Below are 49184 nucleotides of genomic sequence, written 5' to 3'. Positions count from 1 at the left end.
TCGCCGTTATCGGCTGCTTTTTGAATTTTATTTCGGGTCGTATTGGCTACGACTTGCATCAGAAATTTATCGATGCGCAATAATTCTTGTCCTTTTGGAACTTCAAATCTGAAATGTTCGAATAAACTATCTTCTTCTTCGATTTCAGCTATTTCGTCTGTACTCATGGCAAGCTATCTATTTGTTCCTGAGCATCTTCTTCGTCTTCAAAACCTCCGCTTCCATCGCCAAGCACGAGGTCGATTTTACTTCCTTTGAGAATTTTCTCTCCAGCTTTCACGGTTTTTCCGTTGCATTTCACTTCTAGAACCATGTCTTTTCCGATGTACGGCTTGTAAGTGAGTGAACCTAAAGTAAGTCCGGCAGATTGAAGTGTACTTTCGGCGTTACGTAGCGTTTTCTCTACCAGTTCGGGCATACGAATGGTGCTGTAACCTCCGGAATTGATTTTTAAATAGATTTTACGATCCGACTTTACCTTTTCACCCGGCGCGGGATCTTGTTGAACAACCGAAAATTTGGGAAATTCCGGATTAAAATCGACTGTATCGAGAACCACGTAATCTAAATCAGCATCGTCTAAAACTTCTTCTGCTTGTTCGGTACTCATTTTAGATAAGTTGGGTACGGCAATTTCTTCGCCGTGATTGGTGGAGAAATCCAGGTATTGCAGCAAGAGAAATCCGACAGCAATGGTGATGATAAATGCCAGAAAAAGCTGACCGAAAAACGTTTTTGAAGTTAAATATTCCCGAAGGGTCATGCGCCAAATTTTAGTTGCAAAGATACAGAATGAACAACTGAAACGGATGTGAAAAAAATGATATTTTTGTTTACGCGTTTGGAAGAAAAAATAGAGCGTTTAACACCTATTTTCCGAATCGTAGCGCAGCATTTTTGTTGTGTTTTTTTTAAGCGTATTAATCTTCAATTACAGACGAATGAAAAACATCGCCGTTATAATGGGCGGATATTCAAGCGAATACCAAATCTCAATAAAGAGTGGCAACGTAGTTTACGAAACCTTAGATCGACAGAAATACCGGCCATATCGGATAGTGATTACTGCCGAACGTTGGTATCATCTTACCGATGACCATAGAGAGATTGCTGTAAATCGCGGTGATTTCAGTGTGGAAATAGACGGAGAAACGATTTTTTTCGACGCTGTTTTTAACGCCATTCACGGAAGTCCGGGTGAAGATGGGTTGTTGCAAGCGTATTTTGAGTTGTTGGGCATTCCGCAGAACTCCTGCAATTATTATCAGGCCGCACTCACGTTTAACAAGCGTGATTTATTAGCCGTTTTGCGTCCGTACGGAATTAAAATGGCAAAATCGTTTTATGTAAACAAAGGCGATGTCGTTGATTATGAAGCGATTGTTGACACGGTTGGTTTACCTTGTTTTGTAAAACCGAATAAATCGGGAAGTAGTTTTGGAATCTCGAAAGTTAAGGACAAAGCGGCTTTGCCAGAGGCGCTTAAAGTTGCTTTTGCAGAAGATCACGAAGTTTTAATCGAATCGTTTTTAGATGGAACGGAAGTTTCGATTGGTGTTTTACGAATTGCTGGCGAGGTAAAAGCTTTGCCGATTACTGAAATTGTTTCGGAAAACGACTTTTTTGATTACGAAGCCAAGTACGAAGGTAAGTCGCAAGAAATCACACCGGCACGTATTTCAGAGGAATTGGCCGAAAAAGTGCGCGCCGCTGCTATAAAAGCCTATACGATTTTAGGCATGAAAGGATTTTCAAGAAGCGAGTTTATTTTGGTAAACGACGAGCCGTATATGCTGGAAATGAACACAATTCCCGGACTAACGAAGGAGAGTTTGATCCCGCAACAGGCGGCAGTAGCTGGCATATCGTTACAAGATTTATTTACAAACAGCATTGAAGATTCGATGCGTTAACTGATTCACAGCCATGAGAAAAGCTATTTTTCCGGGATCTTTTGATCCGATAACGCTCGGACATTACGATATCATAAAACGGAGTTTGCCTTTGTTTGACGAAATAATTGTTGCCATCGGTGTAAATGCCGAGAAAAAGTACATGTTTTCGTTAGAACAACGACTCGATTTTATTCAAAAAGCGTTTGCAGACGAACCAAAAGTGCGCGTAATTACGTACGAAGGTTTAACGGTATCGCTTTGCAAGAAAGAAAAAGCGGGTTTTATTTTGCGTGGACTTCGCAATCCGGCTGATTTTGAATTTGAAAAAGCGATTGCACATACGAATCGGAAGTTATCTAAAATAGAGACCGTTTTTTTATTGACTGCTGCAAATACTTCGTACATCAGTTCGAGTATTGTTCGAGATGTTATTCGAAATGGCGGCGATTATACTGTTTTGGTTCCGGATTCGGTTCGGGTATAAATAGCGTTACGTGGAAACGATTGGCCGCAGCAGGGATTGAAGCGAAAAGCCTTTTTAAGTCGCCGCGGTTTCGCGGACTAATAACCTGAGTTCGATTAAAAATCTTTTTCAGATCGCTTAAAATCAACAAATTGTAAAATCAAACAGCAATCTAAATGAACAGCTGCCACGCTAAACAGATAAACGGCTGCCTACTTCGTTGGATTTTTTTGCGATACTACAGTATCCCAACAAAAATCCGCCTTGTATTCAACCATTTATCTGTTTTCTGACCACAATTTTTATATCGAACTCAGTTTAAAAAGCTTGTAGCGTAAAGCCCGGTGCCGACCGTTACGACTTTTGTTTTACCACGATTTTTGAGGGAGGCAGCTGCCCTACTCTTCAAAAAGTAATTTAATGTTTTCGTAGGAATTTTTTAAGGCTTCGGCGCAGGCTTGAGCATCTAACCAGACTACTTTTTCGATGCCTTCTTCGGCTTGCGGAATAAGCTGCTGAACGCTAGAACTTCGCATTTCGTACCACTGCGTAACTTTGAGTTTATAGCGTCCGTTTCGTTTAAAAATGTGATAGGTTTTTTGAAGTTTATCGGTGATAATGAGGTTATCGATTCCGGTTTCTTCTTGCACTTCGCGAATGGCGGCAATTTCGTTGGTTTCGCCCTTTTCGAGTCCGCCTTTGGGTAAATCCCATTTGCCGTTTCGGAAGATGAAAAGCACTTCATTTTTCTTGTTATACACTAAACCACCTGCGGCTTTATGTACAGGTAATTTCGATTTCAGGGTTTTGAGCATTTCTTTTTCGTCGGGATGATATAGAAAGGCTTTATCGACTTTACCTTGAAAGAGTTTTACGATAAGTTTTTTAATATCAACGCTTTCCAGCAAAAACAGATCGAAATCGGTTTCTTTTTGGGTTTGGTTTGTCAAAAAAAGAGGTTTATCGTTGACAAAAACTTTATACATTTGTGCTATGGTTTTTAACAAAGAAACAGCCGCCAAGACAGCCGAGCTTTTGCTGCAAATTAATGCAATTAAATTGAATCCGGGAAATCCGTTTTTATGGTCTTCGGGATGGAAATCGCCTATTTATTGTGACAATCGTGTGACTTTATCTTTTCCTCCGATTCGGAATTATCTAAAAGAGGAGTTCGCTAAAAACATTGAAAAGCAATTTGGAAAACCTGACGTGATTGCTGGGGTTGCTACAGGAGCCATTGGCATTGGTTTATTGGTTGCCGAGGCATTAGCGTTGCCTTTTGTTTATGTGCGTCCGGAGCCAAAAAAGCACGGCAGACAGAACCAAATTGAAGGATTTTTGCAGAAAGGGCAACAAGTGGTTGTTATTGAAGACTTAATTAGTACGGGAAACAGCAGTTTGATGGCTGTTGAAGCTTTGCGCGAAGCTGGAGCTCAGGTAAAGGGAATGGCTGCGATTTTTGATTATGGATTTGATGTTGCGAAAGCAAATTTCAAAAAATCGAATGTCGATTTATTTACCTTAAGTAATTACGAGCATTTACTACCCTTGGCAGTTACCAAACGATACATAACTGAAACCGAAGAACAAACTTTAGTCGAATGGCGCGTTAATCCTGCCGGCTGGGGAATGGAAGTGGAATAAAAAATACCTTTATGAAATTAGAAAGCCCTAGAACCGAAGTTGGAAAATCAGCTCAATATTTATTTGAATCGTTAACCGACATTAAGAATTTTGAAAAATTAATGCCTGAGAGCATTGCAAAATTTGAAGTTACCGATGCCGATAGCTTTATTTTTGGATTGAAGGGCATGCCTGAGATAAAATTGCGTTTGAAGGAAAAAACAGCGCCAAATCACATTGTTTTAGGTGCTGCGAGCGACAAACTGCCTTTTACTTTGCGTGCAGCCATAGAAGACTTAGGTGCTGATAAAGCAGGAATTCAACTTTTTTTTGAAGGCGAATTCAATGCCATGATGGCGATGATGGTTAAAGGACCGATTCAGAAGTTTATCGACACTTTGTCGGAAAACATGTCGAAACTTTAGTACATCATTTTTACTTCTTTGATACTGTACTCCCGAATTTCGTCGTTTTCGTGCTGAAGTACTAATTTACCTTCGGGAGAAACCCCTAGTATTAGTGCGTTAAAAAGATGGGTGTTTACTTGGTAAACGGCCGGTTTCTGGTATTTCATCAAAACACTGAGATATTTAGTTCGAATTATGGCTAGTGATTCTGCGGTGCGATTATCGAGTAGTGCGATTATTTGATCGCGGATTTCAAGCATCAATATCGTATCGTCTTCAATGTCAACACCATTTAGCAGCAAAGAAGTGGCAGAAGGTAGTTCGTTGAAATTGCTTTGTTTGACGTTTATTCCGATTCCCACGATAAAAGTCGGATTTCCTTGACTGTCGTTTAGCTGTTCGATTAAAATGCCACCGAGTTTCCTGCCGTCTGCCATAATGTCGTTCGGCCATTTTATTTCACTTGCTAGTCCGAATTTGTTTAAGCTTTGATGAATAGCAACAGACACGAGCATTTGAAATTCGAAATCGTGTTCAAATTTTTCGACGGGCTTTCGCACCAACAAACTAAATGTTAACGACTTACCAGCTTCGGACAGCCAAGTTGCGCCCATTTGACCGCGTCCGGCGGTTTGTTCTACGGCATGAACCAGCGTAAAGTTGGCAACAAAAGTTTGTTTGGTTTGTTGTTTTAAAAAGCTGTTGGTCGAATCTATGGCATTTAGTTTGATAACTGTTAGCTTGTTGCTCATGAACGTCGTTTAATCTTGTGTTAACGACCGAAAGTAACAACAAAAATTGGTAAATTTGCGCACTTACACTTAAAGAATAGATGGCGAAAAAAACTACGGGTAACGACGAATTACTAGCAGAGATTATTAAAGGAATCGAAGAGGTTAAAGGAAACGATATTGATATTTTGGATTTGCGTGCTATAGACAACTCGGCCTGCGACTACTTTGTAATTTGTAATGGAAACTCAAACACACAGGTAAACGCCATTGTAAACTCCGTACAAAAAACGGTATCTCGTGCATTGAAAGACAAGCCTTGGCATGTTGAAGGATCAGAGAATGCCGAATGGGTTTTAATGGATTACGTGAGCATAGTAGTTCATGTTTTTCAGAAGCACATTCGCGAGTATTACAATATTGAAAGTTTATGGGGCGACGCCAAGATTACCTCTATTCCCTCTAATTATTAAAGAAAAAAAGGCTTATGTCTAAGGAAAATAATTCGCAGCCGCGAAAAATTAAGTTTAACCCCATGTGGTTCTATGCCGCATTAGTTGGATTTTTGGTCTTCGTGTACGTGACTGGAAGCACAAATATCAAAGATCCTTCTAAAATTAGTACTTCTACTTTCCGCCAATATCTCGAAATGGGCTTGATTGACCGAGTAGTAGTTTACAATAAAACCGAAGCAGAGGTATATCTCAATGCAGCAGCTTTAAAGCAGGCCGCATTTAAGGATGTAGCTAAAGGCGTTTTTAGTTCACCCAACGGACCCCATTTTTATCTGGACGATATTGGTGATGGAGAAACATTCCAAAAAAATCTGGAGAATGCTGTTGCAACGAAAAAGCTGAAGGACTATAATTTTGAAGTGCGCAGTGATTGGGGAGAAATTCTTTCCTTCCTATTCCCAATTATTATAATCGTTATCTTTTGGTTGTACATCATGCGCCGCATGTCGGCTGGTGGTGCTGGCGGACCGGGCGGACAAATTTTCAACATTGGAAAATCAAAAGCGCGTTTGTTCGACGAAAAAAGCGATATAAAAATTACATTTAAAGACGTTGCCGGTTTAGAAGGAGCGAAAGAAGAAATTCAAGAAATTGTTGAATTCTTAAAAAACCCGGAACGCTATACGAATTTAGGAGGAAAGATTCCGAAAGGCGCCTTATTAGTTGGACCTCCAGGGACTGGTAAAACCTTACTCGCGAAAGCTGTAGCCGGCGAAGCTCGTGTGCCTTTTTTCTCGCTTTCAGGTTCAGATTTTGTGGAAATGTTTGTTGGCGTAGGTGCATCACGCGTTCGGGACTTGTTCAAACAGGCTAAGGAAAAATCGCCCGCAATCATCTTCATCGATGAAATCGACGCTGTAGGTCGTGCTCGAGGAAAAAATTCATTTAGTGGTGGAAACGATGAACGCGAAAACACACTGAATCAGCTCCTTACAGAAATGGACGGTTTTGGAACAAACAGCAACGTAATTGTTTTAGCAGCTACAAACCGCTCCGACGTTTTGGATAAAGCCTTGATGCGCGCCGGACGATTCGACCGACAGATCTTCGTTGATTTACCAGATATCCGTGAAAGAAAAGAGATTTTCGAAGTGCATTTGAAGCCTTTGAAAAAAGTTGAAGATTTGGATACTGATTTTCTTGCCAAACAAACGCCTGGTTTTTCAGGAGCCGACATTGCCAATGTTTGTAACGAAGCAGCGCTTATTGCAGCTCGTAAAAACAAACCGGCGGTAGACAAACAAGATTTCTTGGATGCTGTTGACCGAATTGTTGGCGGTTTGGAGAAGAAAAATAAAATCATAACTAAAGAAGAAAAACGCGCCATTGCCATTCACGAGGCCGGACATGCAACGGTGAGTTGGATGCTTGAGCACGCTGCGCCTTTAGTGAAAGTTACCATTGTACCTCGCGGACAAAGTTTGGGTGCAGCATGGTACTTACCAGAAGAACGACAAATTGTCAGACCCGACCAAATGCTCGATGAAATGTGTGCTACCATGGGTGGAAGAGCTGCCGAAAAAGTAACGTTTGATACAATCTCTACTGGAGCTTTGAGCGATTTAGAGAAGGTAACACGCCAAGCACGAGCTATGGTAACCATTTTTGGTTTGAACGATAAGATTGGAAATGTAACCTATTACGACAGTTCTGGGCAAGCAGAATACAACTTCTCTAAACCCTATTCAGAAGATACTGCCAGGGTAATCGACAAAGAAATTAGCGATTTGATTGAGTCGCAATACCAACGTGCCATTGCTATTTTGGAAGAAAATAAGGAAAAACTATTTCAATTGGCCGACATTTTAATTGAACGCGAAGTGATTTTTAAAGACGATTTAGAAGCGATTTTTGGTCAGCGCCAATGGCAAACTGCCGAAGAAGCTGATAAACAGCTGTAAGAATACGCCTTCCTAATTTTATAAAAACTTGTTTCAATCAGTAGTTGAAACAAGTTTTTTTTATCTTTGGACGCAACGAACTTTTGCGAGCAGTAAAGCCAAATGAGTATTTTTAAAAAGTTTTTTAATTCCAGCACCGACAACTCCGGAGAAACTCCAGGAGACGACCTAACCAATCTGCACGCCGGACTGACAACCGACGAGCTTTTCACATTAAAATTCCGCAAAAACGGAGGCAAGTTCCTGTATTGTGAAAATATGGCTGAAGTTAAAACGCATTTTGAAGATATTTTGGAAGAAAACGATTGGTTTGAACAGGAAGCTATGTGTTTTGAACCCAAGCTGTTTTCACTTTTGGATGAGAATAAAATTCCACACGAAAAAACTGCAAATCCCAAATTTTTATTAGCTAGCTGCGAAAATTTAATTGCCGAAGAAGGATCGGTATTGTTATCTTCCAACCAAATTAAACATCACAAACCACAGGAACTTCCTGCGAATTTTGTCATTTTTGCGACTACTTCGCAACTGGTTCAAACAAAATCAGACAGCTTGCGCACTATCAAGCAGCGCTACGACAAAAACTATCCGAGCAACATCATGGCTTTTACGTATTTTGAAAAGTCAAAAGAAGAAGATTTTCTTCACTACGGAAGCGTTGCTAAAAATCTGTATTTGCTTCTTTTAGAGGACGCTTAGTATGAACGAAACGTTGCAGCGGGCGCTATCAGGAGCGGTGTACATCTTGCTCCTACTCTCGGCTGTATTGTATTCTACCGAAAGTTTCTTCGTATTATTTTACTTTTTTTTACTGATAGCGGTTTTCGAATTTTCAAAGCTCGTTCGCATCCATTCACTAATTCCAACACTTTTAGCGAGTTTAATTTACGGCAGCTCTGCGTACATGCTTGTTTACAAGGTAAATATACAGTACGTCGATATTGTTGTTCTCGGAATCACGCTGTTTGTTTCGTTAATCAGTATGATTTTTCTATTCGATAACAAACACACCGAACTGCGTCGCGTAAGTAAATACATCTTTTTAATTGGCTATATCATTTTGCCCTTTATAAGTATAATGAACATAACCGCCTTGGGTGAAGAAGATCCGAATTCGGTGTATTTGCTAAAAACGTACAAGCCAAAAATATTAATCAGTGTTTTTATTTTGATTTGGACAAACGATACATTTGCGTACATCGTTGGAAAATCTATTGGGCGCAATAAACTTTTTGAACGAATTTCTCCTAAAAAAACGATAGAAGGTTTTCTCGGAGGTCTTTTCTTCTCGTTACTTGCTGCTTTTTTGATTTCGAAATTTTACATGCAACCAAAACCAATTCATTTCCAAAAGTCTTTAATCATTTGGGGAATAACTGCGGTTTTAATCAGTGTTTTCGGAACAATTGGCGACTTAATTGAATCAAAATTCAAACGAATTGCCGGTGTTAAAGACAGCGGAAACATCATGCCCGGACACGGCGGTATACTCGATCGGCTCGATAGTATTATATTTGTCGCACCATTTATATTTTTACTGTACAAAATTCTCCCAAAATGATTGTATCATTCCACAAAGAAGGCGCAAAAATTATCTTAATCTCCTGCATGATTGTTGTGGCGGGAATACTCGTGGCTGAAGCCGTTTTTCCGAATATTTATTTGAGAAAAGGCATCCAGAGCTTTCTTTTGATTTTTCTGATATTGATTCTTCAGTTTTTTCGAAACCCGAACCGAAGCTTAATTCCCACCTTAGACACCATTACTGCACCAGTAGATGGAAAAGTTGTGGTTATTGAGGAAGTATACGAACCTGAAATTTTTAAATCGAATCGATTACAAGTATCGATTTTCATGTCGCCTATAAACGTACACGTGACGCGTTATCCGATAGGCGGAAAAATCACACACAGTATTTACCATCCTGGAAAGTATTTGGTTGCTTGGCATCCGAAAGCAAGTACAGAAAACGAGCGAACAACTGTAGTTATTGAAAATGAAGTGCTGGGAGAAATCATGTACCGACAAATTGCTGGTGCTTTAGCGAAACGTATTGTGAACTACGCCAAAGAAGGTCAGATGGTGCTTCAAGGATCGGATGCTGGATTTATAAAATTTGGAAGTCGCGTTGATTTATTCTTGCCCCCAGGCACTCCCGTTCAGGTTAAAATCGGAGATGTGGTAAAAGGAAATAGAACTGTAATTTTCAAAAAATAATGTCGGACTTATCTTTAGAAGAACGATTTCAACAGGCTTTTCAGAAAGCTTCGGAGATGCGTCAGGCCGATTTGCCTCCAGACGTTCAATTGCGTTTATATTCGTTTTATAAACAAGCTACTTTTGGAAATATAGACCGAAGTATGCAAACGGATTACGATTTGCGAAATGCTTTTAAAACGAACGCTTGGATGCAGATAAGATCTATGAGTGTTGAAGATGCCATGAAAAATTATATTCAAGTTGTTGAAGATATTCTAAAAAACGAATTATGAAGTCTTTTACACGAGCAGTTATTCTAGCAGTTATTCTCAGTTCTTGTAACGAGAAAAAGCTCATTGAAGTTGAAGTTCCACTACCTGAAAAAGAAGTAAAAGCTGCCTTATCTAGCCCAGATGATGTAAGAGCAGAGCCCGGAACTTTTGAGTTGGCGAAATTACCCTACGCCTATAATGCGTTAAGCCCATCGATAGACGCAAGCACGATGGAAAATCATTATTCAAAGCATTATTTAACATACACGAACAACCTCAATAAAGCCATTAAAGGAACTGAAATGGAGCAGCTTACTATAGAAGAAATTCTGAAGAAAGCGAGCTCGGCTGATGAAAATCTGCGCAACAATGCGGGAGGATATTACAACCACAGCTTATTTTGGGAAATCATGGGACCAAAAGGTGGCGGACAACCGAAAGATACGCTTGCCTTAGCGATTTCGAGAGATTTTGGTTCGTTTGAGAATTTTAAAAACGAATTTAGCAATCAAGCAACGGCTGTTTTCGGTTCGGGCTGGACGTGGTTGAGCGTTGATAAAGCGGGAAAACTACAAATATCTACGACACCAAATCAGGATAATCCGTTGATGCCGGGCGTTTCGGTTAGTGGAACACCTATACTGGCGTTAGACGTTTGGGAACATGCGTACTATTTGCAATATCAGTACCGTCGAAGAAATTACATCAATGCGTTTTTTGAAGTGATCAATTGGCAGAAAGTAAACGAAAAATACGAGGAGGCGATAAAAAAGTAAAGCTAGTTCACAGCATTTACGGAACTCATTTGTAGCGTTAAATCTCTAGATATAACTACACACGAATTGTCGTTTAAAAATAATCATTAAATTTACAAAACCAGTACTAATGAGTACCAAGCAGTGAATTTCCTATCTTGACGTATTCATGTAAAATTGCTGGTAAAGAACTTTATGATGATAACCTCAAGAACCCTAGCGCTAACTGCGATTCTTCTTCTTAATCTGCTAACTTATGGTCAGGTAAGTTATGACTTCAATTTTATGAAATCAATTTTGGTTTCTTTAAAAGAGGACGGAAAGGAAGAAAAAAAATACAAAAAATTGATTTTGACAAATACAGCAAATCAAGATTATTTTGCAGAAATTATGCGTACCAAGGATTCGCTTGAGCTTGTAATCATTGATGTAAAAAGTTTGAAAAGACATAAATTCGTAGCATCACAAAAGTCAACCGCTGACTCGACCTACAAGTTTGTATATAAAATCAGTCACAACATTTTGATCCCTAACAATCAAGTGGCTTTTCGCTATTTGTTAACCCAAAACGAATCAAAAGACAAAGACACCGTTACTCAAACGATTATTTACTACAAAAACAACCGCTTAAAGAAAAAGAATAAGCCCGCAATAAGTTGCAGACTAATTTTCTCCACCAAAGGCCTACCAAATTGGAGTTTGCTGAAAACATACGTTTATCCCCTAAATAATAAGCTACTAAGCGAGCTAAAAAATTATGGCGAAATCATAGAACATCAACACATCGACTACAAGCATCACTATAATCAAACAGAAACGCTGGGGGAAACTATTCCTATTGATTTACACTTGCAAGCGCCAGCTGATCTGAAATTTCCACCAGCCTACGTTCAAATCATTTTTCGCTAAGAATTTTTATCCAATCAGTTCTTTTAACGCAGCAATCTTCGCCAAAGCATCGGCTTGTTTTTGACGTTCTATGGCAATAACCTTTTCGGGAGCACTGCTCACAAAACGTTCGTTTGAAAGTTTAGCTTCAACCGATTTTAAAAAGCCTTTATAATATTCGAGCTCTTCTTGCAGTTTAGCACGTTCGGCTTCCAAATCGATTTTTTCACCTAAAATCACGTAGTATTCGTTGGTTTTGTATCGGAAAGAAGCTGCATTTTCCGGCTTTTCTGAAACGTATTCCAAGGAAGAAATGTTTAGCAATTTTGCGATTACAGTATCGGTTTTATCGCTAATCTTTTCCTTATTTATGATTTGTACTTGAATCGCGTCTTTAAAAGGTAAATTTCGGTCTTTACGAATGCTACGAAGTCCGCTTACAATTTCAAAACAAATGTCGAATTGCTGCAGCAAGTCGTTGTTTTCGCCAGTAATCTTTGGCCAACTATTTACAATCAACGCTTCTTCTTTAGCACGTGGTTTTATCGCGTGCCATATTTCTTCAGTTAAGAACGGCATAAACGGATTGAGCAAGCGTAAATTGTCTTCCAGTAAATCGATGATTGCCTGCAAGGTCTGGCTGTCAATGGGTTGTTGATAGCCCGGTTTTACTATTTCGAGCAACCACGAACAGAAATCGTCCCAAATGAGTTTGTAAGTGCTCATCATGGCATCGGAAATGCGGTATTTACTAAAGTGATCGTCGATTTCAACTACGGCTTGCGACAATTTAGCACGATACCAGTCGATAGCAATTTTACTAGCGGCCGGTTGTTGAATATCGCCTGAAACTTCCCAACCTTTAATTAATCGGAATGCATTCCAAATTTTGTGCGCAAATGCTTTTCCTTGAGCGCAGTAGGCTTCATCAAACAAAATATCGTTACCGTCGGATCCGGCTAAGAGCATACCTACACGCACACCGTCGGCACCGAACTTCTCGATAAGTTCTAGCGGTTCCGGAGAGTTACCGAGTGATTTCGACATTTTTCTGCGTTGCGTGTCGCGAACAATACCTGTGAGATAAACTCCAGTAAACGGTTTTTCTCCAACGAATTCGTAACCGGCAATAATCATACGGGCTACCCAGAAAAACAAAATCTCAGGCGCTGTCACCAAATCTTGAGTCGGATAGTAGTATTTAAACTCTTCGTTATTCGGATTCATTATTCCTCCAAAAACCGAAATAGGCCACAACCACGACGAAAACCAGGTATCGAGTGCATCTGGATCTTGTCGTAAGTCTGTTTGCTGCAAATTGTTGTTTCCGGTAGCTATTCGCGCGAGTTGCAAGGCTTCGTCCCAGTTTTCGGCAACTACAAAATCTTGTTTGCCGTCGCCATAGAAATAGGCTGGTATTTGTTGTCCCCACCACAATTGTCGTGAAATATTCCAGTCGCGAACATTCTCTAACCAATGGCGGTAGGTATTTTCGAATTTCTTTGGATACAAATTAATTTCATCCGATTCTAAAACTGCCTTTAATGCTGGCTTAGCTAGATCTTCCATTTTCAAAAACCACTGGTCGGAAAGACGTGGCTCGATTACGGCTTTAGTTCGTTCAGAAGTTCCCACTTTATTTTGGTGGTTTTCTACTTTTAGCAACAAACCTTTTTCCTGCAGTTCTTTTTCGATGGCTTTTCTAACGTCAAAACGATCTTTGCCAGCATAATGCAAGCCAAAGCTGTTTAAAGTAGCGTCTTCATTAAAAATATCGATGACTTCCAAATTGTATTTATCCCCGATGTTCTTGTCGTTGATGTCGTGCGCTGGCGTAACTTTCAAACAACCTGTACCGAATTCAATATCAATATAATCGTCGGAAATAATAGGCACTTCGCGGTTTGCAATCGGAACAATAACGGTCTTTCCGATAAACTTTGCATAACGCTCGTCGTTTGGATTCACGCAAACCGCCGTATCGCCAAAAATGGTTTCCGGACGCGTAGTTGCTACGGTTAAAAAGTCGTCGCTGTCCGTAAATTTATATTTTAGGTAAAACAACTTCGATTGTTGCTCTTCGTAAATCACTTCTTCATCGGAAAGTGTCGTTTTAGCTTCCGGATCCCAGTTTACCATGCGATAGCCGCGATAAATCAGACCTTTTCGATACAAATCCACAAAGCATTTGATTACGGAAGCCGACATATCGGGATCCATCGTGAATTTCGTGCGATTCCAATCGCAGGATGCACCTAACTTTTTGAGTTGTTCCAGAATCACACCGCCGTATTTGTGCGTCCAATCCCAAGCGTGTTCAAGGAATTCCTCTCGGGTAAGGTCGTTTTTATTGATGCCTTCGGCTTTCAGTTTAGCGACAACTTTTGCTTCGGTAGCGATCGATGCGTGATCGGTTCCAGGTACCCAACATGCGTTAAAACCCTTCAAACGTGCACGTCGGATGAGTACGTCTTGGATGGTGTTGTTTAGCATGTGTCCCATGTGCAACACGCCAGTTACATTTGGTGGTGGAATCACAATAGTGTATGCTTTTCTGTGATCGGGCACAGAATTAAAATAACCGTTTTCCATCCAATACTGGTACCATTTTTCTTCAATTGAAGCGGCGTCGAACTGAGTTGCTAATGCAGACATAAACTAAATTTGTTTTCGCGAAATAAACTTTACTAACGCAAGTTTTAATGAACGAACAAGCTATGAGTCGATTACAGAGACATATTGGGCTTGAACACAATCAAAACAAGGCAATTTTTTTCTAAATCAGATTTTGTGGTCTGATTTTTGGAAGTGGCAAAAGTACGATTTTAAGAATAAAATTTTAACTCTTAATCGATACAAATAGCGGAAGAACTTTTACATTTACGACACAAAAAAATAAAAGATGAAGCACTTTACCTCAACTCTACTCGTACTGCTTTTTGCTGTAGCAGGTATGGCGCAAAAAGGGCCGATAATTGAATTTGAAGCCAAAGACAATACAATTGATTACGGCGAAGTTTCGAAAGAAACCGATAACGGTATTCGAACCTTTGTATTCACTAATACCGGTGATCAACCATTGATTATTACGAATGTGAAGTCGACCTGCGGTTGCACAGTCCCGACGAAGCCTACCGACCCAATTTTACCGGGAAAGTCGGATAAAATTCAAGTCAAGTATAACATGAATCCCGGGCCGATTCGCAAAACAATTACTGTAGAATCGAATGCAGTAAATTACGATGGAGGTATCATCGCGTTGAAGATAAAAGGAGAAGTTATTCCGCCAAAGCCGAAACAAAGCGTACTCGAAAAAAAGAAGAGTATGTTGGAAAAATAAAAACTAAAGCCGCTTTTTGAGCGGCTTTTTTGTTAGATCTTGACAATTCTGATTTCTACACGGCGATTTTCTTCTTCCTCTAGTTCCGATTTTTCGGGTATTTTATGAATGGGCTTACTGATGCCGTAGCCTTTATAGGTGAGTCGTTTTCGATTGATTCCCTTTTGAATTAGGTAATTGAAAACGGCACGAGCTCTTGCAGTCGAAACGTCGTTTACATCGCGTTCTTTCTGACAGCAAATATGACCTTGGATTTCGATGTGTAAATTCGGATTCTCTTCTAAAATGCACAGCAATTCTTCTAGAGTAGGAACCGATTTTGGTAACATTTTTGCGCTGTTGTTGAAGAAATTCATGCCCGGAAGCTTGATAATATCGCCGACTTTTGCGTTGAGTGTTGACTTTCGAAATTCTGATAATTCCGACTTTACAGCGACTTTTTCGGGAAGTTTATAAACGATACTTACCTTGCGGTTGGCACTTTGTTCCGGCAACTGTTCAAAACGCTCGCCGTAGGATTTTATCGTAGTTTTATCAGGAACGTTGAATTGAAGTTCCCGCAGGGCGTTTTGTACTGCTCGAATACGTTTCATGGCTAGCGTGTCGTTGTAAGCATCGCTGCCCACATGATCGCAATAACCTCTGAGCTCGACAATTAGCGCGTCTTTGTGCGATTGCGTAAACAACTGTAATGTTTGTTTCGCCTGCATGTTAATATCGTATTTATTGAAATCGAAATAAATGTCGACTTCCTGTGCCATGCAGCTTCCGCAGAAAAAAAGCAAGTAATACAGTAGTTTCATTAGTTTGCTATGATTTCAAATTCGACTCTACGATTTGTGGCACGTTCTTCTTCATTTTTCTCCGGTATTGGATAGATGGGTTGTGTGACACCGAGGCCTTTGTAAGACAAACGCGATTTGTCTATACCGTTCATTTGCAAAAAATTAGCTATTGCTTTGGCACGTTGTGTGGAAAGGTCGCGCGAATCGTTGGGCATGCAACAAATATGTCCCTGAATTTGAATTTTCAAACTGGGTTTGGCTTGCATCACGGTGAGCAATTCGTACAGTGCCCCATGCGATCTCGGTTCGATGATAAACGTATTAATTTTAAATTCTAGATTTTTCAGTTTCAGCTTCTCTCCTACTCGTGCTTCGTAAATGCTTTTCATAGCCAATGTATCGAGCGAAAACTCGCTAACTGAACCATCGATATTTTTAAAACGAAGTGATTCGGGGAATTTAGGTGCCGAAGTGGGAACAACCGGAGCAACAGGTTCTGGTGATTTTGGTTTTAGACCTAAAATTTCTTCTTCCCGAGGGATGTCGGCTTCTTTAAGGTATAGAATAGAAACCTTTCGATTGAGAGCATTTTCGCCCAAACCTTGTGCAAATTTTTCTCCGAAGTTATTGGTTCTAAAATCGGTTCGTGTTAAAATTCGATTATTTAGAATATCGACTACGGTTTGCACTCGTGCTTTAGCTAGTTTGTTGTTGGCTTGTGCCGCACCTACTTCGTCGGTAAAGCCACTGATCGAGACAATTTTAACTGTGGTATTTTTTTGGATAAACTGTTCGAGGCGATTTTGTTCGACGGGTTCGAAAGTAGCTTTTCCAGTTTTGAAATAAAAGTCGATGCGTTCTTGCGCTTTCGCAGAAGAAAAAACGAGTAGTAAAAAAGTGATATATGAGGCGAACTGTTTCAAAACTATTTGTTGAAATTTACTATCAAAGGTAGTTAAATTGCTGAGGATGGTTTCGGTTTTAGCCCAGAAGCTTGCTGGATCATCTCGACAAGCAAAAACACGAGCGTTTCATTTAATCTGTATTTCTATAACGTGGATTTTGTTGATTATTGCGTTGATTTTTCGGTAAAAACCGAACGTTTTCCAAAGACTTTACTTCGCAATAGGGATGGAAGCGATATCCTTTTAGTGGAGCGAAGCGGAACTAAAAGATACAGCGGACAGCCCGGGCGCGGCGGTTTGCTCGTTATTGAAAAAGCACTTTTGCCGCGTATTGCCCTAAAAAATCACTTTTTAAATTTGTGGAGAAATCCGTTAAAGGCCGCAGAAATTTCAGGAGATACGTTCCAGCGAAGTACTACAAAAACGTAGAAAACCGTGATCATTGCCGACTTGCAGCAAATGTTTATAACCGGATGGAATTTGAAATCCCAACCGAAAAACAGTGCAAAAGTTACTCCGATAATTGCAAAGCTTTTGATTGTGGCTGTGGAGAACGGCGACATCTGTAACTTACGCACAACAAAAAGTAACTTTACCGTATTGTAGATAGCTACACTGAGTAAGGTTGCAAGTGCAGCACCAGTTATGCCATAAATGGGGATGAGCCACAGGTTAAAAAAGATCATAAGTACAACTACGCCCACTCCGAAAGCTAAAGCCCATTTATAATGTTTCGTGTTTACCAAAATGGCGTTATTATTTCCTAAAATCACGTCGTAGAATTTCGCTAATCCGACTAAGATCACCGACCAATATCCGGTTTCGTATCCTGCTGGGATAATTAAATATAATTGCTTGATATTTAGGAAGATACCTAACAAAACCAATCCGCCAATGATTTGTAAAGTGAGTGCACTCTTTTTGTACAGGCTGCGAAGCTCGTCCCATTTTTCAGCACCGATTAATTGCGCCGTAAGCGGATACGTGATATGATTCATGGCGCGCGCTGGAACTGCAATAACAGTAGAAATAAAACCTGCAACGCCATAAATAGCAACTGCTTCTGGCGAGCTAAAACGTGGAATCATGAGTTTATCGAGATCTATAAGCAGCGTGGCGATGCTTCCTGAAACGATAATAAAGGCCGAAAACTGTAAAATCTCGTTTCGGTTGTGTGGAAATCCGATTCGGAAGCGCAACGGCCGCATCGACACGGCATAAACAAACATGCACAAGGTTTGAAGAACGTACGCTATAACTAATCCGTAGAGAAACTGTTCAGTGGAAAGCCAATTATAATGCACGCCGATTAAAAGAAGCATGGCCAGCAAGCGCACTAAAACTTCACTGAGGAAATTCCCGAGGTTTGAACGCAAATGAACTTTTGCATAGGCATAGAAAATCTCGAAATAGGCCATGGCGAGTCCGACGACGGGAATCATCCAGAGGTATTTAGAAACATCCATGTTCGGACTCAAAAAATGCGTAACAAAAGCTTCGCTGAAAAAGCCGTAAAGCACCGCCACAATCGAACTGATAAGCAAGGGCAACAGGACTACAAAACTCAGCAATTGGTCTTTTTCCTTTTCAGAAGTACAGCGACTAAAAAAGCGAATCAAACTAGAATGCACGCCAAATGCCATGAAAGGCATTAAAATGTTTGCTGCCGACAGTAAATACTGCGTGTAACCGTAATACTCTTGATCTAGAAAATTGGTGTAGAGAAACAACGCATTTACAGCGCCAATAGCAAAACCGAAATAGGTAATGACAAAATTACCGGACGACTGTTTAATTACGATTCCCATAACGTATCGAGCAAAGCTGCGAGTTTTTTAGTAAGCGATTTTCTGCTAAATTGCTCAATATCTTTTGTTTCTACAAATAACTTACCTGCTTGAAAGTCGGAAAAAAGGAGTTGTATGTATTCTTTAAGTGCTTGTTTGTTCGAATAATTAAAAAATCGGCCGGCGGAGGCGTCTTCAAGTATTGAGCGAAAATCGGCGCCTTCGGGTCCGATGGCTAAAATCGGACGCTGTGCTGCTAAATACTCGAACAACTTACCCGGAATAATTACTTTGCTTTCGGGTCGGTCGATTTCGATAAGAAGTAAAACTTGCGACGCACGTTGCTGTTTCACGGCTTCGAGATGTGGCAAATAGCCCAGTAGCGTTACGTAGTCGGCGAGATTATTATTCTTGATGCTTTCGACAACAATTGGCGATACCGCGCCGATGATTTTTAGCTCGAATGCTTTTTCAAAAGCTGCGTTTTCTCGAATAAGCTCGGCTAAGACTTGCCAAAGAATTTCTGGATTTCGATCGGCTAAAAACGAACCGATGTGTGCCATACTAAACTTTTCATCTAACGGAATTCGCTGTATTTCATACGAATCAAAACCATTGGTTATAACCGAGATAGGTGTTTTTGTAGCAGCTTGAAACTCTGTTTTTGTTCCCGAACTCGTTACCAACAAATGGTCGGCGGTATCGAGCACGTACTTTTCTAGTTTTTTGTGTTTATTAGCTGCCCAAGAGGTGAGTAATAAATCTTTGTGATAACCAATGGTAGTCCACGGATCTCGAAAATCGGCCATCCACGTTACATTGGGTTTACGTTCTTTAAGTTTTGCTCCGATCAGATGTAACGAATGCGGCGGTCCGGTTGTAATTACTAGCTTAATTTGTTCTTCTTGAATAAATTGTTCGAGAAATTCGACCGAGGGTTTTACCCACAAAACACGTGCATCGGGAATGAATAGGTTTCCGCGAATCCACAATAAAATCTTGTCTTTCAGCGATTGCTTTTTGGGAATAAGGCCGCTACTTATTTTTCGGGTACGTTTTAAAGAAAACCAAGCTGCAAATTTATACGGCTCGGAAATTGCCTTCTTAACGACGCGAATATCGTGCGGAACTTCATCCAATAAGCCGGAGTCGATAATCGGATATGTAGGATTATCGGGTACGTACAGTATAGGTTCGTAACCAAACTCGCGCAAATAGGTCGCAAATTTTAACCAACGCTGAACGCCGGGCCCTCCCGCAGGCGGCCAGTAATAAGCAACGATTAGCACTTTTCGCTGCGCGCTCATGAGTTTACTTTTTTGATTCTTTAGCGTATTTCACTCCAACAGCCCCTAAAATCAAGAGCAGGATGATTGTGCTTATCAGCGATATCGTTCCGCCGGTTTCAACCACTTTTGGTTTGAATTCAAAAGTGATTTGGTGGGCGCCTTTTGGAATGAATAATCCGCGTAAGACGTAATCAGTACGATAAATCGGTACTTCTTTTCCATCGATTTTTGCTGTCCAGCCGTCTTTGTAAAACGATTCTGAAAAAACGGCAAATCCGTCGGTCGTGTTATTCGATTGGTACGTAATTTTATTTGGTGTGTACGCTTTCGCGGAAGATAAGCGGATTTGCGACAGACTGTCGGCCGCAATGGTTTTCCCGGCAAGAGCTTTCGCATCGGAACTCGCAAGAATGGCTGTTTGACGTAGATTTGAATTCAGCGTAGCTTTAAACTCTTCGTCGGCCGATTTTGCCGGAACAATCGACTTCACAAACCAAGCGTTTCCGTAGGCAAACGGATTTCCAACAACAACCTCGCCTTGTTCGGTAGGAATCAAAACGTATTTTACGTTTAGCGCACTCAACACCGGATAATCGATGCCCAATAAACCTGTTTCTGGATTTATTTGCGATGCCCATTTTTGCAAATCGCGCTCTACACCAAATTCAAACAATTGATCGTAACGACGTGGTCGGACCGCCGAATAGCCACCCACCGATTTATGGAAATAAGATGCTCGGGCATTTAAACGTCCTTGAATGTCGTAAACTCTAAAAACGGTACTATCGGCTAAAATCTCTGAGTCGGCTGAAGTACGCTCGAAAGGCTCGCGCATTTTGATTCCCGGAACAAAATTATCGGCGTTCAAATAACGTTTATCTACCGATATTAAATCGACTAAAATCAGCAATCCAATTAAGGAAAGTGCGGTAGCCGATTTCAACTTTTGCTTCACAAAGAGCCACAAAATTCCTGCAAGGACTGCCGTTAATCCGATGGCTTTTAGCGTATCGGTGGTGTACATGGCTTCTCGGTCTTTGCGTAAGGCAGCAACAATCTCAGTGCCTAATTGCTTCACCAGTTCGTCGTCTTTAACGGTGGTGAATTCCAAAAAGTACTTTCCACCAAAGATGAGCAATAAAATAGCCAAAACGGTTCCGCCGGTTTTAATAACTGCTTTTTGCTGCTGCGCCGCATCGAGTTTCCAAAAGGTTTGTAAGCCCATTACTGCGAGTAAAGGCATACATAATTCTAGCACCACTTGGATGGAAGAAACTGCTCTAAACTTGTCGTACAACGGAACATAATCGACAAAAAAGCGGGTAAGAAAATCCAGGTTTTTTCCCCATGATAAGAACAAACTTAGCAAAGACGCAGCTAAAAAAGCGTATTTGATCTTACGTTGATCGTAGTACAAGGCAAGTAATGCCAAAAAGAAAACGGTAACGCCGATATAGGCCGGTGCTGCCACAATTGGTTGATCGCCCCAATACGTTGGCATTCCTTCTTTGGCATACTCAATCGCTTGTTCTTTTGGAATGTATTGATTTTCGGCTATTTGTGTTTTTTGAAGTTGGTCGACAACTGCCGAATTTTCGTCTAAAGATTCACTATTGCTGCCGCCGAACAATCGTGGAACAATTAAATTTAAACTCTCGCCGATACCGTAACTGTATTCGGTGATGTATTCATACTCCATAGCCGCGTCCGAAGTATTCTTGGATCCATCGGCTTTAAAAGTGAGTTCGCTTTTTCCACGTATACTCCAATCGGTGTATTCTGCAGTAGCCAACAAGCCAGCTGCATTGGCGCCAAGGGCTAAGATCCCAGCACCTAAAAGAATTCCGAAATTGATGAACAGGGGTTTGTATTCCTTTTGTTTAGCGAATTCGTAAATGTAGTAGATTGCCACCGCTGCCAGCAAAAACAGCAGATAATACGTCATCTGGAAGTGGTTCGCGTTAATCTCGAGTGCGATAGCCAAAGTGCTTACAACAAATCCGAGTGTGCGTTTTCCGCGAAATACCCAAATTAGTCCAGCGAGCACGAGCGGCATGTAAGCAATGGCATGCGCTTTTGCGTTGTGACCCACATTGAGAATTACGATTAAATAGGTTGAAAATCCGAACGCTAACGCACCGATGATGCCTTTGCGGTAATCGATTCCCAATGCAACAATTAAGGTGTAAAATCCTAAAAAGTAGAGAAAAATGTAGTCTGCTGGTCGCGGTAAAAATCGGATAACTGAATCTAATTTCTTTACGTAATTATGCGGATAATTGGCGCCGAGCTGATAGGTAGGCATTCCGCCAAAAGCAGCGTTTGTCCAGTAAGGTTCTTGGTCGTTGGTGGATCGAAAATCGTTTTGTTCTTTAGCCATTCCGGTATATTGAACGATATCCGATTGGTATACGGTTTTTCGTTGCAAGACGGGATAACAATAAATAAGTGCGGCTATAACAAAGAACAAGAGCGCAATAAAATGCGGAACGAATTTTTGAAGTATTTTCATGTAGTTTTCAGCGTTTACTGAACCTTAGCAGGTCGGAAAATTGTCAGGCAAACTTAGTCAATTTCCTCAAAGTCTACATACTCCCCTACCTTTTTGGTTTCGCGCGGTTTCTGGTTGGATTGCGCCTGATTTTGATGCGTTTGCTGTTGTTGCTGATACGCTTGTTGTTGGTTTTGGAATTGCGTTGCCGCTTTTTCGACCACTTTTTTCATTGCGTAAGGTAAAAGTAAACGAACGATGAGTCGGAACGCATAATAAAATACAACAATCCAAAATAGGGTTTTAATAAAACCAGTAAAAGAGGCGGTTTCCATACGCTTGAATATCTACGACAAAATTAAACAATCGTAAAATTTATCTCTCCTTTTACTTCTTAAATAAATAATAAAAATGATACTTTTGAAACTACGCTTAAACAAAGGTCTCATGCTTAGAAACCGTCTGCTCCTTCTTGCCCTTTTAACAGTTGTTCTCGCTCACGGACAATTTACTGATGTCATAAACTCAAACCGTCCTGGAAAATCGATGGCAGCATTTTCTGTCGGTAAATCGGTTGTTCAAGCCGAAGGTGGCACGTATTTTTTTCGAGAAGAGCACAATTTATTGCAAACAACCTCTACAGGTTTGGGTCTGGAAGCGGTTTTACGCTGGGGAATTTACAAGGAAGAATTAGAAGGGATTTTCGAAACACAATACCAAGGCGATCAATTTGTCACGCCGTTTGGAACTGAAAACCGACGCTCGTTGAAATCGACCATCATTGGTGCGAAATACCTGTTGTACGATCCCTACAAAAACTACGAGGAAAAGCCGAACGTTAAAAGTTGGAAAGCCAAATATAAATTCAAATGGCGGCAGTTAATCCCGGCCGTAGCGGTGTATGGTGGTGTTAATTTGAACTTCGACAATCCATACACATTTGAATCGGATCCCATTATTTCACCAAAACTTATGGTAATTACGCAAAATCAATTCAGCGGCGGTTTGGTTTTGGTTACCAACATCATCGCAGATAAAGTAACTACTGATTATCCATCGCTTGGTGGCGTAATTACTCTTACACGCGGATTTTCAGAAAAGTGGAGCGGATTTCTCGAAAGTCAGATTTACAGTAGCGACTTCTACGCCGACGTACTGTTTCGAAGCGGTGCTGCCTATTTAGTGAAGGAAAATATACAATTAGATGGTTCAATTACCGCTAATCTAAAAGATACACCGACTGTGTTCTATGCGAGTGTTGGTATTGCTTGGCGTTTTGACGACAACTACAAACCGGTTCTGATTCGATCTGGAAAAGATAAAGATAAAGACAAGGACAAAAAAGGAAAAAAGAAAAAGAAAAAGAAAAAGAAAGGGAAAAAAGGTGAAGAAACTGTACCTCAACCCACTGGAACTAAATAGCACCTATGATTACTGTTAAAGAAGCGATAAGCAAAAGCGAACTTACTGATTTTGTCAAATTTCCGATGAAATTGTATCGCGATAATCCCTACTTCGTTCCACCTTTAATAAACGATGAACTAGCGGCATTCGACAAAAAAAACAATCCGGCTTTCGATCATGCAGAAGCGCAATTTTATCTCGCTTACCGCGGAAAAGAAATCGTTGGACGTGTGGCTGCTATCGTCAATTGGCAAGAAGTAAACGAACAGAAAAAGTCGAAAGTACGCTTCGGTTGGTTTGATGTAATCGACGATATCGAAGTCACCAAAGCCTTGTTGCAAAAAGTTTACGAACTCGGTCGAAAACACCAACTTGCTATGGTAGAAGGACCCATCGGATTTTCAAACCTCGATAAAGTAGGTGCCTTAACTTTTGGTTACGATGAATTGGGTACTGCCGTAACCTGGTACAACGCTCCGTATTATATCACGCATTTAGAACAACTTGGCTTCCAAACAGAGAAAGAATACATCGAAAGTACGTTTCTCGTCAAGGACGTAGATCCCGAACCACTGTATCGCGGCGAAGAATTAGTTAAAAAACGTTACGGAGTATATTCTAAAAATTTCGACCGCACGGCAGACATCATGCCATATGTAGATCAAATGTTCGATTTGTTTAACGAGTCGTATAAAAATTTAGCGTCGTTTGTAGCTGTCTCGGAGCGGCAGAAAGAATTTTTTAAGAAAAAGTATATTTCGTTCATCAATCCAGAATACATCAAGTTTGTTTTCAATAGCCAAAACCAAATGATTGCTTTCGCGATTGTTATGCCTGGCTACGCTCAAGCCTTGCAAAAAGCAAACGGAAAGCTGTTCCCTTTTGGTATATTTCATTTACTAAAGGCAAGAAAATCTAGTAAAGACGCTGTTTTTTACTTGATAGGCATAGCACCAGAATACCAAAATAAAGGAGTAACTGCCTTAATCATGTCGGAGTTTTACCGCACCGTAATCAAAAAAGGTGTAGAACGCTGTATTCGAACTCCCGAATTAGCCGAAAATCAAGCCATTCATCTGCTTTGGAGAAATTTCAACCCTAAGGTTACTGCTCGGAGAAAAACGTTTTCAATACTACTCGAAAACTTAAAATCGTAAAGTTTTAAAATTAAAACCACCCGATTTTCATCGAGATAAAATCCAGATTCACGGCAAGATGCTGTTACATTTTTAGAAAAAATGCTACTAATGTTTTGAAATCTGAACTCGATGAACAAACACGTGTACAGCGATGCCCATAACAACCAAATTCGAATTTCTGCCTTTCAGAGCTTCGAAGGTAGTACGCATTTCAATCAAATAGCTGCGAAATTCGTGGTTTCAGGAGCCGAAACGTACGTCATCAACGGAAAGAAATTCCTCGTAAAACAAGGCGAATACGTTATCGGGAACAACAACCAATACAGCGAGGTACACATAAATCAACAAACCGTCGGACTCTGCATCGATATTGCACCGGAAATTATAACCGAAATAACCGACAGTATTTTCGACACCACCGACTTCAGAAACTTTATTCTATCCGACAAATTCCTGATTAACAAGTATAAAGCGCAACACACGCACCTCGGACATCAATTAAACAAGCTCTCACGGCTGCTGCTGGTCGAAAATCAAAACAGCTTGCTCTCACACGAACTGTTCTACAGCATCGGCGAAAGTATCGTACGCGACCAATCGCTCATTTTCGAACAATTTTCTAAGCTGCGGTACAAAAAGCAACTAGTCAACGAAACCGTATTCCGCAATTTGCTCAATGCAAAAACGTACATCGACGATAACTTCCTGAAAGTCATTACCATAACCGAGCTTACACAACTCGCTTGTATGTCGAAATACGATTTCATCCGCCGTTTTAAATCCGCATTTTTGGTAACGCCTTTTCAGTATCTCATTAAAAAAAGACTCCTACACGCCAAACTACTCTTGTTGCAAGGCGAAAAAGTAAGTCAAGTTGCTCTCTTAACCGGATTTGCCGACACAGCTGCCTTCAGTAAAGCGTTCAAAAATCAGTTTGGATGCGCGCCTTCACAGATAAAAATTTAAATGAGAATAATTTGGGGGTTCCGGCGGGTCGTTCCTCCGGCGCCGTCGGGCTATTCGCGGCAATTCAAGCACGCCGAATGGGTGTTTTTGCACGCCGCAAACCGGCTTCTGTGGTCGCCGTTTTCCAGTGGCAAAAACTACCCACAGCGCACTTTCATTTCTGCTGCTATCCCTAACCCGAAAATGTGCGCAAAAACGTGCTAACCTTAGTTCGATTTAAAAACTAAGTTCAGAAAATAGATAAGGGATTGATTACCAAGCAGATTTGATTTGGAATACTGTGGTACCCAAAAAAATCTACCGGAGTAGGCTGCCGTTTAGCGATTTAGCGTGGAAGTTGTTCATGTCAAGCATTCTGGCCAAGATTATGAATCGAACTCAAGTGCTAAATTCCCATTTCAACTTGCAGGCGTAAATACCAATTTCTGCGGTTGCTACCGTCGGCAAAATCGAGGTCGTCGTAATTAATTTCGGCCTGCAATTTAAAGGCGTGCTCGCGTAAATACTTGGTAACGCCAAAACTGTACTCTTTGGTAGTGGGTAGAAATGCCTTGATTTCGGAACCTAATTTCTGAATGGAATACCGACCAATTAGTTCGAAGTCGTTTCGAAATAAATAACTCATTTGGTAATCGAAACCGTTTCCAACAACAACGTAACGAATATCCGTAGCGTCGAGCGGATTTACGGTAATTGGCGTATCGGAGGTTGAACGCGACATGTAGCTGCTCATCAGCGAAAAGCCGTTGTATTTGAGCATCGCGTCGAGTAAGACCGAGCGCATGGTGCGTGGTGCAAACAAATCGTCGCCGAGTTGTCCTTGGGTTCGTTTTGCTAAATTGTTTTGTTGAAAAGCGCCCGAAAGCAACAATTTGGGCTTGGCTTCGCGCACTAAATCGCCTTCAAAATTGGTTCCGTCGCGCTGAAAAGCACCGAACGGAAACAACTCTACCTTACCCGTTATAGCTACACCGTCGTCGGAACCATTGGTTACATTTCGTCCTTCTCCGGTGGATAAAGCCGCTTTCAGATTGTAGGACGGCTTTCCGAGCTTTTCGTTGAGATAATGCGCTTGAAAACCGAAATCGCGATCGATGGTAAAACGCGCGTTATTAATGGTTCGATCGGTGAGTTGAAGTGCACCGGATGAGTTGATACGCTGTCGGTTTCCGGGCAGTTTCGTTTGTCCGAAACTCAAACTCCACTTAGCTGACGGGCGATAAAAAACTACCGCATCGCGAATGATATTGATGTTTTCGCCTTCTTGCACTTCGCCTACATCGCCGGGCGCAAACGAAAGTTGTATGGCGTACAAAAATTTGGGACTGCCCACATAGCCGTCGAATCGCAGGCGAAGACGTCGTATTTGCCCGTCGTACGCAGGCTTTTCATCTTCTTCGTCGAGATACGTAACGCGATTTTGCATCCGAAATCGGATGTTCATTTGAAATAAACTGTCGGGCGAGGTAATACCAATTCCCTTTCCGAATGAATAATACGGAATTGTTGACAGCTTTAGGTCGTTGTTAGGCGTTTCGGGCTTTCGTTGGGCAAACGCAAGTGCCGTGGCAAACGTTAAGCACGCAGTTACAAAAAATCTCATGCACAAAAATAGCTAAATTACAATGCTTGCCACAAGCTTATAAAACGGAAATTGTTGGCGTGAAAACGTCTTGATGGCAGCGGATTTTTGGGAAACGACTTTCGCGGTAAGGACAGCAGCGAAAAACCTTGGAGCTTGTTTTGACAACTGACGGCAGTGGCAACGCGACGAGAGGAGCGCTTGCAAACGCCTGACTGTTGCAAAACAAGTGAACAAGTTTGTAGCGGATGGCCTGACGGCGGCTATGGATTTCCACGAGACGTTTGCCGCCGGACCGCCCAAAAAACTAAAAAAGCGATGAACAATTATTGATATATGTCGGTTTTTTAGACCAGAAGCGAGTACTTTTGCAGAAAATTATTGGCATGTCGCAGCATTATTTTGCATATCATTTTACAATTAATCCGGTACAGCCGGGCACCGATATTGTTTTGGCGTCTTTAGAAGCGCTTCCCTTTGAATCGTTTGAAGAAACTGAAACAGGCTTAACGGCTTATATTCAAGAAAATATGCCGGATGCAGGCGCTGAAATGGCCTTTGATTTTTTAGAAAATGAGTTTTTTAGCGTTACGTATCGCATCGAAAAAATTGAACAAGTAAATTGGAATGAGGAGTGGGAAAAAAACTTTGAACCGATTGATGTAAACGGAAAATGTTATGTGCGTGCGCCATTTCATGAACCAAAAAATGCTGATTTTGAGATTGTTATTGAGCCGAAAATGAGTTTTGGTACCGGACATCACGAGACTACCTTTATGATGATTGAACATTTGCTGGAGTTTTCGGTTGAAAATCAGACGGTTTTGGATATGGGTTGTGGCACCGCGATTTTAGCGATTTTAGCTGCGAAGAAATCGGCGGGAAAGGTCGATGCAATCGACAACGATACGTGGTGCTATGAAAATTCACTCGAGAATATTGCACGCAACCAAACGCCTGATATTCGCGTGTTTTTGGGCGATGCCAGCACACTCGAAACCCTTGACGTTACGTACGACCTGATTATTGCGAACATCAACCGAAATATTTTGTTGCAGGATTTAGCTACTTATGTTAAATACCTACAAAAAGGTGGCACTATTTTACTGAGCGGCTTTTACAAGCACGACATTCCGGTTATGGATGAAAAATGTGTTTCGCTCGGACTGTCACAGCAGTTGGTAAAAGAGCGCAACCATTGGGTAGCCATGAAATATGTGAAGTTGTAGAGGAAACGAATCGGCGTGCCACTTCTAGAAGGCTAGCTGTAGTTCTTTCGACACGATTATTTCATTTTCTTTCTGATTCTGCTTAGAGTTTCGGGTTTCATTCCCAAAAAAGAAGCGATAAATTGTAAGGGAACTGTTTGAAGTAGTTCGGGTTGTTCGGTAAGCAGTTTAAAATAGCGTTCGGTTTGCGAATCTTTGATAAAAGATATTTGTCTTTTGGTGCCCAAAATGTAAATGTGCTCGTACAGCTTTAAAAAGAGCTTTCGGAGGTTGGCGTTATCTTGCATCATTTTTTCCACTTTAGCAAAACTAGCGCGGTAATAACACGTTACGTTTATAGATTGAATGTTGATAAACGTTGGCGTATTGTTTCTGATGGAGAACAATTCGGCATAAATACATGGGCCGGTAAGAAACTTGGTGGTAAATTCTTCGCCGTCTTTAATTAAGTAAACGCGACAAATACCTTCGTCGAAGTAAATTAAATCTCGAATAGAATCGCCGGCAGTAAATACGTGATCCATTTTTTTGATGGTTACCGGTTCGAAGAGCGCTTCTAAATCTTCGCGTTCTTGAGCTGAGATACGGCAAAACGTCTCGATAAATTGCTGAAAGTGTTTCATTTTACAATTCTTTAAAGATTCGTTTCCGCACGCGACTTAAGGTTTCGGGTGTCATGCCGAGATAGGATGCAATGAAACGTTGTGGAATTTCGGCGATTACCTTCGGGCGATCGTTAAACAACTTTAGGTAGCGCTCTTGGGGCGAATCGAAGATAAAGGAGTGTTGTCGAAGCAATCCGAATAGATACAGATGTTCTAAGAATTTAAAGAAGATGAGTTCCATTCTGGGATGTAAGGCAATTAGATCATCGAGATCGCTCATTTCAGCCTGCATTAAAACTGCATCTTTTAAGGCTTGCACGTTCATTTTTGTGGGTTCAACGGCACGAACGGCCATTAAATCGGTGAACATCGTCGGACCGAAATAAAAATTCGAGGTGACTTCGCCGGTAGCCGTATTTAAGTACCCGCGCATGATGCCTTCATTCAAAAAGTAAATGCGAGAAACCCGTTCGCCTTCTACAAAAAGATGATCGAGTTTTCGGATTTCCATAGGCTTAAAGATGGAGATAAATGCGGCAATTTCTTCCTCAGTTAAAACTTCAAATCGCTGTAAAAAAATATGTAAATTCGTGTACATGCGTATTTTAATCGATTGTATTATAACCAGAAAAACGGGTAAGGAAGAGTCTGCTTGGTAAAGATACTTCGCAGACTCTTACAATCCCATTCCAAACTAACTAAAAAAACGTAAACTTCTGTTTATCGAGCCATTAACTTATTTGTCGTTGTGGTTTTGCAGCGTACAAATTGATTTTAAAATTGGAAACGGTATCCGAAATCCGGTTGAAAACCAATTTGGTCGATCTGATTTACCTGCTGCGTTACCCGGTTATAATCTCGGGTAAAGACGTTTTCATTATTTGTAATATTCTGAAAATCAATATAAAACTGATGTGAACTCTTTTTCTTAGCGCTATTAAATTTGAAAGAGAACTTTAAATCGAGTCGCAAATAAGCGTCGTATTGTTCTGAATAATACGCTGATTCGTCGAGAACTTCATAGCCTTGCGCTATAGATTCTTGTAAATCGACAGGCGTGTAATAGCGTCCGCCGGAAGTGGTAAACTTGGTATTTATGGCAAAAACGTTCTTTCTTGCTTTTCCAATTTTGAATTCTTTCCCAGCTAAAACATTGAGAATATATCCGTTATTAAAAGGCGAATCGCGTTCAACTTGATCGCTTCCTTTGTACTTGCTTTCAAAGGTAGAAGCGGTTATTAGCGCATTGTATCCTTTGCTAAAGAACTTTTCCAAAGTTAATTCCATACCTCTGTTGTAGCCTGTACCTTCGCTAACTAAGTTGGTTTTGTCGATCGAAAATCCGAAATCAGCGCCTTCTGTTAACGACGAATAACCAGTTGGCACGCGTTCTACCGCTGCGTTATCGATGTCTTGATAATATACCTCAACTTTCAATCGCCAATCTTTTCCAAAACGGTAATCGTAGCCCAAAACGTGATGCTGGCTGCGCACCAATTTCAAATCTCTGTTCGACTGAATGGCAACACCGTCTACGTATTGGTTTAGAAATAAAATAGGAGCAGCTACATTTTGGTGGTGTAGTCCGTAACCGTAGCTGATATTGCTCTTGGGGTTTAGCGAATAACTCGCTGAAAATCGCGGTTCAACAACAGTTTGTTCGTTTAGCGAAAAGTACTGGCCGTGAATACCGGCATTGAACAAGAGTTTTTCGGTAAGTCGAAATTGTCCTTGCACATAAGGTTGAAAAACGGTGTAATTTCCATCGATGTCAATAAGATTTACAAAATCAGGAAGTTGATCGTTATCGGTATCTGCTTGTTGTTCGCGATCCGATAATTCGGAATTTAGTCGGAAGAATTCTACTAAAGCACCCGCGCGGATTGTTGCTTTTCGCGATAATTTGGTATTGAATAAAGAAGAAAGTGTTACGCGACTTTCGGTATTGTCGGCTTCTGTCCAACGTATTTTAAACTCTTCAGGCGTTTCGAGATTGAAATAGCGATCTTGGTCGAATAAATTCCCTGAAGTCGAAACACTTACCACATTTTTAAGGAAGGAACGCTCGCCGAGTTCGATTTGTTGTTTGACACCCAGAACGGCAAATCTCGATTCTACGAAACTGTCTTCATCACGGGTTGCAAAAAGGTCGTCGCTAGATAATTCGACATCCCTTCCTAACAAATCGATGTTTGAATTTCCGAGTATTCCGAAAGCTGAAAACCGGCCTAATTTACTGCGTCCGAAATCGAAATTAAAGGTTACATCGTTATAATTTGGTTGTGCAGCGGTTCCAGCCAAGCCAAGTGAACCAACGATTCCGTAGCGTGCTGCCACGAGAAACGAACCGCCGTTCTTACCTAACGGACCTTCGGCAAGCGCTTCGGCACCAGGAAACGCTGCCACACCTACTGTATATTCGTATGATTCTGAATTTCCTTTTCGTAATCCTAAATCAAAAACGGCTCCGAGCGCATTACCGTATTCTGCCGGAAATGCTGACGTTAAGAAATCGGAATTTGCTAATACGTTCGGATTCAATGCTGAAACCGGGCTTCCCGTAGTGGCAAGAGTTGAAAAGTGGTTCGGACTCGGAATTGGAATTCCTTCCAAACGCCACAACAAACCTGTCGATGAATTTCCGCGAACAATAATGTCGTTTCTACTATCATCGGCGGTAGAAACACCGGCAAAGTTCGATGCTAAACGTGCCACATCGCTTCGTCCGCCGGCATATCGGTTAACTTCGTCTGGCGAAAATTGTCGCACCGAAACAGCAGCCATTTTGTTGATCGCTTTTGCCTTGTTGTTTGGCGCTGCGATTACAACTTCGCTAAGTTCATTAAAGGTTTGGGTGAGTGCAATGTTTGTTAAGACTTCTTTTCCTGAAACAACTTCTAATTCGGGCAAAACGCTGCTTTCATAACCTGTGGCATCTATGGCAATACTTTGTCGACCAAGCGGCACTTGTTCGAGTTTAAAGCGGCCAAACGCATCGGAAACTGCTGTGATGCCGTCGTTTCCGAGTAAGGTAATGACAGCTCCTTCGATCGTTTTTTCAGACTGTTTATCTGTGATTACTCCTCGAATAACACCATTTTGCGCCTGAACTTGCAAAATTAAGAGCATAAAAAAAGAGAACACCAATTTTTTCATTGTACTTGTATTTTTGGGCAAAGGTGTTACAAGAGGAAATGATACAAATTGATTAAAATCAATAAAAAATGAGTGCGCTTAAAGAATCGCCAGCTGATGGCAAAAAATCAATAAATAGAGAAACATCTTTACTTGGAGTAAACAAAGTCTCGCTACAGTTACGCTCAATGAAGTAGGCGAATTTTCCGTAATTACAGAAAACTGCTTGTTTCCGATGGATCTCGCGAGACATTTGTTGAACAGCCGTTTATTAGTACTTTTGCAAACCATTGAATTTAGATGAAAGATTATGCCGCTTGAATTAACCGAATTTGAAACCGACGTTCTCGAAAAAATTGCCGATACGTACGAATTGGTGTTGTATAACGACGATGTAAACACTTTTGATCACGTGATTGAAACGCTGATTCGCGTTTGTGAACATACGCCGATTCAAGCCGAGCAATGTGCCATTTTGGTTCATTACAAAGGACAGTGCACTGTGAAATCGGGTGGATTAGAAGAATTGGCACCAAAATGCAGTGCTTTGCACGATGCCGGACTGAGCGCCGAGATTCAAAAGTCATAAAAAAGCACCTGAAATTTCTTTCAGATGCTTTCGGTTTGGATTATTTGGTTTATCGTTATTGTGCTACTTTAGTGAAAAAGCGCGTAGTTTTTGTGGTAACTCCAGCGTTTGTTTCTTCTATTTCAATTTGCAATTCGGTATTTGTTAATCGAACTATTTGATAAGAACCACCGTAGATATCGCCCGTAATCACAAGAGTGTTTTCTGTTTTGGTATATGTTGCTGGTTCAGCAGCACTCGCTGTGCAAGTGTTTGTAGCATCTCTGAAAAACACGACATTGTTAAAGGCATTTCCTGCGGTAAATTCAATGTAATCTTTGTCGCAACCAGGTTCGTTACCAGTGTAATTTGAAGATATATTCCCTCCATTTGCCGAAATAACCGTGCGAGTTGGTGTCCATTTTGCGATAATAGAAGCTGGCGTGGTTGGTCCGTTGTCGTCGCTACCACACGAAACTAACACAAGGGCAGAAAACCAAAAAAGGAGGCCAACTTTAAAGAAACTTTTCATGATATGCGTTTTAAATTGAGCTGCAAAGTAAGCAGAATATTTTTAAAATTTAACACAAGGTACAATTATACAAAAGCCCGATGAAATCGTGTAATTTTGCAAAAACTCTCGACAATGAAGAATTTTCAAATTGAATACAAGTGGGCCTTCATTCTTACAGTACTCGGCATAGTTTGGATTGCCCTTGAACGAGCGGCCGGTTTACACGATCAGCACATAGATCAGCATCCTATTTATACGAATATAGTGGTACTACCTTCGGTTTTGGTCTATTATCTAGCTTTAAGAGAAAAGAAAAGTAGCTTTTTCAAGAACCAAATGGATTGGAAACAGGGATTCTTATCGGGTTCGGTAATGGCAATCTTTGCTGCATTGATGTCGATACCCGCTGTCTTCTTTTCTTTAAAGGTAGTTTCGCCCGACTTTTTTGCCAATCAAATTAAGTATCAAATTGAGGTTCATGGAAGAACGTTGGAAACGGCAAGCTCTTATTTCAACATGAATACCTATTTGATTACTTCTGCAATTGGCAGTATTTCTTTTGGAATAGTGGTTTCAGCAATTGTGGCGTACTTTTTGAAATCGAAAACGCAAAAAGGATAATATGCGTAAAAAAGTAATTGGCTGTTTGCTTATTGCCGTAGTACTTAGTGCGTGCGTTAGCACAAAATCGACTTTAAAAAACGTGGATGAAAATGCGCCGGACTTGCAACTTAATGCGGTCGGAAATTTTGTCATAACTGACATAAGCACCAATCCTAAATACGGTTACGATAAAGACTATCCGATAAATGTCTTTTTTCAAAACACAAAAAACGATACCATTAATCAATTTCGATTTTTGAATGCTTTGGCGGGTCCGAAAGGTGAAAAAATTCGATTTCGCAAGATCGACGATTGTTGTCCGTTTCCCTCCAAACGCAATGATATTGGTGTTGGATTGCTAAACCGCTACGAGCTCACCTGGGACGGGCAACTAAAACCCGTTGTACTCTACTTAAACATATTTGCCAAAGGCCGAATTGCCGTACCTGTTGGTCTAACTCTTAAAAAATAACTATGCAACTTTCGAATATTCCAAAAATTAAAAATTTAGAAAGCGGAAACTTTTTTGTATTAGCGGGTCCGTGTGCTATCGAAGGCGAAGAAATGGCACTTCGCATCGCTGAAAAACTGGTTGGTATTACCGACAAACTACGTATTCCGTACGTTTTTAAAGGATCGTTCAAAAAAGCAAACCGCAGCCGAATCGACAGTTTTTCGGGTATCGGAGATGAAAAAGCTTTGAAAATTCTTCAAAAAGTTGGACAAACATTCGACATTCCAACAGTAACCGATATTCACACCAACGAAGATGCTCCTAAAGCTGCAGAATTTGTTAATGTTTTGCAAATTCCGGCATTTTTAGTACGTCAGACCGATTTGGTTGTAGCCGCAGCTCAAACCGGTAAAACTGTGAATTTGAAAAAAGGACAGTTTATGAGTCCGGAAAGTATGAAACACGCAGTGCAGAAAGTACTTGACTGCCATAATCAAAACGTAATGGCCACCGATCGTGGAAGTATGTTTGGTTATCAGGATATGATTGTCGATTTCCGCGGTATCCCGGCGATGCAGCAGTTTGCAACCACCGTGCTCGATGTAACACATTCCCTGCAACAGCCTAATCAAATCGCGGGAGTTACGGGCGGCCGACCCGACATGATTGAAACGATTGCGAAAGCAGGAATCGCCGTAGGTGTCGATGGTATCTTTATTGAAACACACTTCGATCCGGCAAATGCCAAAAGCGACGGTGCCAACATGCTACACCTCGACTATTTTGAAGGTTTAATGACACGTTTGGTGGCCATTAGGCAAACGATTAATAGCTTTTAAATCGGAGTTCGATTTATCAGTTGAGCTTAAGCTGTTAAATAAACGCCGAAACAGATATAAGGATTCTCACGTTTCATCTAGTTATCCTCAAACTCACTAATACATAGATATTATTGATTTTGAGGATTTTTTTATGCCGACCATAAAGGTTGACTAGTCATCTAGATAAATGGAAATGCTATTCTGAAAGTGCTTACAGAAATTAAACATATGCTAAGGAAAAGAATTGACTACTACGAAAGTGCCGAGAACACTGCGTACGACGGAAACAAGGCAGTAATAAAACTTTCCCTAAAACAATAAAAAAGTCACAACTAGTTGATAATGTTTCTATTGTACTGTCTTTTATTTATAATTTAAGATTCGTTTAACATTTTTTAATTAATTTTAAACATTTATTAAAATTACAGACGCAACCTTTCAATTTCGCCATTATCTTACAATCGAACCAAAAACGAAAAACGCATGAAATCACTAGTACGCTTAATTGCTATGGTACTGTTTTTTAGCACAACCGCTTCTGTAGGTCAGTGCATTAACAACAGCCAATATCCATGGTCGCCAGTAATATTGCAAAACAGTGGCGCGCAGGAGTATATATCAAATTGTACTTGGACTATGGAGTTCGCCTATCTTATGAATGTGGCTCCTAACATCGGTTACATTTTTACCTGTAACCAAAACGGAAGTGCAAAATACATCACTGTAACCTCTGTGGCTAACGAAGTGATTGCACACGGTATTTCACCACTTACTGTACAAAATATTCCTTATTCGGAAATTCGTGTACATTATTCTGAAGACGAAACGTGTGGTGTAGAGACAAACTGTGCTGATACGTTTGTGCAAGCGGTGTTATCTTGCATGCCGCCAACGAATTTAAATGCAACTGTTTTATCGAGTTCAAGCGCAGAATTAACATGGACAGCGCCACAAGACACCAATAATTTTGAAGTTTATGTTGTTAATATGGATAACCAAAATCCACAACCCGACAGCATACTTCCCATTCCCGTAACCGGAACATCCTATACGGCAACTAACTTAACAGCAGGAACACTGTATCAGTTTGCGGTTCGTTCGGTTTGCGAAGATGAAACAGGACCAATTAACATTTCACCTTATTTTTACACGCCGTGTGATTCGTTTACTTCATTAAATGAAACTTTCGAACAATCGTATTACACGTTGCCTAACTGCTGGCAGGCTATCCGACGTGGCGACGGACTAACCGGACATGCCAGTATCACTGCTAACTACGCTTACCCAACAACTTCGGGAACAACTGCCGTTCAGTTTTATGCAGATGGTTCCAACTTATCGAATGCCGATTTAATCTTGGTAACTCCTCCCCTTTCTAACATAAACGAAAATTACCGTTTGAGATTTGCTGCACGCGGAAGTCAGAGCTTACAAGTGGGCACACTAGACAGCAATACTTTAGATGCAGTATTCACACCGCTTCAAACAATTACGCCTACCGATGTTATGGCATACTACACTGTTGATTTTTCAAATTATGTTGGTAGTGATACGTACATCGGAATCCGTTTAACAGGCAACGGAAGTTATGATCCTGTTTTTGTTGATGATGTAGTTTGGGAACAGAACCCCGCTTGTCCGGACATTGCTGCAGCCGAAGTAACTGCAACCGGAACCAATTCGGCAACGATTTCCTTCCAAAATATCCCCGCAGCTGCATCCTACGATATTTCTTATGCCGTTAGTTCTACAAACGATCCAAATCAAGGAGCTATCGTAAACACAACTGCAAATCCATTTGAAATCAATTCTTTAGAACCAAATACAACCTATAATTTCTGGATCCGCACCCGTTGTGGCGAAGAAGAAGTAGGATATTGGTCGGCTGCTACAACTGCCACTACCAACTGTGCTGCTGTAGCGACATTTTACGAGCAATTCACTGGAGCATACGAATTACCTAACTGTTGGAGAGGCATAGTAAGAAACCAACCCGCTTCATCGTATTCAGGAATTTACATTACTAATTTCAGTAATACTACCGAGCAAAATAGCGCCTATTTATACCAAGATTATCTGATAGAAAATCTAGACGTTATTTTAGTGTCGCCTGCGGTAACTAATTTGAACACAGGAACGAACCGAGTCAAATTCAAAGCGTTTGGAACCGGCGATGTAATTTTAGGAACCATTAGTGGTTCTGGCGACAATGCCGTATTCACTGCCTTGCAAACTTTCGATTTAAATGAAAACGTACAAACCATTACGTACAATTTTGCCGCAAGTGCTTCAACCGATGCTAACATCGCGTTTAAAATAGCGGCGGAGATCGCATATTCGTATATCGTATTGGACGATATTTCCTACGAAGCCATTCCTGCTTGTCCGGATGTTACAGGTATCAGCGCAAGCAATGTAAGCACAAACCAAGCTCAAATTAATTTTAACGAGGTTTCCGGAGCTGTAGCCTACGAAGTTGTGGTAACCACAGCTAATTCGCCAGAAGGCGCAACACCAGTAACATTTGAAACAAATTCGGGCATCGTCACTAATCTACAAGCAAATACAGCTTACAAGGTTTTTGTGAGAAGCAGCTGCGGCGAAAATCAACTCGGCGTATGGTCGGAAGCCTTTACATTCTACACAAGTTGCGAAACTGTAGAAGGATTTATCGAAACGTTCGAAGCGGTAATTACTCCACAACTACCAAACTGTTGGACAGGAATTGTAAGCGGTCCAAATGTTTCGCCATACAGCAGTATTCAAACGTATTACTATGGACAAAACCAAGCAAACCTTCAACTTGTATATCTATTCGGTGACGGTTCCACAATCGATTCCAACTCAAACATAACCTTAGTTTCGCCACGCGTAAGTACATTAAATTCAGGCCAATACCGCGTTCGATTCTCCGCCTTCGGAAATGCTACTTTAGTAGTGGGTACCCTAAGCTCAAACAATGCCGATGCTACATTTACTCCGGTACAGACTTTTCAGTTCACTGAGTATAACAACTACACATATTCGGTAGTATTCGATACACCTACGACTGATGAATACATTGGTTTTAAATTAGAAGGTGGCGACATCTACAATTACGTGGCGCTCGACGACATTTACTACGAGCCAATTCCAGCTTGCGACGATATTTACAACGTTTCTATTGTTGATTTCGACGACGATGATATTTCACTAGCGTGGGAAGGAAATAACAATGATGGAGGTGTGGTTGTTTACAGCACCGTTCCAAATACAGATCCAAATCTGCTTTCAACTTATTATCCGACTTCTGAAAACAGCATCGAACTAGAAAATTTAGAGCCTTTAACGGTTTACTACATTTGGATTAAGTCAACTTGCGCTGCGGGAAGTGGCGTTTGGATTGGTCCGATTATCGCAAATACAGATTGTGCGACTTCAAATATTGAAGAAATTTCAGAAGAAGGATTTGATTATGAAAACGGCGCTATGCCTTACTGCTGGTCGGCTGCCGTGTATGAAGGAGACACCCAATGGCAGATGTACGAACCTACTGGTGATGGAAGTATTGCCGAAGCCTACTCAGGAAGTACGATCGCTTACAAACAACCTTCGGCTAGCTCTGCAGTATTATTCGCCGCACCGATTGATTATACCGATATCACACAAGCCACAGAAGTCGACGTTTACCTACACAGACATGAAAATGCCCACGAGAGCGACATGTACAATGTTTATGTGAACACCGAAAGAAGCATGGACGGAGCTATGTTAATCGGTACTATTCACTCGAGAAACAGTATTGAACCCGTAGTTAGTGCTTCTGGCTTCTACAATTATAAATTCGACATCCCAGCACAGATGAACGGAATGGAAAGTGTTTATGTGATGATTGAAGGAATTACAGTAGATAGCGATACTTCCGAAGGTTTGGGAGTTGAAAACTTTATAGTTCAATTCGCTGAAACTTTAAATGTAGATGCTCCAAATTTCGAAGGATCTGTACGCGTTTTCCCAAATCCGGCGACAACACTTCTAAATGTATCGGCCTCCGAGAATATCGAAGCAGTAAAAATCTTAAACCAATTAGGTCAGGTTGTATTTGAAAAGAAAAATACAGGCAACAGCGCACAAATCGATGTTTCGCAACTCGCAACAGGCGCATATTTCGTGCAGCTATTCAGCAATAAAGCAAACACTACAAAGAAGTTTATCAAGCAGTAGTTTTTAATTAAGTTGTTTATCAAAAACCTATCACCAAAAGTGGTAGGTTTTTTCGTTAGAAAAAGATAGTAATCCTACTTTTTTGTGATATATCTCTTTTGCCTCGTTTAGATTAGGTGGAAACAGTAACTTCGTAGGAATGTAAAACTTAAAGTACTATGAAGAAAATTACGATCTTTTTGCTGCTGCTCTGTAGTTATGGAGCAATAGCGCAATGCATCAATCCGAATCAGTTCCCTGCCGATCCGATAGTTTCTAATAACTTGGGGCTCGTACAGGAAATTTCATCCTGTAATTATACCTCGGAGTATGCTGCCGTATCCAATCTATCAATCGGAACGGATTACGTATTCACCTGTGTACGCAATGGCGTAGACAAGTACATTACAATTACCGATTCCTCTAATGAAGTAATTGCCTCCGGACCGTCGCCATTAACCGTCTCGGCAATTCCCGTGTCAACCATTCGCGCACATTATTCCGAAGACGAATCGTGCACTACGCAAAACAGCTGCCACATTACCACTATTCAGGCGCTCTTAGCCTGCGCACCACCAACCAATGTTGCTACATCAGCTATTGGAACAACTACCGCTTCATTTACATGGAATACCGGTGGCTCCGAAACGCAATGGGAAGTACTTGTACAATTAGCAACCGCTGCCGCTCCTGAAAGCTCGCAAAACGGAACGGTGGTTACCGAAAATAACTATACTGTAAGTAACTTAACGTTAAGTACCGAGTACGAATTTTACGTTCGCTCAAGTTGCGACGGTGATTTCAGTCCGTGGACACTTGCAGTACCTTTTACAACAAACTGCGAAAACAGCGATTTCGTCAGCGAGAATTTCGATACTGCAGAAATCGGAGAATTACCCGCTTGTTGGAGCAAAATTATTCGCGGCGACAACATTACCTTTTCTTCAGTTGGAGCAGTCGATTATAATTCGACCGTTTCAGCACCAGTTTCGGTTCGTTTAAATCAATCAAATGCAAATATTAATAACAGCGACATCATTTTAGTGTCTCCACCACTTTCAAATGCTGGCGCAGGAACACATAGAGTTAAATTCTTCGCTGAAGGTACCGCAAACATTCAAGTAGGCACCTTAGACAACAATTCAAATACCGGAACTTTTACCGAAGTCCAAGCATTTGAATTGACTAATAACATGACCGAATATGTTGTCGACTTCAGTTCGGTTACTAACACAGATAATTTTATCGCATTTCGCCTGCAAGCAAGCTTTACTTTTGAAGAGGCTTTTCTTGATAACATCGTTTGGGAAGCCATTCCAAGCTGTCCAGATGTAATTGAACTCGCTGCCGTAGGTATTTCTGAATCTAGTGCCATCATTTCATGGAGTTCGCAAGGTACAGAAACTACCTGGCAAGGTGTAATTAGTACAACTGCGAATACCAATCCAAACCAATTAACGCCAGCAAATTTTGACTCTACCTCGGGAACTTTCGCAGGTCTAAATGCAGATACACGTTACTTCATCTGGATCCGTTCGTACTGCTCTGCAACCGACCTTGGAGCTTGGATTGGCCCACTCGAAGTAAGAACCGATTGTGAACCAATTGCAGCATTCAGCGAAAACTTCGACAGCTCGCAATCACTACCTGCTTGCTGGAGAGGTATCCGAAGAGGTCCGACCATTTCAGAATTTTCAAGCATAAGCATTACTTCGTTCCAACCAGCCGGTTCATTGCCAAATTCAGTTGAACTCTACAACAGTAATTCTGCAACCACAAACGGAGACGATATTATTCTGGTTTCACCTACTTTATCGAACCTTAGCCAAGGAACCAACCGCATCAAGTTTAGAGCAAGAGGTTCGGGTAGTATTGAAGTAGGAACGGTTGATAATTCACTCAATACAGCAGTTTTCAACCTGATCGAATCGATACCCGTTACAAATAACAGCGCAGAGTTTGTAGTAAATTACGACAGCTACACAGGAACCGATCGTCACGTAGCTTTCCGCATGAGCAACCCATCACTGTTCTCCTCTATCTTTTTAGACGACATTACCTGGGAAACAATTCCAAATTGCCCCGATGTTATCGAATTAGCCCTTGCTTCAACTACCACAACCACCGCAACGGTAATTTGGACAAGCCAAGGAAACGAAACCAATTGGCAATATGTTATCGGCAGCAATACCGAGACAAATCCAAACAGCTTAACTCCTGCACTTGTTAATGCAACCGAGGCCGTGATTCCCGATTTAACCGCAAATACACCTTATCGTGTTTGGATCAGATCGTATTGCAGCGCTAACGAACTTGGAGCTTGGATTGGTCCACTTAACATCCGAACTGCCTGCGAAGCTGTTGCCGAATTTTCAGAGGATTTTGACGATGTTACCACACCTGCCCTACCCGATTGTTGGACAAGAATTCTTCGTGGACCTTCAATTTCAAACTTTGCAAACGTGAACACCGTATCCTTTGTTACAGGTTCTTCTGAGCCAAATTCCGTGCAGCTATACAACGACAACTCGACCACAACTGAAAATGATATTGTACTCGTTAGCCCGAATTTGTCTACGCTAGCAAGTAACTCCTATAGAGTGAAATTCTTCGCTTTCGGTCAAGGTTCAGTGCAAATCGTAACACTCGACAGCAATACTAGCGAAGCAAACTATACGGTAATTGCCGATGTGCCAATTACAAGCGATATCCCGCAAGAATTTGCTGTAAATTTCGATACCTCAACAACCGATACGTATTTCGGCTTCAGACACAACGCAACAGGAATTTTTCAATCGATCTACATAGACGATGTGCGCTACGAAGTTGCTCCAACCTGCCCAGATGTTACCGAAATTGTATCAAACGGACCTTCAACTACCACAACAGCAGATATTGCATGGACAGCTGGAGGTAGCGAAACAAACTGGCAATATGCGGTTACAACAGACGACAATACCGACCCAGACACAGTAACGCCTAGTGAAGTTCTTAATGATACGTCAGCTACTATCACTAACCTAGAACCAGGCACAGAATACTTCGTATATGTACGCTCGGTTTGTCCAAATAACGACTTTGGGGCGTGGATCGGACCGTTCGAATTCGAAACACAGTGTATTCCAGCAGTATATAGCGAAGAAGAAGTAGAAGACTTCGAAGGAACTACAGGAACTGAGCTACCAACGTGTTGGACTGCCGAATTAGTTTCTGGAGACAACAACTGGGAAGGTCTAACTCCGCAATTCGGCGATATCACCACTACGCACTCAGGAACACGTATCGCGTTTAAAAACTATCAGAATTCAACCGCATACTTGTACTCGCGTCCGTACGACTTCGCAAATATTACCGAAGAAACACAGCTTAATGTGTGGTTACACAGACATAATCTGGCCGACGAAGCCGATAAATATAACATCTACGTTAACACAGTTCCAAGTATAGAAGGCGCAGAGTTAATTTTCGAACAATTCTCGATTTCGTCTGCCGAGCCTACCGTTCCAAGTACCGGTTTTTACAACTACATTGCGCCAATTCCTGCATCGGTAAACGGGCAATCTACCGTGTACTTCATCATCGAAGGTATCACAACCGCAGGATTTAGCTCGTACGCCTTAGGTGTCGACGATTTTAACGTAGAAACCGTTCTTGGCGTAGATGTGCCCGTAAACGATACGTTCAAAATGGCACCGAATCCAGCGAACGACCTATTGCAAATAAGCGCTTCAAACGCCATGCAAAACGTGCGTGTTTACAATTTAATCGGTCAAGAATTAATTGTTAAAGAGGTTAATGCAACCACAACAACAATCGATGTTCGAAGCTTACCTACAGGAACTTACGTGGTTAAAATCACTTCCGACGGCAAGTCACAAACACAAAAGCTGATCAAAAAGTAAAAAACACCATTTTTAAATTTAAAAAGACTGTATCTCCAGATGCAGTCTTTTTTTTTGCCCCAAACTTCACCGAGCAATACACAACCACGCCGTTCTAGGCTTCTTATTTGGGCGGCATTTCGCGCTTTCCGTTTCAATAAAGCTTTGCAACAGCCGTTTTTGCAGTTACCGGCAAAGCTTCCGCTGGTCGCTTTCCCAGCAACGCAAACACAGGCCATTGCCGCAACTTTATTTCCACTGCAATCACGGCCGCGGGCATACGTGACCAAAATTGCGTTCAGGTTCTTCGCGCCGATTTAAACCCGAGAACAAATCCAAGTTCTAATCGACCAATATGCAAACAAAACAATGCCTGTAACAAAGACAAAACGATACCCGAAAACTTAAAATCCACGTGTCAATCACTAAGTGCTTTTCGACTGTTAATTCTCCAACAAACAACATTTATTTTGTTAAAAATTTATACAACGCGCTAACTGTTACGACCTGGTAACAACCGAATTTTTACAGTAAACACAAGGCTTTGCAAAAAAATGGATTAAAAAAACACAATTAATTGTAAATCAATTTTTGAAATATTTGTGTTATAAAATCATTAACGGTTGTTTGAGCCGTTTTTACAGTCATTTTTTCTCTACTTTTAATCCCAACCAATTAATAACCCAAAACGTATGCTCCGATACATTTTACCGCTGTTACCGTTAGCGGCTTTCAGCCAAGACATTCAATGGGAGAAATCGTTTGGCGGTAGGCAAGCCGAGTATTTATTCGACATTCAAGCCACAGCCGATTACGGTTTTCTGCTCGCCGGAAGTTCGCTTTCCGAAAAATCAGGTAATAAAAAAACCGACGGTCTGGGCGACCTCGACTACTGGTTGTGTAAAATGGACGAGCAAGGCCAACTCGTATGGCAAAAAAGTTACGGCTCGCTAAACTCCGACGTGCTCAAAGTGGTTAGAAATACTCGCGACGGCGGTTTTATCCTCGGCGGAACCTCTAACAATAGTTTTGGAAACCCCGCTGAAGCAACGGGCAGCAAACGTTACGGCGGCAACGATTTTTGGATTGTAAAACTCGACGCATACGGAAACCAACTTTGGGAGCAAACCTACGGCGGTAAAGGACAAGATGAACTAAGCAGTATTCTGGTACTTCCCAACGGCGAGTTTCTGCTGGCTGGCTCCTCGAATTCAAGCGCCGAATCGGCTACAACACCAAACCCATTCAGCAAAACAGCCGCACAAGGAGGTATGGATTATTGGTTGCTGCGTATCGATTCGAGCGGCGAAGTGCTGTGGCAAAAAACCTACGGCGGCAAATACAACGACCAACTTACGGCGGCAACGGCAACTACCGACGGTGGTTTTGTAATTGGCGGTTACTCCAACTCGCCTGCTTCTGGCGATAAAACCGAAACTTCCGGCGCCGTAGGATCAGATTATTGGGTTTTAAAACTCGACAAAAACGGCACGCTAGAATGGCAAAAAACGTACGGCGGCGATAAAGACGACCAACTTCAAGTAGTGGTAAACTGCCAAGACAAAGGAATTATTCTAGCAGGAACCTCAGCCTCGGCATCCGGCAAGACAAAAAAGGTGAGCAACGGCAGCGGCAACGACTTTTGGTTGATTAAACTAGACGAATTCGGTACCGAGCGTTGGCAAAAAACCTATAACTTCTCGGAAACCGACGTGCTGAAATCGGTGGTTGAAAATCCGGATGGTACGCTCTTGATCGGCGGATACAGCGGATCGAACGCGCAAGTAGATAGCGCTTTCAACGGCGATTTCATTGCATTAAAGCTCGATGCTTCGGGCGAGGAACTTTGGAGTAAAATCGTAGGCAGTGAAGGGGTCGATATGCTTACCAAGGTTATCGAAACCCGCGACGGCGGCTACGTTTTGGTAGGAACAGCCGATGGAACGCCGGTACAAAAGAAAAAGAAAAAAAGTGTTTTAAAGAAAAACGGCATTACCAACGACAGCCAGCAGCTGCACGGCGCCCAAACGCTCAACAACGAACTCAACTCGGAGTTCGACCAAGCACGTGCCGACATTAACGATGCGTACAAAAAACAAGCCGATGCGCTTACAACGGGCGTTAAAGATGCGGTAGGCTTAAAAGACGACAGTCCAATTAAACTCGGTGGGCTTTCCGACCAGCTTGTTGGCGCAGGAGGCTCTGCTGGAGGAAACGGGTATAAAAACAAATTACTCGGCGACGAAGGCAAGAAAAAGCTACCCGCATCGGGCGATAAATCCGAAAACTTGGGCGGCAAAGATTACTGGATTGTCAAGCTAAAAGACAAACAAAAGAAAGAGGAAGCGCGCAAAAGTTTAGAAGCATTTCCGAACCCCACAACCGATCAAACCAACATTGTAGTTGGCTTCCCTTACGAAAAAGGCACGCTAAGTGTGTTCGATATTAGCGGACGTTTGCTCGATACGTTTGCTGTTACCGAACAAACCATACCCATTGCCATCGGAAAATACCCCGCAGGGATTTATGTGGTAGAAGTAGCTACTAATAAAGGAACAGGAAGTGTGAAGATAATTTTGAATTAAGCAAGTACTGAAATATGAAATTACCAGCTATAGTTTTACTATTTACAGCCTTTTTTGGGTTTGCACAACCCGGCGCTAGCAGCACTAATGAAAGAACCGACGCTTTCATACCGCCATCTCCATCAGTTAGTGCGCTGATGAAATATGAAGAAATACCTGTTTCAAATTATACGGGTGTCCCATCTATTGACGTACCTATTTTTAATCACCAAGATGCTACCTCGAACTTTAGCTTCCCTGTTTCTTTAAGTTATCACACCGGTAACATTAAGCAAAGCGATGTAGCAACAGAAGTAGGTTTAGGTTGGAGCTTAAAAGCTGGGGGCTGTGTTTCACGAGTCGTGCAAGATGTACCGGATGAAATGGCAAAACCGATGCAGAAGTACGGTATATACCGATCGGATCCGTATAGCTCAACCGTGAATTTTTCAAATACTATAAACTACCTTACCTCTACTGAGCCTTTTTCCAATCTAAATGCATTTCTATTTGCACCAAATGCGAACATGCCCGATAATGTGCAACAATTTTTGTGGGAGACCACTGCAAAAGGAAAATACGATACGAAGCACGACCTCTGGCAGTTTAATTTCGGTAATTACACAGGAAGGTTCATTATTAAAAAAAATGCGCAGGGAATACTACATGTGGTGCTCTTGGAACACAGTAACTTAAAAGTAATAAATCACTATGACGGTGAAGGGCAAAATGGAAATTCCACCACACCACCTTCATACACACCAACTGGTTTCACAATAGTAGACACTTACGGAAATAGATACATTTTTGATATTGTAGAAAATGTCACATCCAGCACATTTTATACACGAACTTATCAGAACAACGTAAGTAACTTAGGATATAGCATCAACTTCACCTGTCCAAGTACCTTTTACCTTTCACGAGTTGAAAACGAAGCCGGTCAAGTTTTGGCTACTTTAGAGTATGAAGCTGCGGCTCAAGAAGAACCCAAAGTTGGCGCTACGACAAGAAACACTATAACCAGTCATGATCAAATTGTAGAAAACTGGTTTAACCAATTTGTAACTGATTGTTTTGTAATCTATACTCCCATAAATTATACAAGTATTTTACCGACTATTGAGACAACAAAATCAAGCAATCTATACGAAGCTAAAAAAGTAAAGAAGATAAATATTGTTAGAAAAGGATCAATAGAATTCACGTATACTTTAGGGCGTGAAGACGAAAATATCGTAACCCCAGAAAACTGCGTATTTTTAGACAAGATTGATATTAAAGCAGCAGATTCTTCACTAATTAGTACCTATGACTTTTCTTACACGTATATAGACGCGGTAGTAAAAAAACTATTTCTACGCAATATTACTCTAAGAAATGGTGTTCAAGGAGAATCCATACGGTTTAGGGAATTTCGGTACAAAGAAATTCCTCAAACATTAGATACACCACACTCCGACTACTGGGGATATTTAAAAGACTGCCGAATTCTGGGCACAAACACGTTCGATAAAGAAACTGATGACCTTTTAGCAGCTACATTCAGTCTAGAAGAAATCATTTTACCAACCGATGGAAAAATAAAACTAGAATTTGAACCAAATACGTACTCTGCGATTGGTACCGAGGTACTCGATAATTTCGATGCAAATCCAAACAATTGGGATTACTTTACAACACCTAAGACCATCCCGTTACCTGCAAGCCCCACTGCTGTTAGTTTTTTTACGCTATACCAAGAGCAAGACGTTTACTTTGAAATTAACAACAACTTCGGAAACCATACCAATGTAGCATGGCAATACAAATTGTTCAAAAATAATGAAACAACTCCAACAGCCACAATTCTAGATTTTGATGGAGAAAATCCTATAACAACCGCCGAACGTACCTTACCTCCCGGTAATTATACCGTTAAGTTTGAAGTTTTAAACATGGGATTGAATTTTTCCAATGGCGCTCAGGCAAAAATTACGGCACATCACAAAAACAAAAAAGTTGGCTTATCAAGCCCTAACGTACCAGCAACGGGAATACCTTTTGAATTTCTCTATGGCGGCGGTATTCGAGTAAAAGAAATAGCATATTTTAATGAAATAAACAGCCAAACACCTGTTATTACAAAAAGCTATGACTATCAAGACGAAAACAATAGCAAGCGATCAAGTGGAGCATTAGTTTCATTACCAATCTTCAGACAAACTCGGCAAAAAAGACTCCCTTTACTCTACTGTACACAACAGCCTACTTCTGGCGGTGCCTCCGCGGCAGGTGGTTTTACAGTAACTTACAATTCGATTTCTACGAGTGCCCTCAATGACAGTGGTAATACCAAAGGTGGGTTCGTGGGTTATAAAAACGTTACTGTTTATCAGACCGACCTAGGCAGATCCGTATTTACTTATACCAATGCAACCGACTATCCCGATCTATTGGTCGGAATTGCCGCTTTAAATCAAAAAAAATTAAATTACGATTATAAGCGCGGTTTACTTCTTTCAGAAAAACATTTTGAAAATTCGAGTAAGCTCTTGAAAAAGGTTGAATACGGTTACGATTTTGAGCAGGAAGAGCTACTTCTGGGTTTAAATATGTTTGGTGACTATGATGAAATGTACAGTGTTCACCCTGCCTTTCAGTTTTTTCAGTCGTATAGTCAATTCAAAGAAATGGCTCAAACGGGATGCGTAGAAGAAGGAAATATGAATAAGCCTTGTTATGTTGGAGATCCCGCTGAAGTAGTGGAACCCGACCTTGGAACTCGATTTAATTACGCACGTGAAATAAAAGGTTGGGCAAAACTAACCACACAAACCACAACAGAATATTTCTACGAAGGTGTCAACCAAAACCCAGTTACAACCCAACAGAGCTTTAGTTATAATGCGGGTAATCGTTTAGTAAAACAAGTTACCACATCTAACTCTCTGGGTCAAGAACTTCGGACAAAAACCATTTTTGTTAACGATTCTGACTATACAGAAGCAATAAAACCGCAACTAATCGCTAAAAACCTCGTTGAAACTCCCTTGCGTACCGAAGTGTATAATCAGAATTTACTTACGGCGGTAAAACGGTTCGACTATAGTTTATTCCCTAATAATAGACTGTTGCCTTCTTTTGAATTTCTTACTAAAGGAGCACATACGGCTGTGGCAGATGTAAACTATACCAAATACGATAATTTCGGAAACTTAAACGAGTATATCTTGAAAAACAATGCCGTTGTTAGCTTCATCTACGGCTACCAATCGACCTTACCTGTAGCTAAGATTGAAAACCTGGCCT

40 protein-coding genes are annotated in these 49184 nt (G+C 41.2%); 25 read left to right on the top strand and 15 right to left on the bottom strand.

Features of this window, described 5'->3' with window-relative positions; genetic code table 11:
• Positions 1-163: 163 nt before the first annotated feature.
• Positions 164-763 (bottom strand): PASTA domain-containing protein, encoded by a 600-nt coding sequence (locus ACOVQQ_RS00850; RefSeq protein ID WP_421816541.1) that lies wholly within the window; start codon positions 761-763, stop codon positions 164-166.
• Between the two features lie 178 nt (positions 764-941).
• On the opposite strand from ACOVQQ_RS00850, the gene ACOVQQ_RS00845 reads away from it, so the two are divergent.
• Positions 942-1913, top strand: a complete 972-nt coding sequence (locus tag ACOVQQ_RS00845) for a D-alanine--D-alanine ligase (RefSeq protein WP_421816540.1) — start codon at positions 942-944, stop codon at positions 1911-1913.
• A gap of 13 nt (positions 1914-1926) precedes the next feature.
• Complete coding sequence (gene coaD / locus ACOVQQ_RS00840; protein WP_421816539.1) at positions 1927-2379, top strand: pantetheine-phosphate adenylyltransferase; 453 nt, start codon at positions 1927-1929, stop codon at positions 2377-2379.
• A 377-nt stretch (positions 2380-2756) separates the two neighbouring features.
• Here the strand turns inward: coaD and ACOVQQ_RS00835 are convergent, their stop codons facing one another.
• Positions 2757-3344, bottom strand: coding sequence for an NUDIX hydrolase (locus tag ACOVQQ_RS00835; RefSeq protein ID WP_421816538.1), 588 nt, complete (start codon positions 3342-3344; stop codon positions 2757-2759).
• A gap of 7 nt (positions 3345-3351) precedes the next feature.
• Between ACOVQQ_RS00835 and pyrE the strand changes: the two genes are divergently transcribed.
• Both pyrE and ACOVQQ_RS00825 read left to right on the top strand, forming a co-directional pair.
• The gene (pyrE, locus tag ACOVQQ_RS00830) at positions 3352-4002 is read left to right on the top strand and encodes an orotate phosphoribosyltransferase (protein WP_421816537.1); all 651 of its coding nucleotides are present in this window, start codon (positions 3352-3354) and stop codon (positions 4000-4002) included.
• 11 nt (positions 4003-4013) lie between these two features.
• Positions 4014-4406 (top strand): SRPBCC family protein, encoded by a 393-nt coding sequence (locus tag ACOVQQ_RS00825; protein WP_421816536.1) that lies wholly within the window; start codon positions 4014-4016, stop codon positions 4404-4406.
• On the opposite strand, the gene ACOVQQ_RS00820 is transcribed toward ACOVQQ_RS00825, so the two are convergent.
• Positions 4403-5140: a biotin--[acetyl-CoA-carboxylase] ligase gene (locus ACOVQQ_RS00820; protein WP_421816535.1), complete on the bottom strand. Its 738-nt coding sequence runs from the start codon at positions 5138-5140 to the stop codon at positions 4403-4405. The genes ACOVQQ_RS00825 and ACOVQQ_RS00820 overlap by 4 nt on opposite strands.
• 80 nt (positions 5141-5220) lie before the next feature.
• Here ACOVQQ_RS00820 and rsfS point away from each other — a divergent pair, with 80 nt between their 5' ends.
• The 8 genes from rsfS (at position 5221) to ACOVQQ_RS00780 (ending at position 11670) form a co-directional block, all read left to right on the top strand.
• The gene (gene rsfS / locus ACOVQQ_RS00815) at positions 5221-5592 is read left to right on the top strand and encodes a ribosome silencing factor (protein WP_094486935.1); all 372 of its coding nucleotides are present in this window, start codon (positions 5221-5223) and stop codon (positions 5590-5592) included.
• Between the two features lie 14 nt (positions 5593-5606).
• On the top strand, positions 5607-7535 hold the full coding sequence (gene ftsH, locus ACOVQQ_RS00810) for an ATP-dependent zinc metalloprotease FtsH (protein ID WP_421816534.1): 1929 nt from the start codon (positions 5607-5609) through the stop codon (positions 7533-7535).
• A gap of 102 nt (positions 7536-7637) precedes the next feature.
• Complete coding sequence (locus ACOVQQ_RS00805) at positions 7638-8234, top strand: lactate utilization protein B/C (RefSeq protein WP_094486933.1); 597 nt, start codon at positions 7638-7640, stop codon at positions 8232-8234.
• 1 nt (position 8235) lies between these two features.
• Positions 8236-9096, top strand: coding sequence for a phosphatidate cytidylyltransferase (locus ACOVQQ_RS00800; RefSeq protein ID WP_421816533.1), 861 nt, complete (start codon positions 8236-8238; stop codon positions 9094-9096).
• Entirely contained in the window at positions 9093-9752 is a 660-nt protein-coding gene (locus tag ACOVQQ_RS00795; RefSeq protein WP_298147270.1) for a phosphatidylserine decarboxylase family protein, read from the top strand. The genes ACOVQQ_RS00800 and ACOVQQ_RS00795 overlap by 4 nt, the downstream gene beginning before the upstream one ends.
• A complete protein-coding gene (locus ACOVQQ_RS00790; protein ID WP_298147273.1) occupies positions 9752-10027 on the top strand; it encodes an acyl-CoA-binding protein in 276 nt (91 codons plus the stop codon). Before ACOVQQ_RS00795 ends, ACOVQQ_RS00790 begins: the two co-directional genes overlap by 1 nt.
• Entirely contained in the window at positions 10024-10782 is a 759-nt protein-coding gene (locus ACOVQQ_RS00785; protein ID WP_421816532.1) for a superoxide dismutase, read from the top strand. Before ACOVQQ_RS00790 ends, ACOVQQ_RS00785 begins: the two co-directional genes overlap by 4 nt.
• A gap of 174 nt (positions 10783-10956) precedes the next feature.
• A complete protein-coding gene (locus ACOVQQ_RS00780; RefSeq protein WP_421816531.1) occupies positions 10957-11670 on the top strand; it encodes a hypothetical protein in 714 nt (237 codons plus the stop codon).
• Between the two features lie 6 nt (positions 11671-11676).
• On the opposite strand, the gene ACOVQQ_RS00775 is transcribed toward ACOVQQ_RS00780, so the two are convergent.
• Entirely contained in the window at positions 11677-14304 is a 2628-nt protein-coding gene (locus tag ACOVQQ_RS00775; RefSeq protein ID WP_421816530.1) for a valine--tRNA ligase, read from the bottom strand.
• 247 nt (positions 14305-14551) lie between these two features.
• Between ACOVQQ_RS00775 and ACOVQQ_RS00770 the strand changes: the two genes are divergently transcribed.
• Complete coding sequence (locus ACOVQQ_RS00770) at positions 14552-14989, top strand: DUF1573 domain-containing protein (protein WP_421816529.1); 438 nt, start codon at positions 14552-14554, stop codon at positions 14987-14989.
• A 32-nt stretch (positions 14990-15021) separates the two neighbouring features.
• Here ACOVQQ_RS00770 and ACOVQQ_RS00765 read toward each other — a convergent pair whose 3' ends face one another.
• The 6 genes from ACOVQQ_RS00765 to ACOVQQ_RS00740 form a co-directional block, all read right to left on the bottom strand.
• On the bottom strand, positions 15022-15792 hold the full coding sequence (locus ACOVQQ_RS00765) for an OmpA family protein (protein WP_421816528.1): 771 nt from the start codon (positions 15790-15792) through the stop codon (positions 15022-15024).
• Positions 15792-16697, bottom strand: a complete 906-nt coding sequence (locus tag ACOVQQ_RS00760; RefSeq protein ID WP_421816527.1) for an OmpA family protein — start codon at positions 16695-16697, stop codon at positions 15792-15794. Before ACOVQQ_RS00760 ends, ACOVQQ_RS00765 begins: the two co-directional genes overlap by 1 nt.
• A gap of 326 nt (positions 16698-17023) precedes the next feature.
• Positions 17024-18487 (bottom strand): oligosaccharide flippase family protein, encoded by a 1464-nt coding sequence (locus ACOVQQ_RS00755; protein ID WP_421816526.1) that lies wholly within the window; start codon positions 18485-18487, stop codon positions 17024-17026.
• Positions 18475-19773 (bottom strand): glycosyltransferase family 4 protein, encoded by a 1299-nt coding sequence (locus tag ACOVQQ_RS00750; RefSeq protein WP_421816525.1) that lies wholly within the window; start codon positions 19771-19773, stop codon positions 18475-18477. Before ACOVQQ_RS00750 ends, ACOVQQ_RS00755 begins: the two co-directional genes overlap by 13 nt.
• A 4-nt stretch (positions 19774-19777) precedes the next feature.
• Positions 19778-22267 carry a YfhO family protein gene (locus ACOVQQ_RS00745; protein ID WP_421816524.1) on the bottom strand — a complete coding sequence of 830 codons (2490 nt, stop codon included), beginning with the start codon at positions 22265-22267 and terminating at the stop codon, positions 19778-19780.
• Between the two features lie 53 nt (positions 22268-22320).
• Positions 22321-22581: a DUF4834 family protein gene (locus ACOVQQ_RS00740; RefSeq protein WP_421816523.1), complete on the bottom strand. Its 261-nt coding sequence runs from the start codon at positions 22579-22581 to the stop codon at positions 22321-22323.
• Between the two features lie 85 nt (positions 22582-22666).
• On the opposite strand from ACOVQQ_RS00740, the gene ACOVQQ_RS00735 reads away from it, so the two are divergent.
• From ACOVQQ_RS00735 to ACOVQQ_RS00725, 3 genes are all read left to right on the top strand, one after another.
• Positions 22667-23668, top strand: coding sequence for a transporter (locus tag ACOVQQ_RS00735; protein WP_421816522.1), 1002 nt, complete (start codon positions 22667-22669; stop codon positions 23666-23668).
• Positions 23669-23673: 5 nt separating this feature from the next.
• The gene (locus ACOVQQ_RS00730; protein WP_421816521.1) at positions 23674-24807 is read left to right on the top strand and encodes a GTP cyclohydrolase; all 1134 of its coding nucleotides are present in this window, start codon (positions 23674-23676) and stop codon (positions 24805-24807) included.
• A 111-nt stretch (positions 24808-24918) separates the two neighbouring features.
• Positions 24919-25755 (top strand): helix-turn-helix transcriptional regulator, encoded by an 837-nt coding sequence (locus ACOVQQ_RS00725; RefSeq protein ID WP_421816520.1) that lies wholly within the window; start codon positions 24919-24921, stop codon positions 25753-25755.
• Positions 25756-26140: 385 nt separating this feature from the next.
• Here ACOVQQ_RS00725 and ACOVQQ_RS00720 read toward each other — a convergent pair whose 3' ends face one another.
• Positions 26141-27358 carry a porin gene (locus ACOVQQ_RS00720; RefSeq protein ID WP_421816519.1) on the bottom strand — a complete coding sequence of 406 codons (1218 nt, stop codon included), beginning with the start codon at positions 27356-27358 and terminating at the stop codon, positions 26141-26143.
• 365 nt (positions 27359-27723) lie between these two features.
• Between ACOVQQ_RS00720 and prmA the strand changes: the two genes are divergently transcribed.
• Positions 27724-28566: a 50S ribosomal protein L11 methyltransferase gene (gene prmA, locus ACOVQQ_RS00715; protein ID WP_421816518.1), complete on the top strand. Its 843-nt coding sequence runs from the start codon at positions 27724-27726 to the stop codon at positions 28564-28566.
• Between the two features lie 56 nt (positions 28567-28622).
• Here the strand turns inward: prmA and ACOVQQ_RS00710 are convergent, their stop codons facing one another.
• The 3 genes from ACOVQQ_RS00710 to ACOVQQ_RS00700 all read right to left on the bottom strand — a co-directional run bounded on the left by ACOVQQ_RS00710 (position 28623) and on the right by ACOVQQ_RS00700 (position 32327).
• Entirely contained in the window at positions 28623-29189 is a 567-nt protein-coding gene (locus tag ACOVQQ_RS00710) for a Crp/Fnr family transcriptional regulator (protein ID WP_298143374.1), read from the bottom strand.
• A 1-nt stretch (position 29190) separates the two neighbouring features.
• On the bottom strand, positions 29191-29769 hold the full coding sequence (locus ACOVQQ_RS00705; protein WP_421816517.1) for a Crp/Fnr family transcriptional regulator: 579 nt from the start codon (positions 29767-29769) through the stop codon (positions 29191-29193).
• A 176-nt stretch (positions 29770-29945) separates the two neighbouring features.
• Complete coding sequence (locus ACOVQQ_RS00700; RefSeq protein WP_421816516.1) at positions 29946-32327, bottom strand: TonB-dependent receptor; 2382 nt, start codon at positions 32325-32327, stop codon at positions 29946-29948.
• Positions 32328-32616: 289 nt separating this feature from the next.
• Here ACOVQQ_RS00700 and ACOVQQ_RS00695 point away from each other — a divergent pair, with 289 nt between their 5' ends.
• Positions 32617-32895, top strand: coding sequence for an ATP-dependent Clp protease adaptor ClpS (locus tag ACOVQQ_RS00695; RefSeq protein WP_421816515.1), 279 nt, complete (start codon positions 32617-32619; stop codon positions 32893-32895).
• 55 nt (positions 32896-32950) lie between these two features.
• Here the strand turns inward: ACOVQQ_RS00695 and ACOVQQ_RS00690 are convergent, their stop codons facing one another.
• Positions 32951-33406 (bottom strand): lipocalin family protein, encoded by a 456-nt coding sequence (locus ACOVQQ_RS00690; protein WP_421816514.1) that lies wholly within the window; start codon positions 33404-33406, stop codon positions 32951-32953.
• 114 nt (positions 33407-33520) lie between these two features.
• Between ACOVQQ_RS00690 and ACOVQQ_RS00685 the strand changes: the two genes are divergently transcribed.
• The 7 genes from ACOVQQ_RS00685 to ACOVQQ_RS00655 form a co-directional block, all read left to right on the top strand.
• Positions 33521-34009 carry a DUF4199 domain-containing protein gene (locus tag ACOVQQ_RS00685; protein WP_421816513.1) on the top strand — a complete coding sequence of 163 codons (489 nt, stop codon included), beginning with the start codon at positions 33521-33523 and terminating at the stop codon, positions 34007-34009.
• Position 34010: 1 nt separating this feature from the next.
• Complete coding sequence (locus ACOVQQ_RS00680; RefSeq protein WP_421816512.1) at positions 34011-34463, top strand: 2-dehydro-3-deoxyphosphooctonate aldolase; 453 nt, start codon at positions 34011-34013, stop codon at positions 34461-34463.
• 2 nt (positions 34464-34465) lie between these two features.
• Positions 34466-35284, top strand: coding sequence for a 3-deoxy-8-phosphooctulonate synthase (gene kdsA, locus ACOVQQ_RS00675; protein WP_421816511.1), 819 nt, complete (start codon positions 34466-34468; stop codon positions 35282-35284).
• Positions 35285-35749: 465 nt separating this feature from the next.
• Positions 35750-39469, top strand: coding sequence for a fibronectin type III domain-containing protein (locus tag ACOVQQ_RS00670; RefSeq protein WP_421816510.1), 3720 nt, complete (start codon positions 35750-35752; stop codon positions 39467-39469).
• Between the two features lie 158 nt (positions 39470-39627).
• Positions 39628-43350: a fibronectin type III domain-containing protein gene (locus ACOVQQ_RS00665; protein WP_421816509.1), complete on the top strand. Its 3723-nt coding sequence runs from the start codon at positions 39628-39630 to the stop codon at positions 43348-43350.
• A gap of 671 nt (positions 43351-44021) precedes the next feature.
• Positions 44022-45914: a T9SS type A sorting domain-containing protein gene (locus ACOVQQ_RS00660; RefSeq protein ID WP_421816508.1), complete on the top strand. Its 1893-nt coding sequence runs from the start codon at positions 44022-44024 to the stop codon at positions 45912-45914.
• A gap of 14 nt (positions 45915-45928) precedes the next feature.
• A partial coding sequence (locus tag ACOVQQ_RS00655) for a hypothetical protein (RefSeq protein ID WP_421816507.1) occupies positions 45929-49184 on the top strand: 3256 nt, incomplete at its 3' end.

Origin of the sequence: Flavobacterium sp. (genome assembly GCF_049240005.1) — a bacterium.
In the GTDB taxonomy this organism is placed as follows: Bacteria; Bacteroidota; Bacteroidia; order Flavobacteriales; family Flavobacteriaceae; genus Flavobacterium.
This window is presented reverse-complemented; position numbering and strand designations above follow the sequence as displayed.

Coding starts and splice junctions, on each gene's coding strand:
- ACOVQQ_RS00740 (WP_421816523.1), bottom strand. CDS start 22,581: ATGGAAACCGCCTCTTTTACTGGTTTTATTAAAACCCTATTTTGGATT.
- ACOVQQ_RS00720 (WP_421816519.1), bottom strand. CDS start 27,358: ATGAGATTTTTTGTAACTGCGTGCTTAACGTTTGCCACGGCACTTGCG.
- ACOVQQ_RS00705 (WP_421816517.1), bottom strand. CDS start 29,769: ATGTACACGAATTTACATATTTTTTTACAGCGATTTGAAGTTTTAACT.
- ACOVQQ_RS00745 (WP_421816524.1), bottom strand. CDS start 22,267: ATGAAAATACTTCAAAAATTCGTTCCGCATTTTATTGCGCTCTTGTTC.
- ACOVQQ_RS00770 (WP_421816529.1), top strand. CDS start 14,552: ATGAAGCACTTTACCTCAACTCTACTCGTACTGCTTTTTGCTGTAGCA.
- ACOVQQ_RS00780 (WP_421816531.1), top strand. CDS start 10,957: ATGATGATAACCTCAAGAACCCTAGCGCTAACTGCGATTCTTCTTCTT.
- kdsA (WP_421816511.1), top strand. CDS start 34,466: ATGCAACTTTCGAATATTCCAAAAATTAAAAATTTAGAAAGCGGAAAC.
- ftsH (WP_421816534.1), top strand. CDS start 5,607: ATGTCTAAGGAAAATAATTCGCAGCCGCGAAAAATTAAGTTTAACCCC.
- ACOVQQ_RS00805 (WP_094486933.1), top strand. CDS start 7,638: ATGAGTATTTTTAAAAAGTTTTTTAATTCCAGCACCGACAACTCCGGA.
- ACOVQQ_RS00730 (WP_421816521.1), top strand. CDS start 23,674: ATGATTACTGTTAAAGAAGCGATAAGCAAAAGCGAACTTACTGATTTT.
- ACOVQQ_RS00845 (WP_421816540.1), top strand. CDS start 942: ATGAAAAACATCGCCGTTATAATGGGCGGATATTCAAGCGAATACCAA.
- ACOVQQ_RS00685 (WP_421816513.1), top strand. CDS start 33,521: ATGAAGAATTTTCAAATTGAATACAAGTGGGCCTTCATTCTTACAGTA.
- ACOVQQ_RS00695 (WP_421816515.1), top strand. CDS start 32,617: ATGCCGCTTGAATTAACCGAATTTGAAACCGACGTTCTCGAAAAAATT.
- rsfS (WP_094486935.1), top strand. CDS start 5,221: ATGGCGAAAAAAACTACGGGTAACGACGAATTACTAGCAGAGATTATT.
- ACOVQQ_RS00725 (WP_421816520.1), top strand. CDS start 24,919: ATGAACAAACACGTGTACAGCGATGCCCATAACAACCAAATTCGAATT.
- ACOVQQ_RS00820 (WP_421816535.1), bottom strand. CDS start 5,140: ATGAGCAACAAGCTAACAGTTATCAAACTAAATGCCATAGATTCGACC.
- ACOVQQ_RS00800 (WP_421816533.1), top strand. CDS start 8,236: ATGAACGAAACGTTGCAGCGGGCGCTATCAGGAGCGGTGTACATCTTG.
- ACOVQQ_RS00750 (WP_421816525.1), bottom strand. CDS start 19,773: ATGAGCGCGCAGCGAAAAGTGCTAATCGTTGCTTATTACTGGCCGCCT.
- ACOVQQ_RS00785 (WP_421816532.1), top strand. CDS start 10,024: ATGAAGTCTTTTACACGAGCAGTTATTCTAGCAGTTATTCTCAGTTCT.
- ACOVQQ_RS00660 (WP_421816508.1), top strand. CDS start 44,022: ATGCTCCGATACATTTTACCGCTGTTACCGTTAGCGGCTTTCAGCCAA.
- ACOVQQ_RS00700 (WP_421816516.1), bottom strand. CDS start 32,327: ATGAAAAAATTGGTGTTCTCTTTTTTTATGCTCTTAATTTTGCAAGTT.
- ACOVQQ_RS00690 (WP_421816514.1), bottom strand. CDS start 33,406: ATGAAAAGTTTCTTTAAAGTTGGCCTCCTTTTTTGGTTTTCTGCCCTT.
- ACOVQQ_RS00765 (WP_421816528.1), bottom strand. CDS start 15,792: ATGAAACTACTGTATTACTTGCTTTTTTTCTGCGGAAGCTGCATGGCA.
- ACOVQQ_RS00850 (WP_421816541.1), bottom strand. CDS start 763: ATGACCCTTCGGGAATATTTAACTTCAAAAACGTTTTTCGGTCAGCTT.
- ACOVQQ_RS00670 (WP_421816510.1), top strand. CDS start 35,750: ATGAAATCACTAGTACGCTTAATTGCTATGGTACTGTTTTTTAGCACA.
- ACOVQQ_RS00790 (WP_298147273.1), top strand. CDS start 9,752: ATGTCGGACTTATCTTTAGAAGAACGATTTCAACAGGCTTTTCAGAAA.
- ACOVQQ_RS00680 (WP_421816512.1), top strand. CDS start 34,011: ATGCGTAAAAAAGTAATTGGCTGTTTGCTTATTGCCGTAGTACTTAGT.
- ACOVQQ_RS00755 (WP_421816526.1), bottom strand. CDS start 18,487: ATGGGAATCGTAATTAAACAGTCGTCCGGTAATTTTGTCATTACCTAT.
- ACOVQQ_RS00775 (WP_421816530.1), bottom strand. CDS start 14,304: ATGTCTGCATTAGCAACTCAGTTCGACGCCGCTTCAATTGAAGAAAAA.
- coaD (WP_421816539.1), top strand. CDS start 1,927: ATGAGAAAAGCTATTTTTCCGGGATCTTTTGATCCGATAACGCTCGGA.
- ACOVQQ_RS00710 (WP_298143374.1), bottom strand. CDS start 29,189: ATGAAACACTTTCAGCAATTTATCGAGACGTTTTGCCGTATCTCAGCT.
- ACOVQQ_RS00795 (WP_298147270.1), top strand. CDS start 9,093: ATGATTGTATCATTCCACAAAGAAGGCGCAAAAATTATCTTAATCTCC.
- ACOVQQ_RS00835 (WP_421816538.1), bottom strand. CDS start 3,344: ATGTATAAAGTTTTTGTCAACGATAAACCTCTTTTTTTGACAAACCAA.
- pyrE (WP_421816537.1), top strand. CDS start 3,352: ATGGTTTTTAACAAAGAAACAGCCGCCAAGACAGCCGAGCTTTTGCTG.
- ACOVQQ_RS00665 (WP_421816509.1), top strand. CDS start 39,628: ATGAAGAAAATTACGATCTTTTTGCTGCTGCTCTGTAGTTATGGAGCA.
- prmA (WP_421816518.1), top strand. CDS start 27,724: ATGTCGCAGCATTATTTTGCATATCATTTTACAATTAATCCGGTACAG.
- ACOVQQ_RS00825 (WP_421816536.1), top strand. CDS start 4,014: ATGAAATTAGAAAGCCCTAGAACCGAAGTTGGAAAATCAGCTCAATAT.